Source organism: Streptococcus sp. 2018037 (genome assembly GCF_019754195.1).
Classification (GTDB): Bacteria; Bacillota; Bacilli; order Lactobacillales; family Streptococcaceae; genus Streptococcus; species Streptococcus hashimotonensis.
Window position 1 is genome coordinate 1 of record NZ_JAIJZQ010000010.1, and the last position, 57,671, is coordinate 57,671.

The window sequence follows — 57,671 nt, forward strand, 5'->3', positions numbered from 1 at the left end:
CAGCTAAGTGATTTCCCAGCTTCCAAGTGGAGTAGAACAATTTCTAGTTTCTCAGAGACAGACTTTGGACTTCTTTTGGACATAATAAAACTCCCTTTATAGTTTCTAGTGAAAATTTTTGTTTTTTCACTGTCCACTATAAGGGGAGTATATCAGTCAGAACTCTCGGTTTTTTTGTGCTTATCTTAATATAAATCCTTGCCTGTTTTGTTTAGTTTGTTGCAATTATAGATAAAGGCTTTGATGAAATTCGAATAATAATTTTGGTCAATAAATTTAGCACTTTCCAAGTAATTTAACATATTTTTAGCGAGTTCGATAGCTTCAGTCTTATTCCAGCGGAATTGATTGTAGATATGTTCTACCTCAAGGAACATGAGAGGTATAGCTAAATAACCACGTTCAAATGTTTGAAGCTTTTTCACTTCTTTAATAATGTTATCAGCCCTTAGATGATAGCCTTGCTCGGAAAAGTGTTTGGCTGTGAAGGTCAGTCCATTTAAGATACGAATATAGGTGTCCGTATCTGCACTTTGTTTGTACATAAACAGGAGCTGTTTCGTCATGTGTTCCACCAATTCCAAGGGACAGTGATTGACGATACGACAGTATAATTCCAGCTCGGAACTAGTAAAGGTCTCAAGCTTCATCAGGTGATTGATAACAGGTTGAATTTTTTCAACGGTTTCTTCTGACTTGGAAATGGTTGGATAATGTCCCAGCTTGATTATCTTTAGCAATATGTCTGCCTGTGTAGGATTGTCAGTTAGGTATCGATCAAATAATTTTTCGTATTCAGGAAGATAGCGAAATATGTCTTCTTCATTTGTGACATGTTTGGAAAACTCGTAAGCAGGAAATTCGATGCAATCTCCGCCATTATCTGCAAATGCAGCTGCAAAGTCCTTCCATTCTAAGCCGAGTACAATCAATAAACGGTTAAAGTTTTCAAGGGAAATTCCCTTCTCTCCCTTTTCAAAACGACTCAGAAATTACGGTGATACAATCGTAGAAGCAGCCTCCTTTAAGCTAAGCCCTCTTTTCTCTCGTAATTGTTTAAAGGTTGGTCCAAACGGGTATAGATTCGACATAATATTCCTTTCAATCTTTTTTTAGATTAGTATACTTAAAACTAGGATAAAAATCTACAAAAAGATGACCTATGGATTCAAAAAAAAAAATACATTGCTTTTCGATGCTATTTTGCAATATTGAACCTATAGTTTTCTCTAGAAACAATTGGAAGGAAATTTATGATATACTTTGAAAAATATAGAGCACAAATCGCTTGATATACTACCTATATCAAGGTTTGACTTTACAGTCAAACCAATCCTAACAGCAACTCAGGAGAAAACTATGAACAAAAAAACACTTAAAACTCTAGCAACAGGTGCTGCTATCACCCTTGCAACCGTTGGTGCGTCTAACGTATCAGCAAATACACAATATGGAATTCAATTAAACCGTGTTACTGGTGAATGGCAAACTGTCAACAATGCTACAGGTGAAATTGTAAAATCTGTACCAAATGAAACTTATTCTTCTTATGAAGAAGCTGAAGCATCATTAATGGCATCAATCGTTGAAACACCAGTTGCAACTGAAATACCAACAGCGGAAACTACTGCTGTTGAAGCACCAAAAACTGCTGCTGAAGTTCAATCAGAAGTGGATACACAACAAGCTGTTGTTGACGCTACTGCTACTGAAGCAGGTCAAGCTCAAGCTGAAGTAAACACAGCTAATCAAGAAGTGTCTAACGCACAATCTGCTGTTGATACTGCAACCCAAGCTGTAACTGACGCAGAAGCAAACGCTGCTAAAGCAACACCAGAAAACATTGCTGCTAACCAATCTGACCAAACAGCCAACCTTGCTGACCAAACAGCAAACACTGCTGAGACAGACCAAGTCAATGCTGAAATCGCATCACAAACACAAGCTGTTGCAGATGCTCAAACTGCCGTTGATACTGCCCAAGCAGAAAAAGACCAAGCAGATGCCACAGTAGCATCTAAAGAAGCTGATGTCAAAGCAGCACAAGATGCCCTTTCTGGTACTGGTCTTGCGGAAGCTCAAGCAACCCTTGACCAAGCTACAGCTGATGTCAAAACAGCACAAGATAATGTTACAACTGCTACTACAGCCGTTGATACCGCTAAAAAGGCAGATGCAGACCGTCAAACTAAAATTGATGCAGCAACAACTGACGTTGCAGTTAAAACAGACGCTGTTGATACAGCAAAAGCAAAATTGACTACTGCACAAGATACTGTTAAAACAACAACTGAAGCAGTAAATAAGGCTACTGACGCTGTAAAATCAGCAACAGACGCTCTTGCAAATGTGGATACTGTTACAATCGCAGACTTGACTCAATTCAAAGCTGATAAAGCTGAAGGTGACTCAGACTTTATGACTGATTCTGGTGCTACTGCTATTGAACAATCTTCAACTAAGATTGGTGAAGATAATAAAACGAAAATTGTTGACTTCACAAATATCACAAAAGAGCAAGCAGAAGAACTTGCACTTTACAATTTGCAAGTAATCAATGCTATTCGTCAACAACTTGGTTTGCCTGCATTTGAACTAAATACAGGTTCAATGAAAGCTGCTCAAGACCAAATGGACAAATACGTAGCTCGTAACCAAGATATTCTAACAGCTGGTCATTTACCAGGTGATTACTTTGGTGAAAATGGTGGCCCAATTGCACTAGCTAAATTTGGTACATCAATGACAATGTATGATGTCAAACAAGAAATCTACAAGTTTGTAATGGCTCAAGCTTTTGCTGATGCACCATCAAATTGGGGTCATTCAAATAATATCCAAAAACAAGTATCTGATTTTGGTGCTTCATTTGGTATCATTGCTGGTGAATTGTACTCAATCAATGTATTTGGTATCTACACTGGCACCCCAATCACCAACCCAAATGACCCAGCAACACTCCAAGCAGCACTCACTCAAGCTCAAGCAGCTCTTACAGCAGCACAAACTGCATCTGATGAAGCAAAAGCTAAGTTGACTCAAACAAGCTCAGACTATGCTACCGCACTTGAATTGAAGACTCAAGCTGAGAAAACTCTTGCTGATGCTACTGCCACACCACTTCAAACACAGGTAGCAGAAAATAACTTGCGTCTTGCAACTATTGCTCTTCAAAACGCTGACGCTCGCAAAGCAGACGCTCAAAAGGCTGTTGACAACTTCTCAGCAAATCTTGCTGAAAAGAAAGCAGCTCTTGATACTGCTAAAGCTGACCTTGCTACGGCACAAGCTATTGCAACTGCAAAAGCTGAAGCTCTTAAAACAGCTCAAGCTAACCTTGCAAGCCAACAAGCAACCCTTGATAGCTTGAACAAAGAGCGTGATGCACTTCTTGCAGAAAAAGACCGCTTGGTTGAAGAAGCAAAAGCACTTGCTGAAGAATTGAACGGTTACTTGAATGCTCCTGCAATTCTTGCTGACGCAAAAGCAACTCTTGTTGAAAAACAAACTGCTCTTACTGAAGCACAAGCTAAAGCTGAAACTGCACAAGCTAAACTTGAAACTGTTACTGCTAAACTCAACGAAGAAAAAGATAAATTAGCAGAACTTCAAGCTGAGTACGCAACAGTTAAAGAACTTGAAGACAAAGCAAAAGATAACATCATTGCTACTCTTCCAGACGGAACAGTTGTTGCAGTACCAAAAGATGCACCAATTACTGACGCAAAACCAGCTGTCGATATTGACTTGGTTAAAGATGCCGTTACAAAAGGTCAAGATGTGAAGGTTGTTGACGGTAAAGTTGTGGTGATGAACCCACAAGCAGGTGTGACCGTGACACAAACAGCTACTGGAGAAAAAGTGACCTACTCACGTGTCGAACGAGCTAAGACCTTGCCAAACACAGGGGAGCAAACAAGTCTATTGGCGCTCGCAGGTGTGGCAGTATTATCTGGTCTTGGTCTTGCAGCTGCAAGAAGACGTAGAGGGTAAGTGATGAACATTGTAAAGTCAATCCTTAAAGTCTATTGGAAACTATCTGTATTTACGTTTCGTTTGATGAGACCGTTTTTGAATTATCTCGAAAAAGAATTGTATAAAACAATGAGAGAAATGGGACCAAGCGGAACGGTCCCAGTTGATAATAACTCACTAGATGTAGCTGCTGCGGAGAACGAAGAAGTACGTAGAAAAATGATTGAGGCAGAAAGGCGGGCTCAAATAGCAGCTGAACGTGCAAGACAGACCCAACATCATCAAGACCAATTGAGGGCGGCACAAGCTAGAACAGATGCTGATAGAGCTAGAAGACAATACTAAAATAAAAAAACTTCCTATCGAAAAAATTTGGTAGGAAGATTTTTCTTATACCTTTTTAATAAGAACTTTCCCGTATAACCAGCTGGGTACCCAGTTTGATTTTACGGGGGTGGTGGGGCGTTGGACTTGTTATGATACGGTCCAGCAGCTGCATGGCTTCTTGCCCCATTTCGTCAGTAAAGACACTGATAGAAGACAGGGCTGGGTAGACTTGGCGCGTGATGGCTGTATCGTTAAAGGTGATGAGTTGGACCCGTTCTGGCACGGCGATTTGGTGCTCTTGAAGGGCTCTAAGGGCACCGACAGCTAGGGTATCATTTGCCATGAAGAAGGCTGGGGGCAGCTGATCACCCAGGTCGGCAATAGCCTGGCTCATCAGCTCATAGCCTGACTGGGTGGAGAACTTTCCTTGGTAGATGTAGTCTTCTTGGAGCATGCCCAAGGTGTTCAGGTAGTCACGAAAGGCAGTCAGGCGGGGGTCTGTTGGCAGTTGGTGTCCGTCTGTGGTTTCTTCCTGTCCGACTAGGAGGCCAATATCAGTCAGACCTTGTGAACGGAAGTGGTCGATAACTGTCTGAACAGAGTGTTCAAAGTCAGTTGTGACGCAGGAGAATCCCTCGGTCAGTGTATCAGAATCTACAAAGATTAGCTTGGAAGACAAGTTGGTCAGCTCTGCTATTTGCCCAGAAGAAAATTTACCAACTGCGATGATGCCGTCCAATCCTTGAAGGAGGGGATTGGTCAAGTCGTTGAAGGAGCGGATGATTTGATAGCCGAGAAGGCTGGCTGTCTGCTCGATGCTGGCACGGATGGAATAGTAGTAGAGGTCAGCCAGCTCTTCACTCTCAGTGTACCATTGGACAATACCGATGGTGCCTTTTTGTTGGGGTGCTTGTTTTTTGAGGTGTTTGGTGTAGCCCAGGTCCTGTGCCAAGTTGAAAATGCGGTCGCGGGTTTCTGGGCTGACGGATAGGGTCAGGTCGCCCTTTAGAACTCTGGAAATGGTGGCAGAGGAAAGGTGGGCTTGTTTTGCTATGTCTTTGATTGTAACCATGTTCTTCTCCTGTCTATTTGTATCTAGTATAGCATAAAAAATAAATTTTTAAAAACAAAATTAGTAAATATTTAGTAAAACTATTGACTTTTTAAAATTGGAGTTGTACAATATAGAAAACGATTACAAAATCTAGGAGGTTCTTATGGATAAAGAACAACTCAAGCAAGCCTTTCTCGATGTGTTTGGTCAAGAGGCAGATGCAACTTTCTTCTCACCAGGTCGGATTAACTTGATTGGTGAGCATACTGACTATAACGGTGGTCATGTTTTTCCTGCGGCTATTACCTTGGGGACCTACGGAGCTGCTCGCAAACGTGATGACCAGCTTCTACGTTTTTATTCCGCAAACTTTGAAGAGCTTGGAATTATCGAAGTGGATTTGAACAATCTGGTCTTTGATAAGGCGGACAACTGGACCAACTATGCCAAAGGTGTTCTTAAGTTCTTGCAAGAAGCAGGACATAGCATTGATACAGGTATGGAAGTCTTTGTTTACGGTAACATTCCAAATGGTTCAGGCTTGTCATCATCAGCTTCTCTGGAACTCTTGATTGGCATCATCGCAGAAGAATTGTATGGTCTAGAATTGACTCGTCTTGATTTGGTGAAAATTGGGAAACAAACGGAAAATCACTTTATCGGTGTCAATTCTGGTATCATGGACCAGTTTGCTATCGGTATGGGAGCGGATAATCGGGCGATTTACCTTGATACCAATAGCTTGGAGTATGAATTGGTGCCACTTGACTTGGGTGACCATGTGATTGTCATCATGAACACCAACAAGCGTCGTGAATTGGCAGATTCTAAGTACAATGAGCGTCGTGCGGAATGTGAAAAAGCAGTGGAAGAATTGAATGCAGTCTTGAATATTCAAACTCTGGGAGAATTGGATGAATGGACCTTTGATCAATATAGCTATTTGATTAAGGATGAAAACCGTATCAAGCGTGCCCGCCATGCTGTTTTGGAAAATCAACGGACCTTGCAGGCTCGTAAGGCCTTGGAAGAAGGAGATTTGGCAACCTTTGGTCGTTTGGTCAATGCTTCTCATGTTTCTTTGGAGCATGATTATGAAGTGACAGGTTTGGAATTGGATACCTTGGCTCATACAGCTTGGGAGCAAGAAGGCGTTCTTGGTGCTCGGATGACAGGAGCTGGTTTCGGTGGCTGTGGTATTGCCATTGTCCATAAGGACAAGGTTGATGCCTTTACTGAAAATGTTGGTAAGACCTATACAGAGGTTGTTGGCTATGAACCAAGCTTCTATGTAGCGGAAATTGCTGGAGGCTCTCGCGTCTTATAGTCATTCATTTTGTCTTTTATTAGGTTGACAGAAGTGACTTATATGTAAGTTTATCGACTGGATGCGACGAACGTTGAGAAGTGGTATTGGCTTGTTTCCTAGCCTCTTCTCAAACTGAAAGACTATTTTTAATAATAGATTGGAGAAATGATGACAGGATTGGTGGATCGTTTTGTTGAGCAGGTCATTGCCAACAGTGGTTTTGAAGAAATGGATGCCCTTTACCTGCGCAATAGGGTCTTGGCTTTGGTCGGGGACCAGGTTTTAACAGTTCAAACAGATTTAGAGGACTTGATTGAATTAAAAGATGATCTATTGGCTCATGGAGTTCGAACTGGTTTTGTGGGTGAATTGCTGGAAGAGCAGGACATGGTTGGGGCTTGTTTGATGGATTTGATGACACCGAGTCCGAGTCAGGTCAATCGTGATTTTTGGCAGACCTATCAGGACAGTCCAGAGCAAGCGATTGGCGACTTCTATGAATTGAGCAAGCGCAATGACTATATCAAGATGGCTGCGATTGCGAAAAATATCTATTATCAAGTTTCGACAGAGTATGGGGATTTGGAAATCACAATCAATCTGTCTAAACCTGAGAAGGATCCCAAGTCTATTGCAGCTGCTACGAAAGCTGAAGCAAGCAATTATCCCAAATGTCTACTCTGTATGGAAAATGAGGGCTATCAGGGACGGATTAACCATCCAGCACGCGCCAACCACCGTATTATTCGCTTGGATCTTGGTCAGGAAAAGTGGGGCTTCCAGTATTCGCCCTATGCTTACTACAATGAACATGCTATTTTCCTAAATCAGGAACATGTGCCGATGGTCATTAGTCCCCAAACCTTTGAACAGCTTTTGGACTTGCTGGACATCTTTCCAAATTATTTTGTCGGCTCCAACTCAGACCTACCAATCTCGGGTGGCTCCATCTTGACCCACAATCACTATCAGGGTGGGCGGCACAGTTTTGCTATGGAAAAGGCTCCGATAGAAGGCCAGCTGGTCTTTGACGGCTTTGAGTCCGTTTCGGCAGGCATTGTCAAATGGCCCATGTCGGTGATTCGCTTGAGTTCAGCAGATAAGCCATTGCTTCTTGGTTTAGCGACTAAGATTTTGGAAAAATGGCGGAGCTACTCAGATGATAGCGTTCAGATCAAGGCTGAGACGGATGGAACTCCACATCATACCATCACCCCGATTGCTCGGAAACGAGGAGATTTGTACGAGCTGGATTTGGTTCTCCGCGACAATCAAACCTCGGAAGAATTTCCAGATGGCATCTATCATCCACATCCGGATGTGCAACATATCAAGAAAGAAAATATCGGCTTAATTGAGGTAATGGGCTTGGCGATTTTACCCCCACGTTTAAAGGCAGAATTGACTGAAGTAGAAAAATTCTTACTGGGTCAAGCTAGTCAGGTGGCTGACTATCATCAGTCTTGGGCGGAAAGTCTGAAAACAGCTCACCCAGATGTGACGGAAGAAACTGTCAATCAAGTTGTTCGTGAGTCAGTGGGACAAATTTTCGCGCGTGTATTGGAAGATGCAGGGGTCTACAAACGAACTCCAGAAGGACAGGCAGCCTTTCTACGATTCGTAGAATTTGTAGGTTTAGCAACATAATTGCAAGAAAGAGTGGGACGGTGTCCTGCTCTTTTGGTATAATGGAAGTATTCACAGTGTGAGAAGGAGATATGATGGCGGAAAAGAGATTGGGGACACTGATTACATTAATAGCAGGTATAGCCTGGGGCTTGTCTGGAGTGAGTGGACAGTACTTGATGTCACGTGGTGTTTCAGTAGATATGATTACCTCCCTGCGTTTGTTGGTATCGGGATTCTTTCTCGTTGGCCTGGCTTATGCTACAGCGAAAGAACAGCTGTTGATAGTATTGAAAAATAGAAAAGCCTTGTTGGGAATTTTTGTTTTTGCGATGTTGGGTCTGGTTCTTAACCAGATGGCTTATTTACAAGCCATCTATCATACCAATGCGGGAACGGCTACGGTTTTACAATACCTTTGCCCTATCTTAGTCTTGGCTTATACCTGTTTGAAAAATAGGGAAAAACCATCAGGGATTGAGTTGATTTCAATTCTCTTAGCCGTAGCAGGAACTTTTTTGATTGCGACTCATGGCAAATTAGATGAATTGGCAGTGACTCCAATCGGTTTGTTCTGGGGAATCTTCTCAGCTTTTACTTATGCGCTATATATTATTTTGCCAGGTAAATTGATCCGCCAATACGGCAGTATAACGGTGATTGGTTTAGGGATGTTAATGGGTGGTTTTGTAGTCACGCTTGGTTTGCAAACTTGGCAGCATCGTCTTCCTACTGATGGTGGAAGTTTCCTGGGTCTGCTAGGTATTGTCGGAGTCGGGACGATTTTTGCCTATACTGCCTTTCTTAAAGGCGTCAGTATGGTTGGTCCTGTCAATGGTAGTCTTTTGGCCTCGATTGAGCCGATTGCATCTGTCTTTTTTGCAGTATGGTTGGTCAATGAGCAATTTTATGCAATTGATTTTGTTGGAATGTTGTTGATTTTACTTGCTGTTTTACTTATTTCTTTAAAAGATATATTGGTTGCCCAAAAGAGTATTGGTTAATATACTCTTTTTTTGTTATACTAAAGAAAAAACTTGAAAGGAATAAAGATGATTAAAGAATTTTGTTCCGAAAATCATGTAGGTGTGATGAAGGCCCTATCCCTAGGAGCTAAACGGATTGAACTCTGTGATAATTTGGCAGTCGGAGGAACGACGCCGAGTTATGGAGTAATCAAACATGTTTGTCAACTGGCTCATGAGAATGAAGCCACAGTCATGACCATGATTCGCCCTCGAGGTGGAGATTTTTGCTACGATGAAGCTGAGGTGGAAATGATGGTTGAAGATTGTAAAGTAGCGATTGAACTAGGTTCAGATGGTCTGGTTTACGGTTTGTTAACCGAGGAAAATTGGTTGGACGAAGCAGCCTTGGAAAGACTATTTGCTGTTTCGCAGGACTGTCAGATTGTCTTTCACATGGCTTTTGACCAAATTCCTCACGAACGCCAATTTGAGGCTCTTGATTGGCTGGCAGAACATGGAGTGACACGGATTTTGACGCGTGGAAGTCTGACAGGTTCAGCTTTGCAGAATATCGATTGGTTACGAGACATTCAAGCCTATGCGGATGGAAAAATTGAAGTTCTTGTTGGCGGTGGATTGACTGTGGAAAATGTGCCAACGTTATTAGAAGCATTACCAATCAATCAAGTACATGGAACGAGATTATTTTGGTAAGGTAGCTTTGAATTTGAAATAAATTACAGAATAATAATCGAAGTTTATTCAGAAATGTTTAGAAGTTAAGGTTTGTTTAAGCATTGGAAGATACAATATATTTATTCTTTTTCATATAATCTCCACGGAAGCAGTCGATACGTTCGGCTGTTTTCATTTTTGTTTGTTAAAGTCCGGTATACAGACTAGAAACTGCTGCATCTTTATTGAATCCCCTACGTAAAGAATTGAGAACTGTAGCAGTGGAGATGAGTGATTTAGCATTGGATTATGCCGTTCGCTTAGCTCAATCATTGATTAGTACCCTGTGTTATCATAACTATGACAGTTTGATTGCAATTGCAAAAACAACAGGTGTGGAGCCGAAAGGGAAGGATTGTCAGTCATTTTCGGTATACCAAGAGCAATACAGTCTTTATGATGCTAAAAAATTAACCTATCGTGCTCTGATATGGCGCCTTTTTGACGATAGTCATGCAGATTATGGACATGCAGCGACGATTTTGGGTATGGATTGGATTTTGGAAGAGTATAAACAGGAGTAAGAATAGACACTCGGTGTTACCGGGTGGTTTCCTTTTGGTTCTCTGTTCGCAATTTTTTGGGAAAAATGGTATAATTGTCTGATAAAAAACTTTGGAGTCGATAGTGAGTTTAGAAAATTACATGCCAGATTTTGCCTTGGAAAAGGCTTATGACGTGACCGTCGAAAGCTTGAAAAAACATGGCATAAAAGTAGTGTTTGTTGACTTGGATAATACCTTGATTGCTTGGAACAATCCCGATGGTACGCCAGAGATGCGCCAGTGGTTACATGATTTGCAGGACGCAGGTATTCCTGTTGTGGTGGTTTCAAACAATAAATACGAACGTGTCAAACGGGCGGTTGAAAAATTTGGGATTGAATTTGAAGCCTTTGCTCTCAAGCCTTTCACCTTTGGGATTAACCGTGCCCTGAAACGCTATGATGTCCAGCCACATGAAGTGGTCATGATTGGCGATCAGCTGATGACGGACATTCGGGCTGCTAAGCGAGCTGGTCTCAAGTCTGTCTTGGTCAAACCCTTGCTAAAGACGGACTCTATTAATACGCAGATTAACCGTTGGCGTGAGCGACGGACCATGAAAAAAATCATCGCTAAATATGGAGCGATAGACTACAAGAAGGAGATGTAAGTGGAAGAATTATTTTGTATCGGCTGTGGTGCCCAGATTCAGACGCTAGACAAGTCTGTCGCTGGTTTTACACCTAAATCAGCCCTAGAAAAAGGCCTGGAAACAGGGCAACTCTACTGCCAACGTTGTTTCCGTTTGCGCCATTACAATGAGATTTCAGATGTCAATATCTCGGATGACGATTTCTTAAAACTCCTCCATAGCGTAGGAGAAAGTGATGCTTTGGTGGTTAATGTCATTGATATTTTTGATTTCAATGGTTCAGTCATTCCTGGTTTGCCTCGCTTTATTTCAGGCAATGATGTGCTGTTGGTCGGCAACAAACAGGACATTTTACCCAAGTCTGTCAAGACAGGCAAGGTCACTCAGTGGTTGACCGAACGGGCGCATGAAATCGGCATGCGACCAGTTGATGTGGTCTTGACTTCTGCTCAAAACAAGCAGGCCATCAAGGATTTGATTGAAAAGATTGAACAGCACCGCAAGGGACGGGATGTCTATGTGGTCGGCGTGACCAACGTTGGCAAATCAACCTTGATCAATGCTATTATCCAAGAAATCACAGGGGACAAGGATGTCATTACGACTTCACGTTTCCCTGGAACGACGCTGGATAAGATTGAAATTCCTCTGGATGATGGTTCATACATCTATGACACGCCAGGAATTATCCATCGTCACCAGATGGCCCATTATTTGACGGCTAAAAACCTCAAGTACATCAGCCCCCGGAAAGAAATCAAGCCAAAGACCTACCAGCTCAATCCAGAACAAACCTTGTTCTTGGCTGGTCTGGGACGATTTGACTTTGTGGCTGGTGAACGCCAAGGTTTTACAGCCTTCTTTGACAATGAGCTCCAACTCCACCGCACCAAGTTGCAAGGAGCTAGTGAATTTTACCAGAAACATGCGGGCTCACTTTTAGTGCCGCCAACCAGCAAGGAATTGAAAGAATTTCCTGAATTGGTTCGTCATGAATTTACCATCAACGAAAAGACGGATGTGGTCTTCTCAGGTCTTGGTTGGATTCGTGTCAATGAAAAGGCTAAGATTGCTGCTTGGGCACCTAAGGGTGTGGATGTGGTGATCCGCAAGGCGATTATCTAATACTCTTCGAAAATTAAAAGCAGACGTTGTTGACTTGATTTGATGAGTGTAAAGCTCCAGTGGAGCTTTACAGCCTGCTACCTGAAAACGTGAAAGTAGTAGGGTTTAATCTGCTCTTGGAGAGACGAACTTCGTTCGCTCTATTTCCGACCTCCAAAGGTTCCCTAAAACTTTGGAGCTAGTCTGATTTTAATTTTCATTGAGTATAAGAGGTATTTGATTTCAGTTTTTACAATTAAAGAGAAAGGAAGTTCAAGTCTTCTGATTTGAACACGGGCTAAGTATATCGGCGCAATAAGGAAAAACTTTGCTTTCTTTATTTCCCGATTGTAACAGTCTCCCAGTCTGCTACAACGCCCTTTGTGTAATAAATTATGCTAACTTCAAAACAACGTGCCTTTTTGAACAGTCAGGCACACAGTCTCAAACCTATCATTCAGATTGGGAAAAATGGTCTAAATGACCAGATTAAAACCAGTGTTCGTCAGGCGCTGGACGCGCGTGAATTGATCAAGGTAACCTTGCTACAAAATACGGATGAAAACATCCACGAAGTAGCTGAAATCTTGGAAGAAGAAATCGGTGTGGATACGGTCCAAAAAATCGGTCGCATCTTGATTTTATTCAAACAATCTAGCAAGAAAGAGAACCGTAAAATTTCCAAACAGGTCAAAGAAATCTAAGAAGGAGAGCCTATGGCTATTGAACTCTTAACACCCTTTACCAAGGTTGAATTAGAGGTTGAAAAGAAAGAAACCAATCGCAAACAAGTGGGGATTCTGGGAGGGAATTTCAATCCTGTCCACAATGCTCATTTGATTGTGGCAGACCAGGTCCGTCAACAGTTGAAGTTGGATGAGGTCTTACTCATGCCAGAATTCATTCCGCCTCATGTGGATAAGAAAGAAACCATTGACGAATACCATCGCTATTCCATGCTCAAGATGGCTATTGCAGGTATTGAGGGCTTGGGGATTGAAACCATTGAACTGGAACGCCGTGGTGTCAGCTATACCTACGACACCATGAAATTGCTGAAGGAAAAAAATCCTGATACGGATTATTATTTTATCATCGGTGCAGATATGGTAGACTATCTCCCAAAATGGCACAGGATTGATGAATTGGTCCAGTTGGTGCAGTTTGTTGGTGTCCAGCGTCCTCGTTACAAGGCAGGGACTTCCTATCCTGTTATCTGGGTAGATGTGCCCTTGATGGACATTTCCTCCAGCATGGTACGAAGCTTTATCAAGCAAGGACGGGTGCCGAATTTTATGGTGCCCCATGAAGTTCTGGACTATATCGAAGAAAAGGGACTCTACCAATGATTGCAGCAGATTTGACATTTGACCGTCAGGCTCTTTTGGAAAAAATCCGTGTAGCCATGAAGCCGGCGCGCTTCCAACATGTCTTGGGTGTGGAAGAGGCAGCGCTTGCCTTGGCAGACCAATACGGCTGTGATCCGAAAAAAGCCAGTCTGGCAGCGCTTTTGCATGATTATGCCAAGGAAGTGGAAGACCAAATCTTTCTGGACTTGATTGCCAAGTATGATTTGGACAAGGACCTACTTAACTGGGATAATAACATCTGGCACGGTGTGGTTGGCGCCTATAAGATCGCAGAAGATTTTGGTTTGGAAGACCAAGAAATCTTCCAAGCCATTCAACGACACACCATCGGTGCTGGGCAGATGACCTTGTTGGACAAGGTTCTCTATGTGGCGGACTACATCGAACTCAATCGGGATTTTCCTGGGGTGGACGAGGCGCGTCGTATCGCAAAAGAGTCCTTGGACAAGGCAGTAGCCTATGAAACTGCCCAAACCATTTCCTATTTAGCCAAGAAGGGGATTCCCATTTATCCACAAACCTTGGAAACCTATAATGCTTATGTCGGAGAGTTAGGAGGGTAAGATGAAGTCAGCATTGTTAGTCATTGACATTCAGCATTTGCCTGTGGAAGGTAAGCCCTATGGGATTGAAAATCGGCTTCGGCTCTGGCAAGATAGCCTTTGAACTAGACTACAAGGTAGCTGTGATTCAGGACGGAACGACGACAGGTTATTCAGGAAAATTGGATGCCAAGGACTTGATTGACCACTACCAAAACATCTGGTCATGGAATTTTGCCCAGGTGGATACATTAGAAAATATAATTAGAGGATAAGATGAAAGAACTAGATTTAGTAAAAGTTGTGGTCCAGGCTGCTGATGACAAGCGAGCTGAGGACCTTGTTGTAATTGATGTTCAAGGTGTGACCAGCCTGACAGACTACTTTGTGATTGCCAGCTCCATGAACAGTCGCCAGTTGGAGGCTATTGCGGAAAACATCCGTGAAAAGGTAGCGGAAGTTGGGATCAAGGGTAGCCGTGTAGAAGGCGATAGTAACGGTGGCTGGGTCCTATTGGACCTTGGAGGCGTAGTCGTTCATATCTTCTCAGAAGAAATGCGTGACCTCTACAACCTTGAAAAATTATGGCACGAAGGCAGCTTCTTGGAAGTCGCAGAACTTTTAGAAGAGGAGTAGGAAGTGGAATAGTCTGAGGATAGACTGTTTCAGCTTCAATCAATAACTATGTGGGAGTGAGGGGAACTCTTTTGAATCCAAGAGTTCTTTCCTGCTCCCTTTTTACGAAAGGAAGAAGTATGGCAACTTATGAAACCTTTGCGGCGGTCTATGATGAAATCATGGATGACAGCTTGTATGATAAATGGACAGATTTTAGCTTGCGGAACTTGCCACAAGGCACCAAGACAATTTTAGAATTGGCCTGTGGAACAGGGATTCAGGCTGTGCGTTTTGCTCAAAAGGGTTATGAGGTGACAGGGCTTGACCTGTCCTATGAAATGTTGGAATTGGCCCAGAAAAAAGCAGAAGCAGCCGGTGTCATGTTAGAGTTGGCCAAGGCGGATATGCTGGAGTTGGAAGGCGTCGGCGACTTCGATGCGGTGACCTGTTACTCGGACAGCCTGTGCTATATGGAAAATGAAGCGGCTGTTTTGCGGGTGTTTGAGGGCGTTCACTCTGTTCTCAATCCAGGTGGGACCTTCCTCTTTGATGTTCACTCCATTTATCAAATGGAGGAAGTGTTTGCAGGTTATAGCTACCATGAAAACTATGAGGACTTTGCTTTCGTCTGGGATACCTATGAGGGTGAGCATGAGCATTCCATTGTGCACGAATTGACCTTCTTTGTCAAAGATGAGGACAGTCAAGAGGAGCGATTTATCCGTCGGGACGAGGTCCATGAAGAGCGGACCTATCCGATTGAAACCTACGTAGAATTGTTGAAACAAGCTGGTTTTGCTTCTGTGGAAGTCTTTGCGGACTTTGAAGATGAGGCTCCTGCGGAAACAAGCCAGCGGTGGTTTTTCAAGGCGGTTAAGGCATGATTTCAGGGATTATAGCAGAATACAATCCCTTCCATACGGGGCATAAATACCTGCTGGAACAGGCGGAAGGTCTGAAAATCGTGGTCATGTCTGGCAACTTCGTACAACGGGGTGAGCCTGCTATTATTGACAAATGGACACGGGCTCAAATGGCTCTGGAACATGGGGCAGACTTGGTGGTTGAAATGCCTTTCTTGGTGTCTGTTCAGTCGGCTGACCATTTTGCCAAGGGAGCGATTGACATTCTACACAAGTTAGGTGTGGAGCAGTTGGTCTTCGGTACGGAAGAACTGCTGGATTACCAGAAGATTGCGGAGGTCTATGCGGAAAAGTCGGCAGAAATGGAAGCCTTTGTCAGCCAGTTACCAGACAGCCTGTCCTATCCGCAGAAGACCCAGGCTATGTGGCAGGAATTTGCTGGGCTGACCTTTACGGGTGATACACCCAATCATATTCTGGCCTTGGCTTACGCTAAGGCGGTGGCTGGGACAGGTATTCAGCTCCGTCCTGTTCAGCGGCAGGGGGCTGGTTTTCATTCGGAAGAAGTTGCTACGACCTACGCCTCGGCAACAGCTATCCGAAAGGGTGTTGACCAGCTGGACTTGGTGCGTGGCTTTTTGCCATCTGCCAATCTTTTTGAAGAGGCGGCCAAGGTGAGCTGGGACCAGTATTTTCCCCTGCTCCGCTACCAGATTACGACCCACCGAGATCTCAGTCAGGTCTTTCAGGTCAACGATGAGCTAGCCAGTCGTATCCGCTCTGCTATTGGGAGCGTAGCGACCGTGGAGGAGTTGGTGGAAGCTGTTGCGACCAAACGCTACACCAAGGCGAGAGTGCGGCGGGTCCTGACCTACATCTTGGTCAACGCGGTGGAGGCCCCCTTGCCAGAGGCGGTCCATGTACTAGGCTTCACGGCTCGGGGCCAGGCCTATCTCAAGGCCGTCAAGGAGCGGGTGGACTTGGTGACACGGATCGGCAAAGAGCCCTGGGACAGCCTGACCCAGCAGGCAGATGCAGTCTATCGGTTGGGGGCTGACGCAATAGCAGAGCAGACCTACGGGCGAGTGCCGGTGAGGGTGGAGTGAGATGAATTTAGAGAAAATAGGAAGTTTTTGTAGGTGACTTGAAAACGTTCCTATTTTTTTTGTATAATTTAAGTAGCAAAATCAAAGGACATAAATCATGGAAAATTGGATGGACTATTTTAAGCCTCACATTGTAGATAGGGGTTGCAGTTTGTTTTTAGATGATGCTGTTCAAGGGCTTGAAGAGACAGGTGAGGGCTACTATGCCCTTGTCTCTGGTAGTCAAGTCTATCAGGTAGAGATTGACTTGGAGCATGGTCAGCTGGTCAGTATGTGGTGTGAGTGTCCCCATGCTCAGGAGATGAACCACTGCAAGCACATGGCCGCAGTCTTGTTTGCCATTTCTGAGTTGGAGGGTCAGCCAGCTGTTGATAGGAAGGGACAGTCACTTGCCCAGCTCCTGTATAAACTGACAGTTGAGCAGCTACGGGATTTTCTTCTTGAATTGGCTCAAGAAGATAGGGAACTGGCCAATCGAATTCAGCTGCGTTTCTCTGCCCAGTTAACTTCACAGCAAGTGGAAAATGTGAAAAAGGAAATCAGAGACCTGGGGCTTCCTTTTGAGGACAGGCGTACGGGCTATATCGAGTATAGGCAGGCTAGGGATTACGAGCGGGCCGTGGAAAAGGCCATACATCAGTATCTCCAGCCCTTGCTGGATAGGTGTGAGTATGAGAGTTTCTTGGCTGTATCAGATGCCTTCTATCATCAGATTTGCCAGCAGGAGTTGGATGATTCCAATGGAACGATTGGTAGTCTGCTGTATAGACTTGCTGGCTACTGGCAGCATTTATTGACTGTAGCTCCGGATAAGATTATCCAAGAATTACTCGACTGGTGTTTAGGACAGCTAAGTGGCTATGAGGTTGCAGAGGATTTTCTCATGGAATTTGTGGAAATGGAGTTTCAAGAAGAAGCCTTCCTTGAGCAGAAATTGACCTATTTTCAAGCGGTCTTGCAGGCGATAGAAGAAGGAGACAAGTCCTCTTGGTCATGGAAGTTCCGTCGTGATCGCATTGCCTTGCTATGCTACAGGTTGTTGGTCCAATTGGGTTCTAGTGAGGCAGACTTGCTGACCTTCCAGGCTAATCATTGGGAGGTGGCTGGACTTCGTAAACTGGCTATTACCCAGGCTGTAGCAAATCAGCAGCTAGATTGGGCAGTTCACCTCTTACAGGAGAGTAAGCGATTGGATGCCCAGTATAGGGGACTGGTGTCGGATTACAGCCAGCAACTACGGGACATATATCGTTCTCAGGGGCGGGATGACAATGTTAGAGACGAACTGCTGGAGATGATTTTTTCAGTTGGGGATACTGATTTGGGGCTGATAGAGGAGTTACGGGACTATGTTTCTAGGGAAGAATGGCAGAGCTACTTAGATGATTTGCTGGAGGAACGTCGTTTCCAGTCACAGCAGTTGAAGTTGTTGCAATTGGCAGACCGACCGCAGGAATTATTGGATCGCATTACAGCAAGTTACTGGGTCTTAGAAAATTTGGACCGGTTCGAGGACTACTTATCAGAGAAACTGCCTGAGCAATTACGAGATACCTACGCCCAAGCTGTCAGTCAGCAGATGGAGGCGGCTAGTAGTCGAAGTCGCTATCGTCAGTTGGCAGGGTATTTGGTAACAATTGCAGGTTTACCTGATGGAAAAGTAGTGAGTGAAAGTCTTCGCACCTCGTGGAAAGTCCAGTATCCGCGACGCAAAGCCATGATAGAGGAATTAGATGCAGTGAGGTGGTAGGATATGGCAGTTTGGTTTCGAGATGTGGTCGATGCATTGCAGATGTTGAATCAAGATGACAGGTACTATTATGATAGTCACCTGGATGAATTAGTCTACCTGTCTGTTGAGGACTTTAGATTTGAATCCCGTGATGGTTTAGAAGAAGAGATTGAGGAGGATGTGATGGGACGGTTTGTACGGTTGCCTACCTATTATGACTTCAATCCCTACACATTCATGGAGCGTTATGTTTATCATTTGCCTGATGGTGACTTGTCTGACCACCTATCTCGAGCCATTCGAGGTCGCGGTGCTTTTAGGTGTTTTAAGAGTGAGCTAGAGAGATTTGGTCGCTTGGAAGACTGGTATGCCTTTAAAGCCCAATGCTACGAAGAACTTGTACTGGACTGGTGTCAGGAAAATGAGATTGCTATTGTGGATAATCGGTTGAAGAAAATCTAATATTTCTCTTGACTCTGACCTTACGTTATCCCTTATACTGGTCATAGAGAGGAGGTTTCTATGAACGAAAAATGGACGGTAAAGCAGGTTAGTCAGCTGACGGGAGTGACAGTGAGGACCTTATACCACTATGACCAGATTGGTTTACTCAAACCAGCCTTTGTGGCTGAAAATGGTTATCGCTACTATGATCAGGAGAATTTGGCTCGTCTGCAAGAAATTCTATTATTTCGAGAATTGGATTTTCCTCTCAAAGATATTCAGCAGCTTCTGGATGTGACGGAAGTCAATCGTCAGCAGGTCTTGCGGGACCATATCAGCCTTTTAGAGCTCAAAAGGGAACGGTTGGACCGTATCATCAATCACGCCAGATTGCTCACAGAAAAAGGAGGAGAAGTCATGGATTTTCACGCATTTGCCAGCGGTCAACTAGAGGCCTACAAGGCAGAAGCTAAGGAACGTTGGGGACAGACTGCAGCCTATGCCGAGTTTGAAGAGTGGTACGATGCCAGCAAAGACCGAGTGTTTGCCCAAGAGATGCAGGCGATTTTTGAAGTTTTTGGAAAAATGCAGAGCTTGGAAGCCGATCATCCAGATGTGCAGGCTCAGGTAGCCAACTTGCAGGCCTATATCACGGAAAATTTCTACACCTGTACAAAGGAAATCTTACGAAACCTAGGTCTTATGTATGTGGAAGATGAACGTTTTTCAGTCAATATCGACCGAGCAGGTGGACCAGGAACAGCAGCCTTTGTCAGTCAGGCTATAGCGGTTTATTGTCGAGAATAATCGAAAGAAGTCTAGTGAGAACTAGGCTTTTTTGGTATACTAAACTGAGGAGGAAGTTATGAAGGAAAAAATATATAAGAAGTTAAAAGAACTCGCCACAAAGCCTGTACGGCGAATTGATTGGAGCGGAGAGAGATGGTTTGTCCGAAGATATAAGCAAGTTTTGGCTTTGGGGTGGATTGCCTATTTTCTTTTGCGAGAAGAGTTGGTGAAAGAAATTCTCAGACCTGTTAGTAGCTATTTAATGAATTTTTCCTGTATACAGTGGTTTTATGCGAATAGACTGGCTTTTTTATTAGTCTTCACCTTTCTACTTTTCCTTATGAAGAGTATTTTTTCCATTTTGCGACGGTATAACTTTATCCGCTATTCTTTGTTAGATGAAGATGCATATCCTGAATATGACTTTCATTTTCAAGAGGATCTGGTTTCTTTTTTGAATCGAAAGGAAGAGCGGGGAAGGAATATCTTTTGGCTGAATGGTGCGTGGGGGAGTGGGAAGACCCACTTTATTCGGACGTTCTTTGAAAATCAACTCTACAAACCGCGTGAGATTTACTATATCTCCTGTTTTGGTATTCGGACCAGGGAACAGGCGGAGAAGGTACTGATTGATGAGATTGAGCAACATTCAACCTTTGGGAGTTTAGACCACATTCCAGTTATCAGCAGTCTTGTAAAATGGTCTTATAAAATTCTGGGTCTAGACTTGATGAAAAAATATTCTCTTGTTATTTTCGATGATTTGGAACGTGTTACTTATAGTGAAAAGAAAGGAGATAGCCAGGAAGAATACACGGATAGTCCTGAGGATTATAACGATCTTCTTGGTTTTATAGACCACCTTGCTAACCACCGCAATCAAAAAGTACTTGTCTTGATGAATAAGGAAGATATGGGGAATACTTATCAAAAGATTGTTGAAGAGAAGTTTAAACCTAATATACAAGAATTACCTAATTTGAATGCATTAGTCGAAAAAATTATAGAAGAAAAACAATTATCTTCGGATTTATCAGATATTATACAAGCTCTGTATAAGTTTGTGGTCTTTAAAATAAAGGGATACAACTTACGTGAATTAGCTAGGGATCTGGAAATTTTTTCTAAGGGAGAAAGTCGCAGCACCTCTATTGTTAATTTATTGAATGCTAAAAGAGGAATATTTGAAGATGTATTTGATAGCAGCTTAGCTGAGTATAGTTTTAATTTTCACTATGGAATTTTACTTATTGTTGCTCCTAGAAATCAGCTACTAATCGAATTATCTAAAACATTATGGATGAGTGGGATAGGAGAGTTTCGTAGTCTATGGTGGGATGGTCCTAAGGGATTTACAATAGGAAAACAAACCGGTTTTTTATATGGGGACAGGAGAAAGTATTTATCGAAATATACAGATGAGATAGTGGAAATACACTATGATGTAGAGAATAATCAAATACAATCTAATTATTTTATAAGAGATTTTGACTGGAAAGAATTTTTAGAGGATAACGAGTTGAGAATAGGTGATTTTCCACCTAACTTGATAATAGAAAATGAAACACTAGGAAGCTATGTGAAAAAAGATCCAGATTCCTATCTAAAGGAAATGGCTAGAAGAGGAAAATTTGCAACAGACTGGGAAGCTTATTTTGTTTCCCAAACAAACGAAGGAGCCACCCCATGATTCAACCCATTATGAAAGACATTTTCTTCCTGCAGCAGAAGTCTGAGCCGGCGACTCAGCTAGATGTGCAGGTCGGTCAGGATTTGCAGGACACTTTAGCAGCCAATGCTCACGCTTGTGTGGGCATGGCGGCCAACATGATTGGCGTCAAAAAGCGGATTATCATCGTCAACGTGGGTTTTACCAACCTGGTCATGTACAATCCCGTCCTCATCAGCAAGGCCAAGCCTTATAAGACTGAGGAGGGTTGTCTGTCGCTGGAAGGTACCCGCCCGACGACACGCTATCAGGAGATTGAAGTGGAGTTTTTTGATGCTTCATGGAAAAGGCAGAGCCTAAAGCTGACAGACTTCCAAGCTCAGATTGTTCAGCATGAACTGGATCATTTGGAGGGGATTATCATCTAGTTGCTATCAAATCTACCGTCAGGTAGATTTTTTTTAGTCATTTGAATTAACTTTGATACATCGTCACTTTCGCCATGCCATACTTTAGTATAGCCTGCGCCTCATTTCCTTGTCTGAAAGCTAATTCATTCGACTATAAAAAGTCAAAAAAGGTCAAACAAAACTATTGACTTTTACTGACTAATGGTGTAGAATAAGATTCGTAAGGTAAAGGACCTTACGAATTCTTTGAACAAAAGGTCAGTTTAGGTCAAACGAGAAGGGTTTGACTTACTCTTGGGCCTATTGGTCAGTAAAAGACAAACTTCTAAGGAGGTTATATGAAAGACAGGATTATACCCTATTAGCTATTTTTTTAAAACAAAGGTCAGTAAAAGTCAAAAACAAGTGAATTATAAAAGAGGTAAAAACTATGAACAACAATTTCAATAATTTTAACAATATGGACGATATTTTCAATCAACTCATGGGCAATATGGGAGGCTACAGTACAGAACGTCGCCGTTATTCTATCAATGGGCGTGAAGTGACACCGGAGGAATTTGCCATTTACCGTCAGACAGGTCGCCTGCCACAGACAGAGGAAGTGGCTCAAGCACAGACCAAAGGTCAGATAAAGTCAGACGGAATTCTGGCAAAACTGGGTCGCAACCTGACCCAAGATGCCCGCGACGGCAAGCTGGATCCAGTCATCGGACGTAACAAGGAAATCCAAGAAACATCTGAAATTTTGGCACGTCGGACTAAGAATAATCCTGTTCTGGTCGGTGATGCGGGTGTTGGTAAAACTGCGGTAGTAGAAGGTTTGGCTCAAGCCATTGTCAACGGAGATGTGCCAGCAGCCATTAAGAATAAGGAAATTATCTCCATCGATATTTCAGGCTTGGAAGCTGGGACTCAGTACCGTGGAGCTTTTGAGGAAAATGTGCAGAATCTTGTGGATGAAGTCAAAAAAGCTGGAAATATCATTCTCTTCTTTGATGAAATTCATCAGATTTTGGGAGCTGGCAGCACTGGTGGAGACTCAGGTTCCAAGGGCTTAGCAGATATTCTCAAACCAGCTCTTTCCCGTGGGGAGTTGACCGTTATTGGTGCGACTACACAGGACGAATACCGCAATACTATTCACAAGAATGCTGCTCTGGCTCGTCGTTTCAACGAAGTCAAGGTCAATGCTCCGTCCGCAGAAGATACCTACCAGATTTTGAAAGGTATCAAGTCGCTTTATGAAGCCCACCACAATATTGAATTGCCAGATGAGGTCTTGAGAGCTGCGGTTGATTATTCCGTGCAATATATTCCACAACGTAGCTTGCCTGATAAGGCCATTGACCTGGTCGATGTGACCGCTGCTCACTTGGCTGCACAACATCCTGTGACAGATATTCAGACCTTAGAAGCAGAAATGGCTGAGGCAAAACAGTTGCAGTTGGAAGCGGCTGAGAAAGAGGATTATGAAAAAGCCTTGAATGAAAAGGTCCGTATTGATAAGCTCCAAAAACAGATTGATAATCATACGGAGCAACAGAAAGTGGTAGCGACTGTTAATGATGTAGCTCAGGCAGTTGAGCGAATGACAGGGATTCCAGTTTCTCAAATGGGAGCTTCTGATATTGAACGACTCAAGGAATTGAAAAATCGTCTGGCAGCTAACGTTATCGGTCAAGACGATGCGGTGGAAGCTGTATCTCGTGCCATTCGTCGGAATCGTGCAGGTTTTGATGACGGAAACCGCCCGATTGGCTCCTTCCTCTTTGTCGGTCCGACAGGTGTGGGTAAGACAGAGTTGGCAAAACAGTTAGCGCTTGACTTGTTTGGTAACAAGGATGCCATTATTCGTTTGGATATGTCTGAATACAGCGATCGGACAGCCGTTTCCAAATTAATCGGTACCACAGCTGGTTATGTTGGATATGATGACAATTCCCATACTCTTACCGAGCGTGTCCGCCGCAATCCTTACTCCATTGTCCTCTTGGATGAGATTGAAAAAGCAGATTCACAAGTGATTACCCTCCTTTTGCAAGTGCTAGATGATGGGCATTTGACTGATGGACAGGGCAACCAAGTTAACTTTAAAAATACCCTTGTCATCGCGACTTCAAATGCTGGTTTTGGTTATGGAATGGCAGAAGGTGAAGAAAATCAAGACATCATGGACCGCATCGCACCATTCTTCCGTCCGGAGTTCCTCAACCGTTTCAACGCAGTTATCGAATTCAAACACTTGGGCAAAGAAGACCTCAAGGCTATCGTAGATTTGATGTTGGCCCAGGTCAATAAGACCCTGGCTAAAAAAGGTATTCAGTTAGAAGTGACCGAGGCTGCCAAAGAGTTCTTGATGGAAGAAGGTTATGACCAGGCCATGGGAGCTCGTCCTCTGCGCCGTGTCATTGAAAATCAGATTCGAGACAAGGTAACAGATTACTATTTGGATCATGTTGATGTCAAATATCTGGAAGCGGATGTGGTTGATGGAAGCATCCAAATAAAAGAGCAAAGCTTTGCTTAAAAATAGTGAAGAATTCGAAAAATCAGATAGAAATATCTGATTTTTTCTTTTTTGTTATTCGCTAACAAATGCTATAAAATAGGGTTTCTAGAGCACATTAAAACTTTTTTCATAAAATCCTTGACAAGTGCAAACGTTTGCGTTAAACTATATTCGTAACCGACAGAAAGGAAAACGTTTTTATGACAAATCGTACCAGTGGAATTTTGATGCATATTACCTCACTTCCAGGTAAGTTTGGTATTGGTACTTTTGGACAGTCTGCCTATGATTTTGTAGATTTCTTGGTGGAAACCAAGCAAACCTACTGGCAGATTTTACCACTAACAACTACAAGCTATGGAGATTCTCCTTACCAGTCTTTCTCTGCTATTGCAGGAAATACACACTTGATAGACTTTGACCTCTTGGTTGAAGATGGCTTATTGGCAACAGAAGATTTCCAAGATGTAAATTTTGGAGATAATCCTGAAAAAGTAGACTATGCTCTTATCTATCAAGTTCGCCGACCAATTTTGGAGAAGGCAGTTCAAGCATTTTTACAAGATGATAAGAAGAAAGCTGCTTTTCTAGAGTTTGAAAAGGCTAACTCATCTTGGTTGACAGATTATGCGGAGTTCATGGCTATCAAGGAATACTTTGGTAATAAAGCTCTCCAAGAATGGGATGATAAAAAAGTTGTAGCTCGCAACGAGGAAGCACTTGATAAATACCGCTTAGAATTGGCAAATCAAATCGACTACTACAAAGTCACCCAGTATTTCTTCTTCAGCCAATGGAAACAATTGAAAGAATATGCCAACAAACACCACATCAAAATCATCGGAGACATGCCAATCTATGTTTCTGCTGATAGCGTTGAAGTGTGGACAAAACCCCAACTATTCAAATTAGACAGTGAACGCAAGCCGCTTTATGTAGCAGGTGTACCAGCTGATAACTTCTCGGCAGATGGTCAATTATGGGGAAATCCTATTTACGATTGGCCAGAACATGAAAAAACAGGCTATAACTGGTGGATTTATCGTATCCATGAAAGTTTCAAACTTTATGATGTCCTTCGGATTGACCATTTCAAAGGTTTCTCAGACTTTTGGCAAGTTGATGGTAAGGCAGAGGTGGCAAAAGTTGGAACTTGGGAACCAGGTCCTGGCTACAATCTCTTCAAGGCTGTCAAAGAAACACTTGGAGACCTTCCAATCATTGCAGAAGACCTTGGAAACATTGACGCTAAAGCTCGCAAATTGCTTGCAGATTGTGGCTATCCAGGCATGAAAATCTTAGAATTTGGTTTCTTTGATGTAACAGGTAAGAGCATTGATGCTCCACACCGTTGCATTCCAAATTCAGTTGCCTACACTGGAACTCACGATAATGAGGTTGTCAACGGCTGGTACAACAATCTTGATCCAGAACAACAAGAATACGTGGACGCCTACAGCAACCGTAAGCCGATTGAAAAAGTTAGCCAAGCTATGCTCCGTATGCTGTTTGCAACAGTGAGTGATACAGCTATTGCAACCATGCAAGACGTCCTAGATTTGGGTGAAGAAAGTCGAATGAATATGCCGTCAACTATCGGTGGAAACTGGGAATGGCGCATGAAAGCTGAAGACTTGACCCAAGAACGCAAAGACTTCTTGACAAAAATGACATTACTATACCAACGAGGAAATGAAAACCATGACTAAATTTACAACATTTGCAGAAACAAACACTTCGAAAAAATTAGCTGATTTGACAAATGAAGAAATCTATCTTCAATTGTTAAACTACGTAAAAGAAGCTGCAGCTACAAAACCAAAAAACACAGGAAAACGTAAAGTTTACTATATCTCAGCTGAGTTCCTTATCGGTAAACTCTTGTCAAACAACTTGATCAACTTGGGTGTTTACAAAGACGTTCAAGCAGAATTGGCAGCAGCTGGTAAATCATTGGCTCAAGTTGAAGACGTTGAACCAGAACCATCACTTGGTAACGGTGGTTTGGGACGTCTGGCTTCATGTTTCGTTGATTCTATGTCAACACTTGCTATCAACGGTGAAGGTGTTGGTCTGAACTACCACTGTGGTCTTTTCCGCCAAGTATTTAAGAAAAATGAGCAAGAAGCAGAGCCAAACTTATGGATTGAAAATGATTCTTGGTTGATTCCAACAACTATCAGCTATGATGTTCCATTCAAAAACTTCACTTTGAAATCAAAATTGGATCGTCTTGATATTCTTGGCTATAAAAAAGAGACTAAGAACTACCTCAATTTGTTTGACATTGAGTCAGTAAACTATGACTTGATTACAGACGGTATTTCATTTGACAAGACTGATATTAAAGAAAACTTGACACTCTTCTTGTACCCAGATGATTCTGATAAGAATGGTGAATTGCTCCGTATCTACCAACAATACTTCATGGTATCAAATGCTGCTCAACTTTTGATTGATGAAGCAATTGAGCGCGGTTCAAACTTGCATGACTTGGCTGACTACGCTTATGTGCAAATCAACGATACTCACCCATCAATGGTGATTCCTGAGTTGATCCGTCTTTTAACTGAAAAACATGGTATTGAATTTGCGGAAGCAGTTGCCATTGTTAAGAATATGACTGGTTACACAAACCACACTATCTTGGCGGAAGCGCTTGAAAAATGGCCACTTGAATTCCTTGAAGAAGTGGTGCCGCACTTGGTTGATATTATCAAAGAATTGGATGCCCTTATTCGTGCAGAAATTAAAGACCCAGCAGTCCAAATCATTGATGAATCAGGTCGTGTACACATGGCTCACATGGATATCCACTTCTCTAACTCAGTGAACGGTGTAGCTGCGCTTCACACAGAAATCCTCAAAAACTCTGAATTGAAAGCTTTCTACGAGCTTTACCCAGAAAAATTCAACAATAAAACAAACGGTATCACTTTCCGCCGTTGGTTGGAATTTGCCAACCAAGACCTCGCTGACTACATCAAAGAATTGATTGGCGATGAATACTTGACAGATGCTACTAAACTTGAAAAATTGCTTGCCTTTGCTGATGACAAGGAAGTTCATGCTAAGTTGGCTGAAATCAAGTTCAACAATAAGTTGGCTCTCAAACGTTACCTTAAAGACAACAAAGGTATCGAGCTGGATGAAAATTCTATTATTGATACACAAATCAAACGTTTCCACGAGTACAAACGCCAACAAATGAATGCCTTGTATGTTATCCATAAATACCTTGAAATCAAGAATGGAAACCTTCCGAAACGTAAAATCACTGTTATCTTCGGTGGTAAAGCGGCACCCGCCTACATCATTGCACAAGATATCATTCACTTGATTCTTTGCTTGTCTGAGTTGATCAACAATGACCCAGAAGTAAATAAATACCTCAATGTTCACTTGGTAGAAAACTACAATGTAACCGTTGCTGAAAAACTCATCCCTGCAACAGATATTTCTGAGCAAATCTCATTGGCTTCTAAAGAAGCGTCAGGTACTGGTAACATGAAATTCATGCTCAACGGTGCTTTGACACTTGGTACTATGGACGGTGCCAACGTTGAGATTGCAGAGTTGGCTGGCATGGACAACATCTATACATTTGGTAAAGATTCAGATACCATTATCGACTTGTACGACAAGGCTGGTTACGTATCTGCGGACTACTACAATGGTGATGCCAACATCAAACGTGCGGTTGACTTTATCGTTAGCGATGAGGTAAAAGCACTTGGTAACGAAGAACGCCTTGGCCGTCTGCACCATGAATTGATCTCTAAAGACTGGTTCATGACCTTGATTGACTTAGCTGAATACATCGAAGTAAAAGAACAAGTCTTTGCAGATTACGAAGATCAAGATTCATGGAACAAGAAAGTTGTTCATAACATTGCTAAAGCTGGATTCTTCTCTTCAGACCGTACTATTGAACAGTACAACCAAGACATCTGGCACAGTAACTAATTGAATTCCAACAATTAGTAGGAAAGTTGATTGAACCACTCCAAAACTTATCAGATCAATTCTTCCTATATGTTGAAGAATAAAAAACTATCAGTTTTTACCATTATTGGTGCTCTCCTTAGTATATAAATGCAAAGAATGTCTCTGCAAAAAAGCGGAGACATTCTTTTTATAACTATAAAATTCTAGAAGTTTTGTATACTTGGTCGAAAAAATCGAAAGTTTCCTTTTACCGTTTCGCCATAGAAACAAAGCTAACTTTGTCTGGACGGTAGCTAATGGTTCCATACTGGAAAGCTTGACCATTTGAAAGATAGGTGATACTAGTGACCACGACGACCATGTCATAGTCTCCTAAGTCCATCAATTGTTTTTCTTCTTCGTTTGCAAAACGGAAGGAGATTTCACGTCTGGAATGAGAAATTGTTAAATGGAGTTCTTCTTCTAAGTAGCGGTAAATAGAGCTTTCGGCAATTTCTTTGCTGAGATAAGGGACGACCCTACGGTCGAAATAGGAAATGTCATATTCCAACCGCTCACCATCAATTGTCCGTACCCGACTCACTCGATAGAAATCTACCTTATCATCAACTTCGAAAGTTGACATTAAATCTTCTTGACCTTGAATAATATAAAGCGAAGTAAGCTGGGTCTGAATTTGGTGCTGTGATCTTTTGTTCAATTCGCCCGCTGTTTTAATTTCAGAAAGATACTGGTCCTTCATTAGACCATGTTCGATAATAATAGAAGATTTCCCCTGTTTCTTTTGAATATAACCATCCATTTCAAGAAGAGATAGTGCTTTGCGAATGGTGTCCTTGGAGTAGGAATACACTTCCATTAATTCATTTTCTGTCGGTAGGGCCTGTCCAGTTGACCAAACCTGCTCTTCGATTTTTTTCTTAATATCTTGATAAACTTTTTTATACTTACTCATAGTTTCCTGTCTTTCTACCCATTAGTGTATCATAAAAGAGCCAGAAAGGGGCAATACATCTATTTTATTTAGTAGAACACACAACTTTTACGTAAAAGTTTAAAATATTACGGAAAAGTTATTGACTAATGCAAACGTTTACGTTATACTATATCTATAAAAAGAAAACGGTTACGCATTTTCAGAGAGAGGGGGAGCAATGAAATTACTAACAATTAATGTCCATGCCTGGTTAGAAGAAAGGCAGGATGAAAAACTAGATGTTTTAGCCCAAACAATAGCTGACAAGGCTTATGATGTCATCGCTCTTCAAGAAGTCAATCAGCTCATAACTGCTGATTTGGTAACGAAAGACTTGAAGGCGGATAATTATGGCTTGATTTTATTAGAAAAATTAAGAGCCTTGGGACAATTTGACTATTCATATTATTGGAGCAACTCACATATCGGCTACGATAAGTACGAAGAAGGGATTGCCTTTCTTACCAAGTTGCCAGTTTATGAAGTGGATCCATTTTATTGTAGTCAGAATAAATCTGTTGATTCCATCCTATCACGAAAAATTATGGGCTTGACGGTCTTCTATCAAGACCAGTTGATTGACCTGTATTCTTGTCACATCAATCTTCCGGGGAGTGAAGAGGAAGACCAGCTTGATAACATTCGTACGATTGTGGAACGGACTGGCAATAGACGTTTTAAGATTCTCATGGGAGATTTTAATACCGATGCCTTCTCAGATCGAGAGGCATATGAAGCGATTACAGAGCTTGGACTTTATGATTCATACAATCTAGCGATGGAAAAAGACCAGGGGATTACGGTTGAAAAGGCTATCGATGGCTGGGCTGGTCACAGTCAGGAAAAACGATTGGATTACATTTTCTTAAATCAGAAAAAGGAAGTTTTATCCAGCTTAGTGATTTTCAATGGAGAGAATCGTCCGATTATTTCAGACCATTTTGGTGTGGAAGTTGAAATTAATGTATAAAATGGCACAGAGCCAAAAAATAAAGGAGAAAAAATGAAAAAATTTCTTAGTTTCGAATTTTGGCAAAAATTCGGTAAGTGTTTAATGGTCGTGATTGCAGTTATGCCTGCAGCAGGTCTTATGGTTTCTATCGGAAACTCTATTCCGTTAATCAGCCCAGAATCAGAACTCTTGATTCGTATTGGGAATATTATCGCCCAAATCGGTTGGGGGATTATTGGAAACCTTCACTTGCTCTTTGCCTTGGCTATCGGTGGTAGCTGGGCTAAGGAAAAAGCTGGCGGTGCTTTCTCGGCAGGTCTTGCTTTTATCTTGATTAACTTGATTACAGGTCACTTCTTTGGTGTGACGACTGACATGCTTGCAGATGCAGCGGCAACCGTAACCACTGTTTTTGGAACAGAGATTCCAGTTTCAGGCTACTTCGTCAATATCTTGGGTCAACCTGCTTTGAACATGGGTGTCTTCGTTGGTATCATCGCTGGTTTTGTAGGGGCAACAACCTATAACAAATACTACAATTACCGCAAATTACCTGATGTTTTGACCTTCTTTAACGGTAAACGCTTCGTACCATTTGTGGTTATCTATCGCTCAGTTCTTGTAGCGCTAGGATTAGCTATCTTTTGGCCGGTTGTTCAAACAGGAATCAACAGCTTTGGTAAATGGATTGCAAGCTCACAGGATACAGCACCAATTCTTGCACCTTTTGTTTATGGTACCTTGGAACGTTTGCTTCTTCCATTTGGTTTGCACCACATGTTGACCATTCCAATGAACTATACTTCACTTGGTGGTACCTATGAGATCTTGACAGGTGCACAAGCAGGTACACAAGTATTTGGACAAGATCCACTCTGGTTGGCTTGGATTACAGACTTGATCAACCTCAAAGACACTGGTGATATGGCTCAGTACAATGACCTTCTTGCAAACATTACTCCAGCCCGTTTCAAAGTTGGTCAAATGATTGGTTCATCAGGGATTTTGATGGGATTGACTTACGCTATGTACCGCAATGTGGATGAAGATAAAAAACATAAGTACAAAGGTATGTTTATTTCTTCAGCACTTGCCGTCTTCTTGACAGGTGTAACAGAACCAATTGAGTTTATGTTCATGTTTGCAGCAATGCCACTCTATGTCGTTTATGCTTTTGTACAAGGTGCGGCTTTTGCCATGGCTGACGTTGTCAACTTGCGTATGCACTCATTTGGTAATATCGAATTCCTTACACGTACACCGATGGCGATTAAAGCTGGTATCGGCATGGATGTTATTAACTTTATCTGGGTAACAGCCCTCTTTGCGGTTGGTATGTCCTTCATTGCCAACTTTATGATTAAGAAATTCAACCTAGCAACAGCTGGACGCAATGGCAACTATGATACAGAAACAACGGATGTGGTTTCAAACTCAAACGTAGATACTGCGGATGCCAATTCACAAGTAGTTCAAATCATCAACTTGCTTGGTGGTCGTGATAATATCGCAGATGTGGATGCTTGTATGACTCGCCTTCGCGTTAGTGTTAAAGATGTGGCACAGGTTGGAGATGAAAATGCTTGGAAACAGGCTGGTGCTATGGGCTTGATTATCAAAGACTCAGGTGTTCAAGCAGTCTATGGCCCAAAAGCAGATGTTCTCAAATCAGACATTCAAGACTTGCTAGAATCAGGCGTTGCTATTCCTCGTACGGAAATTGTTGCGACAGAAGAAGTTGCTCCTGAGACTCAGTTCAAAGGTGTGACGGAGACAGTTTACTCTGTTACTGAAGGGCAAGCCATTGTCATCACAGAAGTAAAAGACCCAGTCTTCTCACAAAAAATGATGGGCGACGGTTATGCAGTTGAACCTAGCTCCGGCAATGTCTACGCACCAGTTTCAGGTATTGTAACTAGTGTCTTCCCAACCAAACACGCTGTCGGTATTTTGTCTGACAAGGGTGTAGAAGTCTTGGTGCACGTCGGCCTAGATACGGTTGCGCTAAACGGTGCTCCATTCTCAGCTAAGGTAACAGATGGCCAACGCGTTGAAGCAGGTGACTTGCTCCTTGTTGCAGACCTTGAAGCTATTCGCTCAGCAGGACGTGAAACAACCATCGTCGTTGCCTTCACAAACACAGCAGAAATCAAATCTGTCAGCCTTGAAAATCTTGGACAGGTCAGTCAAGATAGCCAAGTTGCGACAGTTGAGTTGTAAAAAGTAAAAGACAAGTTCATCAGAGCTTGTCTTTTGCCTTTAAAAATCTTCTCAATCCTTTCCATTTATGGTATAATAAAGCGATTTTATAAAATGTAGGAGGTTCCCCATGGGACGTAAATGGGCCAATATTGTAGCCAAGAAAACCGCAAAAGACGGTGCTAACTCAAAAGTTTACGCCAAATTTGGTGTTGAAATCTATGTAGCAGCGAAAAAGGGTGACCCAGATCCAGAAACAAACTCAGCGCTGAAATTCGTTATCGACCGTGCTAAGCAAGCGCAGGTTCCAAAACACATCATTGATAAAGCCATTGACAAGGCAAAAGGAAACACGGACGAAACCTTCGTGGAAGGTCGTTACGAAGGCTTTGGACCAAATGGTTCTATGATTATCGTTGATACCTTGACATCAAACGTAAACCGTACCGCAGCCAATGTTCGCTCTGCCTTTGGTAAAAACGGTGGAAACATGGGTGCATCTGGTTCAGTATCATTCATGTTTGATAAAAAAGGTGTGGTTGTATTTGCAGGTGATGATGCGGATGACATCTTCGAATTGCTCCTTGAAGCAGATGTCGAAGTCGATGATGTAGAAGCAGAAGACGGTACAATCACTGTCTACACAGCCCCAACTGATTTGCACAAGGCAATCGTGGCACTTAAAGAATCAGGAATCCAAGAGTTCAACGTCACTGAACTTGAAATGATCCCGCAATCAGAAGTATCACTTGAAGGCGATGACCTCGCAACATTTGAAAAACTCTACGACGCCCTCGAAGACGACGAAGACGTCCAAAAAATCTACACGAATGTAGATGGCTTCTAATAAAAATGACTGTCCGGGGGACAGTCATTTTTATTAGAAGGTTGGAAATAGAAATCGTCGGCAGACGATTCTCATTGCACGTAGGATGTCCTAAAAGGTTGGAGATTGGAACTGCTGCTAGGCAGTTTTCTTTGTATTCAATTGCTCAAAGACGATAGTTGGTTGGAACTAGAGAGTGGAGGATTTTATCTTAAGTTCGAAGAAGGTACGATGGGAAAATTTGCGGAGTTTTCGGTGGCTGATAGTAGAGTGCTTGACAGATGAGGTATAAGGAAAAACTATAGCCAGGCTTTGGAAATATCTATTTGAATGGTCACGGGTTTTCTGTTATCATAGAACGGTAATAAGATTAGGAGAATGTATGTCAAATAATTTACTTGTTTTACAATCAGATTTTGGTTTAGTTGATGGTGCAGTTTCAGCGATGATTGGTGTTGCTCTCCAAGAATCGAGAGATTTAGTTGTTCACCATCTAACTCATGATATTACTCCGTACAATATCTTTGAGGGTTCATATCGCCTCTTTCAAACGGTCGAATACTGGCCGGAGGGGACAACATTTGTTTCGGTTGTTGACCCAGGAGTTGGTTCAAAACGTAAGAGTGTAGTGGCTTTGACCGAACAAAATCACTATATTGTAACGCCAGATAATGGGACGCTATCCTTCATCAAAAAATATGTGGGGATAAAGGCGGTTCGAGAAATTTCAGAGGTGGCCAATCGCCGTGCCAATACAGAACATTCGTACACCTTCCATGGTCGAGATGTTTATGCCTATACGGGAGCTAAATTGGCTTCTGGACACATTAGCTTTGAAGAAGTTGGTCCAGAATTAAGCGTGGATAAGATTGTGGAAATTCCAACAGTCCCAACGGAAGTTGGTTCAGATTATGTAAAAGGTGCAATTGATATTCTAGATGTTCGATTCGGCTCGCTTTGGACCTCGATTACGAGGGAAGAATTTTACACCTTGCAACCGCAGTTTGAAGATCGCTTTGAAGTGACCATATACAATAACGACATGCTTGTGTATCAAAACCAAGTAACCTATGGCAAGTCCTTTGCGGATGTACGTATCGGACATCCATTGATTTATATCAATTCCCTCTATCGTGTAGGTGTTGCGATTAATCAGGGCTCATTTGCCAAGGCTTACAATGTCGGTGTAGGTCAAAACTGGCATATTGAAATCAAACGTATTAGTAATTAAAGAAATTTTAGGAGATAGTTATGAAAAATAATTCAATCAAAACAGTCGTTGCTACTGGTATCGGCGCAGCCCTCTTTGTGGTTATTGGTCATTTAATCAATATCCCAACCTTTGTCCCAAATACTTCTATCCAGCTTCAATACGCTGTTCAATCGCTATTGGCAGTTGTATTTGGTCCTGTGGTTGGCTTCTTGGTCGGTTTCATTGGTCACACGCTTAAGGATTCGTTGACTTACGGTCCATGGTGGTCATGGATTTTGGCATCAGGGGTCTTTGGTTTGGTTGTTGGTCTTACCAAAAAACGTCTGCGTATTCAAGAAGGGATTTTTGAAGGGAAAGATATTCTTTTCTTTAACCTTGTTCAGATTGCGGCGAATGTGCTTGCTTGGGGAGTCATTGCCCCAGTTTTAGATATTCTTATCTACAGTGAGGCGGCGAATAAGGTCTTTGCACAGGGACTTGTAGCAGGTATTACAAACAGTATTACAGTTGCTATTGCAGGGACACTCCTTTTGGCTGTTTACGCAAAATCTCAAACGAAGACAGGTAGCTTGTCTAAAGATTAAGTTTTTATTTTCCCTAGAAAAAATTCTAGGGTTTTTCAATACAAAAAAATACATATATGATATAATAATATAAAACAAACGAAAACATGTGTTCAAGGGGAGAAGTATGGTCTGGACAGAAGAAAAGTTGGGACCGATTATTCATTCTATACTCAATCCTGACGAGGAAGTTTTAAGTCTTTATCAATCGAAAACGACGAAATCAATTTATGGATGCATTCTTTGGAATAGTTATTATTATAAGGTTTTCCGAGTTAGTAACCACTCATCACAATCTACATATAAACAGCCAACTTTTTATGATTTCCATGGCGAATTTTATATGAAGGGAGCGATTCGGACCTACCTTTACCACACGAACAGTTGGTATGAACTTAGTAAACAAGGCTACTACCTTCTTCTCTTTTTTCAAAAGTTATGGGATGAAAAGCAAGAGGTGGAGGCGAGTTGGCAAAATGGTAGGATGCAGATTCGCTTAGTGGTTGAAGAAGAGGGGTGGCAAGTCCATTACCGTTTTCCAGATCATCAGGCAAGGGAGGTTGAACGCCTATTGGCCTCAGGCATGCTGGTGGCCATTCGCCCCTCCAGAAATTTTATCAAGATACGGACGAGTCGTTTTGTTGCACCGTATATAGCTCTAATCAAACAGCGTCAACTTTATCGAAAAAAGCCGAGTAAAGCTATGCTCCAGTGGGAAAAATATCAAAGTCAACTTATTGAAATCCAAAGGACCTATCGGCTAGTGGAGGAAAGTGCTCCGCAAACTTTTTTTGGACACTGGTTGAAGAAGGTCCAACTCTATCTCTGCTCTGCCATTGCCAGCTATTGGGAAGAAGTTATTAAAGGAGTGGAGTGGCAGGAGGCAAGAGCAATCAAAGAGCAAAGGAAAATCGAGAAGCCACATAATCCTATTGAAGATAAATGGAAGGAAAATATTGCTAGACGCCATAAGCGAAAAGTGGACCAACTTATCGGACATGATACCTTGGAAAAACTCCGACAGCTGAAAACAGAATTAGACGACTAAGAAGTTATAGCGAACCTTCAATAAATGCGGTAGCATGTCATCCATGTTACCGTATTTTTTACATATAAGCACTGAAGCTGCGAATAGAGGTTCTAAATTTTCAGTTCAGATTTTTGTCTTTTGAGGGGCTAAACGATATAATCGTAAGGTATCATTTATTAGAAATGACAGAGTTTTATCATCTATTGCAAAGATTGAGAAGGAGAAATCATGTCAAAAGATATTCGTGTATTACTTTATTATAAATATGTCCCAATTGAAAATGCGGAAGACTATGCCGCTGAGCATCTAGCTTTCTGTAAGTCTATCGGACTCAAAGGACGTATTTTGATTGCTGATGAGGGAATCAACGGTACTGTTTCTGGTGACTATGAAACAACTCAAAAGTACATGGACTACGTTCATGCAAACCCATTGTTCAGCGATTTGTGGTTTAAGATTGATGAAGAAAATGAGCAAGCTTTCAAGAAAATGTTTGTTCGTTATAAAAAAGAAATTGTTCACCTTGGTTTGGAAGACAATGACTTTGACAACGATATTGACCCACTTGTAACAACAGGTGCCTACTTGTCACCAAAAGAGTTCAAAGAAGCTCTCTTGGACGAAGATACAGTTGTTTTGGATACACGTAATGACTACGAGTACGACCTTGGGCATTTCCGTGGTGCTATCCGTCCAGACATCCGCAACTTCCGTGAATTGCCACAATGGGTCCGTGATAACAAAGAGAAATTCATGGACAAGCGCGTAGTTGTTTACTGTACTGGTGGTGTTCGCTGTGAGAAATTCTCAGGCTGGATGGTTCGTGAAGGCTACAAGGATGTCGGCCAGCTCCACGGTGGTATCGCAACCTATGGTAAAGACCCAGAAGTTCGTGGCGAATTGTGGGATGGTAAGATGTACGTCTTTGACGAGCGTATCGCGGTCGATGTTAACCATGTTAACCCAGTTGTCGTTGGTAAGGACTGGTTCGATGGCACACCATGTGAGCGCTATGTCAACTGTGGCAATCCATTCTGTAACCGTCGTATTTTGACATCAGAAGAGAATGAGCACAAGTATGTTCGTGGCTGTTCAGCTGAATGCCGTGTTCATGAGCGCAACCGTTACATTTCTGAAAACGGCTTGACTCGTCAAGAATGGGCAGAACGCTTGGAAGCGATTGGGGAAACTCTGACTCCAGCAAATGCTTAGTAATACCAAAATTGCATTGAAAAATCAGTGCAATTTTTTTGTGCAATCAGAATTCTTTATATTTTTTCAGTCCATTCTATACGAAGCCTATCAATTAGAAAAGAGAAGGAGATGAAGTCTTGATTTCGCTTAATGTGGCGAGTAGGGAAGAAGTGGATAGACTTATCGAGCGTGTTGAAGCAAATGGTGGACCAATTGCAGATCGCTCGACAGATGCCACGGCTTTTATGGAGCAAGTTTTACGGACCTTGATGGGCATCATTTTAATGTGATTGTGAGGTAAGAAGGTAGAATTCATCTGCTCTAGAATCATGGATGAAGGAATTTGAAAAGGGAGAAACTGATGATTCTTCCTTTTTTTCAGAGTCAATTTACGCTATAATAGTCCTATGAAAAAAATCATTGAGTTTAAAGATTTTACATTTAGATACCAAGCGCAACAGGAACCCACTTTAAAAGACATTCAGTTAACGATTTATCAGGGAGAGAAAGTTCTGATTATTGGCCCATCTGGTTCAGGAAAGTCGACGATTGGACAATGTCTTAATGGTATTATTCCCAATATTTACAAGGGAGAACATAGTGGAAGTTTACTATTGGATGGTCAGGAAGCTTTTAATCTTTCGGTTTATGATAAGTCCTTGCTCGTATCAACGGTTCTTCAAGACACAGATGGTCAATTCATAGGCTTATCAGTTGCCGAGGACCTAGCTTTCGCCTTGGAAAACGACATGGAAAGCCAGGGGGTGATGAAGCAAAAAGTAGGGGATTGGGCAGAAAGACTGTCTTTGACCGATTTGCTGGCACATCGACCACAAGATTTATCTGGAGGTCAAAAGCAACGTGTCAGTTTGGGCGGAGTTCTTATTGATGAGAGTCCTATTTTGTTGTTTGATGAGCCACTTGCTAATTTAGATCCCAAATCGGGCCAAGATACGATTGATTTGATTGACCGTCTGCACAAGCAAGAAGGGACCACAACCATTATTATCGAACACCGTTTAGAGGACGTACTGTATCGTCAGGTGGACCGAGTTGTATTGATTAATGATGGTCGGATTTTGTTCAATGGAGGACCTGATGATTTATTGCGTACCTCATTGTTACAGGAAAACGGCATCCGTGAACCCTTATATCTATCGACTCTTCGCGCCTTAGGGTATCCGATTGCGCAGTCAGAACACCTCTCCTCAGTTTGGGAAATTGATATTGAGGCTTTGAATATAGCATCCCTACCGACTCTACACTTTGAAAATGGAGAGAAAGAGGCTTTGTTAGAAGTCAAGCATCTTCATTTTTCCTATCCTAACAAACAAGTTCTTACAGACATTCAACTGACGATTCATAAGGGGGAACGTCTAGCTATTGTTGGAAAAAATGGTGCTGGGAAATCTACTTTAGCCAAGGTGCTTTGTGGTTTTATTCAGGGTGAGGGTGAGATTCTCTGGAAGGGGCAGTCAATCAAAGAAGATTCTGTTAAAGAGCGAGCAGAACGGATTGGTTATGTTCTTCAGAATCCCAACCAAATGATTAGCCAAACGATGATCTTTGATGAGGTTGCTCTTGGTTTGCGCATGCGAGGGGTGACAGAAGAAGAAATCAAACACCGAGTTCACCATATTTTGAAAGTATGTGGCCTGTATCCGTTTCGTAATTGGCCGATTTCGGCACTTTCGTATGGGCAGAAAAAACGGGTAACGATAGCATCTATCTTGGTTCTCAATCCAGAAATTATTTTGCTAGATGAGCCAACAGCAGGACAAGATCAACGACATTATCGGGAAATGATGGAGTTTTTGGACCAATTAAATGCTCAAGGGCACACCATTGTCATGATTACCCATGACATGCAACTCATGCTAGATTATTCAGATAGAGCTGTTGTTGTGGTGGATGGGCAGATTATTGAAGATGCCAGTCCAGCAGAAATTTTATCTGATGATACGGTGATTGAGCGAGCCAATTTAAAAGAAACATCAATTTTTCACTTGGCGGAGAGGTTGGGAGTTAATCCCTTAGAATTAACGACGTTTTATATGCAGGAAGAAAGGAGAGGAAGATGAGTCAACAAAAACTAATTGGTTACCATCCAGGAACTGGCTTTATTCATAGTTTATCGGCTGTCAGTAAATTACTCTTTTTTCTCATAGTTTCCATTCTTGCTATGATTACTTATGATACCCGCTTGATTCTTTTTATCGCAGTATTTTCTCTAGCCTTGTTCAAAATGTCAGGGATTCGTTATAAAGAAATCTCTCTTGTTTTAATACTGACGATCATTTTTGCTGCAATGAATGCCCTGATGGTTCACTTGTTTGCACCACGGTATGGAGTGGAACTTTACGGAGCAGATACTCCCTTGCTATCAGGTCTGGGAGTTTATTCCTTGACGAGTCAGCAAGCATTTTATCTGGTAAATCTTCTCTTGAAGTATTTTTGTACAGTTCCTTTAGCGATTATCTTTCTCATGACAACTCATCCTAGCCAGTTTGCTTCCAGCTTGAATCAAATTGGGGTATCCTACAAAGTTGCTTACGCAGTCAGTTTGACCATGCGCTATATTCCAGATATTCAAGAAGAGTTTTATACGATTCGAATGTCTCAAGAAGCGCGTGGTTTGGAATTGTCTAGGAGAGGAAAATTGATGGATCGTATAAAAGGGAATCTATCCCTTGTCATTCCTCTGATTTTCAGCTCCTTGGAGAGGATTGATACGATTTCAACGGCTATGGAATTGCGGCGTTTTGGAAAGAATAAAAAAAGAACATGGTATACCCAACAGCCTCTACAGAGAATAGATTACGCTGTCTTGCTATTTATTCTTGCTCTAGTAGTCGTGACAATCTATCTATTTTTTGTTAATCAGGGTCGATTCTATAATCCGTGGCGATGATTATTGAGTTTATTGGGCCGATCAACCCTTTATCGTTGACATATAGGAAATATACTGTTACAGTAGGGAGTGTAAATAAGTTTAGAGTTTAAGTATCAGTTTCATCTTTTGTTTTTCCTCTTGATAAATTTTACAAATAAATAAAAAGAGGTAACACAAATGGTACAAGGTACAGTTAAATGGTTTAATGCAGAAAAGGGATTTGGTTTTATTGCTCAAGAAAACGGTCCAGATGTATTTGCACACTTTTCTGAAATTCAGTCTAATGGTTTCAAATCTTTGGAAGATGGTCAAAAAGTGACATTTGAAGTGGAGCAAGGCCAACGTGGTCTTCAAGCAACCAATATTACAAAAATTGGATAATAAAAGAGCGGGTTTCTTAGTGAAACTCGCTTTTCTTATGTTTAAAGGGGTCTTTTATTTGGCATACCAGCTTTGCGTGGAAACTTATTTGGAGTTTCCTTTTTCTTTTCGACGATGGTCAATGTTCGAGGGTCGCCATTTGGAAGAGTATAGTCGTGGTTTTCGATGACTTTTGCAAAGAGGAGATTGAGTGCGTTTTTTGCCTGGGTCAATTCATCTTCTGCGCTGGACGCCTTGAGTGCGATTAATTTTCCGTTGAGCTTCAAATAAGGGATAGTCAATTCAGAAAGAATCTGCATGCGGGCAACTGCGCGTGCTGTGACAAGGTCAAATTGTGCACGAAAGTTCTTATCTTGTGCAAAGTCTTCTGCACGACCATGATAGAAATGAACACCTTCGAGCTCTAGTTCTTCGGCAAGCAAATGTAAAAAGTTAATTCGTTTATTAAGAGAATCAATGATGGTAACATCTAGTTGCGGAAAGATAATCTTCATAGGTAGGCTAGGAAATCCAGCTCCAGCTCCAATATCTAAAAGCCGAAGAGGTTCGTTCTGAATATGGCCTTGCAGGATTGGAGCGATAGAATCGCAGAAATGCTTCAGATAGACTTCGCTTTCCTCGGTAATAGCTGTCAGATTGATTTTTTCATTCCATTCCACCAATAATTGGAAATAGCGATGAAATTGATGTTTTTGTTGGTCAGTTAATTGAATACCTTGGTCTGCCAAGGTTTTATAAAATACTTCAGGTTTCATAATCTTATCTTATCATAATTTAAGCAAAAGAAAAACCCAGAAGAGTCTGGGAATTTTCTTATTGACCATCTGTCTGTCCCGTTGCGGGATTGTTTCCTGTTGTTGCAGTTTCAGCTGAAGAAGTTGCAGTCTCGGTTGCAGTTCCAGATGCTGTTTCGCTTGATGTTGTCGTCGCTTCGGTTGTTTCACTAGTTTCAGTCGAACTAGAAGAACTTGTACTAGAGCTAGTGTAAGTATTATAAGCATTGGAGAGTGAGCGACTACCTCTGAGATAGTAGTTGGAACCGTAACGTACGAGTCCGCTTGGCATCTCCCAATCGGTAGCAGTATAGTCCGAATGCATAAAGAGCATCATATTGTGGTAGACATCTGTTGCAATTCGCATGCTGTTATCAAGGATAGGAGTCATACGATTGGTATATCCGGTCCAAACAGCCATTGCGTACTGACTAGAATATCCAACGAAGTTTTCATCAGGAACGACCATGTAGCTATAATTTGTTTCTGGAATTGAAGCTAGAATAGTATCCGTTTCGCTATCGGTATAGTTTGATGTACCTGTTTTACCGGCCATAGGAACTCCACTAACAGAAGCGTTTAATCCATAACCGTAAGACATAACAGCCTTCATCATATCGGTCATCATGTAGGCTGTTTCGGCAGACATGACTTTGGTCCCTTTAGGAGCATATTCTGTTACTGTTCCATCACTAAAGACAATTTTATTGACATACTGTGGAGCGTAGTAAGTACCACCATTGGCAAAAGCAGCGTAGGCAGCAGCCATTTTTTCACTACTTGCTCCATACTTACTGCTAGTATCGGATGTATTACTTGAAATAGCATTAGAGTAATGAATATCTGGATAATTGATACCAACGCTATTCAAAAATTTCAAGGCATTTTCTAAGCCTGTAGCTTCCAATGCTTTAACGGCTGTAACATTTCGAGAATACTGAATAGCAGTCTTAACAGAGATATTACCGTAGTATTGTTTATCCCAGTTATTGACAGGAGTTGGTGTACCAGGATAGTTATAAGGACCGTCTAAGATTAAATCTGCTGTAGATGTATAAATGCCGTTTTCAAAAGCAGGAGCATAGTCTGTGATTGGCTTCATTGTAGAACCGAAGTCGCGGTTGGTTTCAACGGCTTGGTTGGTACCAAATGAGACATTTGTTTCCTGTTTACGACCACCTAATTGCGCAACGACTTTACCATTAGAAACATCCACAACCGTTGAAGCTACCTGTAATAAATCATCTGGATAGCTGACATACATATCTGTATTGTAGATATTCCAAAGTTGCTGCTGGGCGGCAGGATCGACATTCGTATAGACATCCATCCCTGTTGTCAGCAAGTTGTAATCTGTTTTTGCTTCAACTTCTTCAACGACTTGTTTCAGATAGTTGTCCATATAAGCAGGATAAGCAGCTGCATTAGATAGTGGTTGTAAACCATCTGTTACAGGTGTTAGAACAGCTTGTTCATACTGGGTATTATCAATGTACTTTTCTTCCAGCATCTCAGCCAATACCAAATCGCGACGTGCTTTTGCATCTTCTGGATTGGTATAAGGATCATATTGGTTTGGCGCTTGGGGCATTCCTGCTAAAAGAGCTAATTGAGGAAGAGTCAAATCTTTTAACTCTTTTCCATAAAAAGCAAGAGCAGCAGTCTTCATACCGTAATTACCATTTGACATATACACCTTGTTGATGTAGTAGGTCAAAATTTCTTGTTTGGTATTGCGACGTTCCAATTGAGTAGCTAGCCAAGCCTCTTGAATTTTCCGTTTTAGATTTTGATCTTCTACGGATGTCGAGAAATAAGTCAGCTTGATAAACTGCTGGTCAAGTGTCGAGCCACCCTGCAAACGTCCCCCGCTCAAGTTATTAATCAGGGAACCTGCAATACGAATCACGTCAACCCCTCTATGATTGAAGAAGCGTTGGTCTTCGATTGCGACAATCGCATTTACCAAGTCTGTTGGAATTTCTTCAGTCTTGGCACTCGAACGTTTTTCTGCTCCTAAATCTGCAATAAGATTTCCGTTCTTATCGTAAATTTTACTTGACACAGTTGCTGTCAAAGATTCTTCTGTCAATTCTGGAGCGCTTTGGATGTAGTAAACAACCAATGCGGCTCCGGCCAGGCAGGCAATGATAGCCCCCGCAAGTAAAATATTTGCAGTGATTAGAAGAGCTTTTTTAATTGTTGTAGTTTTCAAAAGATTCACCACCTAATAGATTTTTTTCAACGATTTCCAGATATGGGATGCTGGGGAAACGCCCCATTTGAATCTCAAAGCCGTATTGTCGAATAAAGGTTAGAGGCATCGACTTACTACCCATGTCTACTTGATAAAATTCGATCAAATGAGTGGCTGGCAAGAGATAGGTTTCTTTTAATGTTGAAAAGTGAAGAAGGACAAAACAAATGCCACCTTGTTTTACAACCTGTTTCATGTGTTCGATCTGATGCGCATGAAAATTTTTCATGGGCATAGATGCTTTTTGGCGTGTCTCTTTCGCTTCAAAATCAATATAATGTCTTTTAAAAACACCAGAGTAGTCTGTGGTAGATGCCTGTCGAAAGTATGCCTCGACAATCTTAGCACGGCTCCGTTTGGGGTAATCAACTTTTACAATTTGCACGGGAGTTGGCTTCTTGTGAATGACAGCAATATCGTGCGCAAGGTAATATTGATTGCTATCGTTGATAGCGGCCTCAAAAGACATTCCGCGATTAGCAAAGTTTACTCGCTGGGATGAAATAGGACTGGTTCTATTGATTTTTTTTGACACCTTATGAGGATAATTGACCATAGAACTCCTTCTTGATAAAATAATATCAGCATATTATACCATAATTAGCGAAAAGAGTACAAGAAATGGATACTAAGAGCCTTTTGGTAACAGGTTATAGACATACAGACCTAGGAATTTTTTCAGAAAAAGATCCTCGACTGCACATTATTAAATCTGCAATTCGTAGGAATTTTATTCGTTTTTTAGAAGAGGGTGTTAGTTGGTTTATACTGACAGGTCAATTGGGCTTTGAATACTGGGCCTTAGAAGTCTTAGAAGATTTACGAGCCGAGGGGTATCAACTGAGTATTGCAACAATATTTCCATTTGAAAATCATGGCGAACAGTGGAATGAGGCTAACCAAGCAAAGTTAGCACGGTTTAAGCAGGTTGATTTTGTAAAGTATGCCTATCCACGCTATGAAAACCCAGGGCAATTTAGAGACTATAACCAGTTTCTACTGGATAATACGACAGGTTGTTATTTGTTTTACGATTCTGAAAATGAAACCAATTTGAAATATTTATATCACATGGTCTTAAAGAAAGAAGGATATAATAGAAAAACGCTTACCTTTGAAGAATTGAATGAGGAGGCTGAAAATTTTTCAAATTCTGAGTGATTTGACTTGATTTTTCCCTATTTTTTTTAATATAATAGGAGTAGTGACGTTTTAGATTAGGGAGAGAGAGATGGCAAGTATTAAATTTACGACAAAAGATATTTTCGAGCAAGATTTTAAAATTGGTTTTCGTGGCTATGATCAAGATGAAGTGAACGATTTTCTTGATGATATTATGAAAGACTACGATGCTTATGAAGCGATTATCAAGGAATTAAAAGGTGAAATTGCTCGATTGAAAGCGCAGGCAGCAAATTCTCCCAAAACAACTCTTCCTACTGAAGAATCAAACGACGTATTGCGTACAGAACGTCCATCTTCAGCGACAAACTTTGATATTCTCCGCCGTCTGAATCGTCTGGAGAAAGAAGTATTTGGAAAACAAATCGTTCAGGATCAAGAATAGAAAATTGTACACCTAAACTGACACTTTATTCGCAGTTATTTTCTTGTGCACAAATATATTCTGTATTTGTGTCAAGGATATTCCTTGATTTAAAGTGGCTTGCTTTGTAGATACAACTTCTAAGATAATTAAGGTGCAATTTTTGGATAATCGCGTGGTAGTTTTCTACCATGAGGAAAGTCCATGCTAGCACTGGCTGAGATGCCAGTAGTGTTTGTGCTAGGCGAATCAATAAGCCTAGGGACGCCCTTGGGCGTTACGGCGATTAAAATGGCTAAGTCTTTTGATATGCCAGAGTAGATCTGAAAGTGCCACAGTGACGAAGTTTTTATGGAAACGTAAAAAATGGAACGCGGTAAACCCCTCAAGCTAGCAACCCAAACTTTGGTCGGGGCATGGGATGGATGGAAATGAACAGAAATCCTGACTGTTTAGACAGTAGACAGATGGTTATCGAAGGTGGTAGAACCTAGTACCACCGGAACAAAACATGGCTTACAGAAAATTGCATAAAATAGGTAGCTAGCTCTGCTAGCTTTTATTGTAGAGGAAAAAAAATGAAAAAACAATTTGAGTTGATTGCAACGGTAGCAGCAGGTCTGGAAGCTGTTGTGGGTCGAGAAATTCGTAATCTCGGCTATGAATGTCAAGTGGAAAATGGCCGTGTTCGATTCCAAGGAGATGTAAAATCCATTATCGAGACCAATATCTGGCTGCGTTCAGCAGATAGAATTAAAATCATTGTTGGACAATTTCCAGCAAAGACTTTTGAAGAGTTGTTCCAAGGAGTTTTTAACTTGGACTGGGAAAATTACTTGCCTCTAGGCTGCAAGTTCCCTATTTCCAAGGCCAAATGTGTCAAATCGAAATTGCATAATGAACCAAGTGTGCAGGCTATTTCTAAGAAAGCAGTTGTTAAGAAACTGCAGAAACACTTCTCTCGTCCCGAAGGGGTTCCCTTGCAAGAGGTGGGGGCAGAGTTTAAAATTGAAGTGTCGATTTTGAAAGATGTGGCGACAGTCATGATTGATACGACAGGTTCTAGTTTGTTCAAACGTGGTTATCGGGTGGAAAAAGGTGGCGCTCCAATCAAAGAAAATATGGCAGCTGCTATTTTGCAATTATCGAATTGGTATCCAGATAAACCGCTTATTGACCCTACTTGCGGATCGGGAACTTTCTGTATTGAGGCAGCTATGTTGGCTAAAAATATAGCTCCAGGTTTGAAGAGAAGTTTTGCATTTGAGGAATGGCCGTGGGTTGAGGAACAATTGGTGGCTGCATTACGCAAAGAAGCACAAGCTTCTATCAAGGCAGATTTGGTATTAGATATTGCTGGATCAGATATTGATGCTCGTATGATTGAAATTGCGAAGAAGAATGCATTTGCGGCAGGAGTTGAGCAGGATATTGTTTTCAAGCAAATGCGTGTGCAAGACTTGCGTACAGATAAAATTAATGGTGTCATTATTTCTAATCCACCTTACGGAGAACGTTTGTTGGATGATGAAGCCATTGTTACCCTGTATCGAGAAATGGGGCAGACTTTTGAACCACTCAAAACATGGTCTAAGTTTATTCTAACTAGTGATGAGTTGTTTGAAACCCGTTTTGGACAGCAAGCGGATAAGAAGCGCAAACTGTATAATGGTACCCTAAAAGTGGATCTTTATCAATTTTTTGGCCAACGAGTGAAACGTCAAGTGCAAGAAGTGCAAGGATAGGAGGACATCGTGGGAGAAAAAAATAGTCATCATCTTCCTTTGGATGAGGAGAAAGTTTTAGATTTTGAAGTGGCGAAAGATTTAACAATCGAAGAAGCAGTCAAAAAACATAAGGAAATTGAAGCGGGGGTGACAGAAGATGATGGTCTCTTGGATCGTTATATCAAGCAACATCGCGCAGAAATTGAATCTCAAAAATTTGAAACCAAAATCAATCATCTTCCTTTAGTTGAGGTGGCTGATGAGGAAAAAAATCAAGGACATGAAAGCGCGGAAGAGGTAGAAGCAAATGAGTCTTCTCTTACGGAAGTTAGTGAGGAGATTGCTCCTATTGTAGAAGAACTTTCGGTAACTCCGATGGAAACCTTGGAAGAAACAGTGATTGCAAGTACTGTAGCAATGGAGGGGTTATCTTCAGTAGCAGATGATTCTAGTTTAGAATTGGAAGAAGATGAAGCCGAAGACTTGGACCATAGTGAGGGCGCAGATAGGGACCAGAAAAAGAAATTTTACTTCTGGTCAGCAGTAGGGCTTTCAATGATTGGTGTAATGGCGACGGCGCTGGTTTGGATGAATTCGGTTAACAAATTGAATACTGCGACTTCTTCAAGTTCAACAAGTACAAGCCAGACGTCATCGACAGCATCAAGTTCGACAGATGCGAATGTGACCGCTTTTGAACAGCTCTATAATAGTTTCTTTACGGATAGTAGTTTGACTAAGCTAAAAAATTCAGAGTTTGGTAAATTAGCAGAACTGAAAGTGCTGTTGGAAAAATTGGATAAGAATTCGGACAGTTATACCAAAGCTAAAGAACAGTATGATCATCTTGAAAAAGCCATTGCAGCCATTCAGGCCATTAATGGTCAGTTTGATAAAGAAGTCGTTGTTAATGGTGAAATTGATACAACGGCGACGGTTAAATCAGGAGAATCTCTTTCTGCGACAACGACAGGGATTAGTGCGGTTGACAGTCTATTGGCATCGGTCGTGAATTTTGGTCGTTCGCAACAGGAAGTCGCTTCGGCTACGGTAGCAAGTGAGGCTGCAGTCACAAGCAACCAAACTGTATCTACTGGTGTACCAGCGACAACAGAAGTCGCTTCAACAACGGTTTCAGGCTCAACAACCGACTTTGGTATTGCCGTGCCAGCTGGTGTCGTCTTGCAACGTGACCGCAGTCGTGTTCCTTATAATCAAGCAATGATTGATGATGTAAACAATGAAGCATGGAATTTCAATCCAGGTATTCTTGAAAATATTGTGACTATCTCGCAACAACGTGGGTATATAACAGGCAATCAATATATCTTGGAAAAAGTCAATATTATCAACGGCAATGGCTACTACAATATGTTTAAACCAGATGGGACCTACTTGTTCTCTATAAATTGTAAGACAGGCTACTTTGTCGGCAATGGTGCTGGTCATTCTGATGCCTTGGATTATTAAACAAAAAAGCGGTTTAGCCACTTCAGATTGAAGAAAAAGTCCATTTTGGACAATTTTCTTCAATCTTTTTTATGGCTTCGAGCCAGTTTTTCTCGTAGAGAAAAACAAGAAAACCACCAGCTATGCTGGTGGCTGACAAGGCTTTGAGCTTCCATTTCTTTTTCCTGATATAATCTAATTGTTCAGGTTAGATAAAGGAGGAAAAAGAAATGGCTAAAACCAGTTACAGTTTATCACATACCAAATGGATGTGCAAATATCACATAGTTTTCACGCCTAAGTACCGTAGAAAATCCATTTACTACAAAATTAGACAGGACTTAATTGATATTTTCCGTCATCTATGTCGATATAAAGGCGTGGAAATCATTGAGGGACACATGATGCCAGACCATGTTCATATGCTTGTCTTGATACCTCCGAAACTTTCGATTTCCGATTTTATGGGATATTTGAAAAGCAAAAGTGTTCTAATGATATTTGATAAACATGCCAATTTAAAATATAAGTATGGAAATCGAAAGTTTTGGGCTAGAGGCTACTATGTTAGTACCGTTGGATTGAATGAAAAGACAGTTGCGAAATATATTCGCGAGCAGGAGAAAAATGACATTGCACTTGATAAATTGAGTGTCAAAGAGTATGAAGATCCATTTTCAGATGGCAGTTTTAGAACGAGATAAAAGCCCGTTGTTACGGGCATTAGTCAAGTAATTATAGCACTAACCTGAACGAAGTTCAGCGAACGTCTTTAGACGTCGCTGGAGAGAAACGGCTTATAGCCGGTGTACAAGCCACCCGTTTTCACGGGTGGTTATGACTTGCTGTCTTTCGCAAACTTCTTCAATTTTTTATATTTTTAGGAGTTTGTCTACGTTCTGAGCGGTTTATCCGCTTTTTTTGTTAGATTGGTTTTCTTTCAAAGGCATCGGTAGAGATTCCTTGAGAAAGGATTAGTTTGGCCCATTCTTTAGCTGAATGAAGGCTGTGGTCTTTGTAGTTACCGCATGATTCAATGGTTGTCCCAGGAACATCCTCCCAAGTGATACCTTCTGCAATTTCTTCCAAACTCGACTTGATGACTTGAGCAATCTTTTCAGAGTCTTGTTTTCCCCATATAATCATGTGGAAACCTGTCCGACACCCGAAAGGAGAACAGTCGATTAGTCCATCGATGCGCTGGCGAATTAGTTTAGCTAATAGATGCTCGATGGTATGTAGACCAGCTGTATCCATTGCATTTTCGTTGGGTTGGATAAGGCGAATATCAAAGTTTGTAATAATGTCTCCTTTGGGTCCGACTTCTTCAGAAATTAAGCGGATGTAAGGTGCTTTTACAATAGTGTGGTCTAGCTTGAAGCTTTCGACAGTGACTTCTTTTTTCATGGTTTCCTCCAAATAAGTGATGAATTTATTATACCATATTTGACAATTTGGAATTGTGAAATCGTTTCAAATATGATAAAATAGATACAGATTTTGTGAAAATCGAATTATAAAAAAAGAGGTAGAAATATGGATATCATTACAGTAGTAGTGACACTTGTTTCTGCTCTCATTGGTTTAGTATTAGGTTACTTTGCCATTTCTTTGAAGATGAAATCTGCAAAAGAAACTGCAGAATTGACACTTTTAAACGCAGAACAAGAAGCTAGTAATGTTCGTGGTCGAGCAGAAGAGCAAGCTGAGGTTATTCTAAAAACAGCTGAGCGCGATCGCCAGACCTTGAAAAAAGAATTACTCTTGGAAGCTAAGGAAGAAGCTCGTAAGTACCGAGAAGAAATTGCAGAAGAATTTAAGTCAGAACGTCAAGAGTTGAAGCAAATCGAATCACGCTTGACAGAGCGGGCAACCAGCTTGGACCGCAAAGACGATAATTTGACCAACAAGGAAAAGACTTTGGAACAAAAGGAACAAAGTCTGACCGATAAAGCTAAGCACATTGATGAGCGTGAACAAGAAGTTGTAAAACTCGAAGAACAAAAAGCTTTGGAGTTAGAACGAGTGGCGGCCCTCAGTCAAGAAGAGGCGAAGGAAATCATCCTTACCGATACACGTGATAAATTGACGCATGAAATTGCGACTCGTATCAAGGAAGCAGAGCGTGAAGTAAAAGAACGTTCTGATAAGATGGCAAAGGACTTGTTAGCCCAAGCGATGCAACGCATATCAGGTGAATATGTGGCTGAGCAGACGATTACATCGGTTCATTTACCGGATGATGCGATGAAGGGACGGATTATTGGACGTGAGGGTCGAAATATTCGTACCTTTGAAAGTCTCACAGGTATCGATGTTATCATTGATGATACGCCGGAAGTGGTTGTTCTATCAGGTTTTGATCCGATTCGCCGTGAGATTGCCCGTATGACCATGGAGACCTTGCTTCAAGATGGTCGTATTCATCCAGCTCGTATTGAGGAGTTGGTTGAGAAACACCGTGTAGAGATGGATAACCGTATTCGTGAGTATGGGGAAGCTGCTGCTTATGAAGTTGGGGCACCAAACCTTCATCCAGACTTGATTAAAATCATGGGACGTTTGCATTTCCGTACCTCTTATGGACAAAATGTTCTTCGCCACTCAATCGAAGTTGCTAAATTAGCAGGTGTACTTGCTGCTGAATTGGGCGAGAATGTGAATTTGGCACGTCGAGCTGGTTTCCTACATGACGTTGGTAAAGCTATTGACCGTGAGGTGGATGGAAGCCACGTTGAAATTGGTACAGAATTGGCTAAGAAATATAAAGAGAATCCAATTGTTATCAATGCGATTGCTAGTCACCATGGCGATGTAGAAGCGACAAGTACTATCGCAGCCATTGTGGCTGCGGCAGATGCTCTGAGCGCTGCTCGTCCAGGTTCGCGTCGTGAATCTATGGAAGCTTACATCAAACGTCTGCAAGACTTGGAAGAAATCGCCAACAGTTTTGAAGGGATTAAACAATCCTATGCTATTCAGGCTGGTCGTGAAATTCGGATTATCGTTCATCCTAACAAGGTCACTGATGATCAGATTACCATTTTGGCCCATGATGTTCGTGAGAAAATTGAAAATAACCTGGATTATCCAGGAAATATCAAAATCACAGTTATTCGTGAAACAAGAGCAACAGATGTTGCTAAGTAAATGTAGAAGAGTCCGAAGGGCTCTTTTTCTACTGGCTCAAAGTTCGTTTAGGGTTGGGAATAGAAAATATTCTAATCGTATTTAAAAGCAGTTGAAATTCATGCTAAATTTTGTTACACTAGAATGAAAGATTTAAAAGGAGATATCATGAAAGAGCGAGGCTTACTCATTGTCTTTTCTGGCCCATCTGGTGTTGGAAAAGGAACAGTTCGAAAGGAAATTTTTGAAAGCTCTGATAATAAATTTGAATATTCTGTATCCATGACGACACGTCCACAGAGACCGGGAGAAGTTGATGGAGTTGACTATTTCTTCCGTAGTCGTGAGGAATTTGAAGATTTGATTCGCCAGGGTCAAATGTTGGAATATGCAGAGTACGTTGGAAATTACTATGGAACACCTCTGACCTATGTCAATGAAACTCTTGATAAGGGAATTGATGTCTTTTTAGAAATTGAAGTACAGGGTGCCCTCCAAGTGAAGAAAAAGGTTCCAGATGGGGTGTTCATTTTCTTGACACCACCTGACTTGGAGGAGTTGCAAGATCGCTTGATTGGTCGCGGAACGGATAGTGAGGAAATTATTGCTCAACGTATCGAACGTGCCAAGGAAGAGATCGCCTTGATGCGTGAGTATGATTATGCAGTTGTGAACGATGAAGTCCCGTTGGCTGCTGAGCGTGTCAAGCGTATTATCGAAGCAGAACATTTCCGTGTAGACCGAGTGATTGGTCGCTACGATGAAATGATTCGTGAACAGATAGCAGAACGATAAAAGAAAGAAGAGAGAATCGCATTATGATGTTGAAGCCGTCAATTGATACCTTGTTGGATAAGGTACCATCTAAGTATTCTTTGGTTATTCTTGAGGCTAAGCGTGCCCATGAATTGGAAGCAGGTGCCAAACCAACTCAAGAATTCACCTCAGTGAAATCCACCCTACGCGCCTTGGAAGAAATTGAATCAGGTAATGTAGTTATCCACCCAGACCCAGAAGCGAAACGTGAGGCTGTTCGTCGCCGTGCCGAAGAGGCTAAACGTTTGGCGGAAGAAGAAGAGCGTAAAATCAAAGCTCAAATTGCTAAAGAAAAAGAAGAAGGCGAAAAGATTTAGAAACAAGACTCGGTTGGGATTGCCATCCGGGTTTCTTTTCACTTTCGGAATGATGGAAGTTTTGACAGAAAGGAGGTAGGTCATTTAGCTTATCTTTTAATATTTGCTCCAACTAATAGTTGGAGGTTATACATAAAGTGAACCTTGTTCGCATCAGTCGTGGTATTAGAAGGTAAAATAAATGGAGATGGTATGTTAGCACAGATTATTGTAGACGTCCCTTTGATGCAGACAGATCAAGCTTATTCCTATCGAGTTCCAGCTGAGTTGGAAGAAGGGCTCAAGGTTGGCGTGCGCGTCCATGTACCCTTTGGTAAGGGAAATCGGCTGATTCAAGGGATTGTAGTTGACTTGATTGATGAAGATGACGAAAATAAGGTACAAGACTTGAAAGAGCTTGCCGAGGTTTTGGACTATGGTCCTGTTCTCAATCAAGAGCAATTTTGGTTGGCGGACCAGATGAGGAAGTCGGTCTTCTCCTATAAAATTAGTCTCTTAAAATCCATGCTACCCAGCTTGCTCAATTCGACCTATGACAAATTAATCCGTCCAGGGCTTGGTTTGGAAATGGCAGAGCAACTTAGTCTGTTCGGTGATAAGGAGCAGATTCGTTTTTCTGACTTGGATGTGACAGAGCAAGGGAAAATCATGCGTCTGGCCCAGTCAGGAAAAATCTTGGTAGACTATGTGGCCAAGGATAAGAAGCAAATCAAGACGGAAAAATGGTACCGAGTTTGTCTGGAGAAATTACGAGAAGCAGACATCAGCAATCGGGCTAAGAAACGGCAGCAGTTAAGGGAATTTCTTCTGGAACATTCTGAAGACCAGCTCCTTTCGAACCTAAAATCGGACTATTCAGCTGATACGCTCCGCTATTTCCAAGAAAACGGCTATATAGAAGTCTGGGAAGAGGAAGTGTCGCGGACTCAGGGAGTTTTTGATAAGGTGGAAAAAACACAGGCCTTGGATTTGAATCCAGAGCAGGCGATTGCGGTTCGTGAGATTGTGGCCTCTATCGGTCAGGAAAGTCAGACCTTTCTACTGCAAGGAGTGACTGGCTCTGGGAAGACGGAAGTCTATCTCCAGGTTATTGATAGGGTTTTAAAAATGGGGAAAACAGCTATTATGTTAGTACCTGAAATATCCTTGACCCCACAGATGACCAACCGTTTTATTTCTCGTTTTGGTCAGCAGGTTGCTATTTTGCATTCGGGCTTGTCTGACGGTGAGAAGTATGACGAGTGGCGGAAGATTGAGGCGGGAAATGCACAAGTAGTTGTCGGGGCTCGCTCGGCTATTTTTGCACCATTGACAAACTTAGGTGTTATCATCATTGATGAGGAGCATGAGGCGACCTACAAGCAGGACAGCAATCCACGCTACCATGCGCGTGATGTGGCAAAGTTGCGGGCTGATTATAATCTGGCAACTCTGGTCTTGGGTTCTGCTACGCCAAGTCTTGAAACACGGGCTCGAGCTAGTCGAGGAGTCTATGGAAGGCTGACTCTTAATCAGAGGGCCAATCCCTTGGCTCGAATTCCAGAAGTGGAAGTTGTGGATTTCCGTGATTATATCGGTCAACAGGAGGCTAGTAATTTTACCCCTGTCTTGATTGAAAAGATTAGAGAAAAGCTGGCTCGTAAGGAACAGGTCGTTCTTATGTTGAATCGGCGTGGTTATTCTTCTTTTGTCATGTGTCGTGATTGTGGGAGTGTTGACCAGTGTCCCAACTGTGATATTTCCCTGACGCTCCACATGGACACAAAAACGATGAATTGCCACTACTGCGGTTTTCAAAAGGGAATTCCACAAACCTGTCCAAACTGCCAAAGTCGGTCCATTCGTTATTATGGGACGGGTACGCAAAAAGCCTACGATGAATTGCAGGAGCTCTTACCAGAAGCTAGAATTTTGCGTATGGATGTGGATACTACCAAGAAAAAAGGTGCTCATGAGGACTTGCTCGAACGGTTTGGTCGAGGTGAAGCGGATATTCTTCTGGGAACCCAGATGATTGCCAAGGGCTTGGATTTTCCAAATGTGACGCTGGTTGGGGTGATCAATGCTGATACGGCTCTGAATTTGCCTGATTTTCGGTCTTCTGAGCGGACCTTCCAGTTGCTAACTCAGGTAGCTGGTCGGGCCGGTCGAGCTGATAAGGAAGGGGAGGTCCTGATTCAGACCTACAACCCAAATCATTATGCCATTGTTTTTGCCAAAGAGCAGGATTATGAAGGTTTCTATCGTTATGAGATGGGCATTCGGAAAAATCTTGGTTATCCACCTTACTATTTTACGGTTGGTCTAACCTTTTCGCACAAGTCAGAAGAATTTGTCGTGAAAAAAGCCTATGAAACTGTAGCCTTTCTCCGTCAACACTTAACAGATGCAATTCAAATCCTGGGACCGACGCCCAAGCCCATTGCCAGAACCCATAATCTCTACCACTACCAGATTATCTTGAAATACCGGCATGAAGACCGTTTGGAAGAAGTCTTGAACCAGATTTTGGATTGGACACAGGAGAGAGAAAATCAAGATTTGCGGCTGATTATTGACAATGAACCGCAGAATATGATGTGAGGTCACTATTGACCTTGCATTTTTTGTTTTAAAAACCTTTAATTAAGGAAAAAATAAGCAAAAATGATATAATTAGGGGATAGTATAATTGATATGAATCAGAAAATGAAAAGGAGATGAGAACACGAATATGACAAAGTTGATTTTTATGGGAACACCAGCGTTTTCAGCGACGGTCTTAAGAGGGCTCTTAGCTGATGGAAATTATAACATACTAGCAGTTGTAACCCAGCCAGACCGAGCTGTTGGACGAAAAAAAGTCATCCAAATGACGCCTGTGAAAGAAGTAGCCTTGGAATACAATTTACCAGTCTTTCAACCAGAGAAGCTATCTGGAAGCCAAGAAATGGACGAGCTGATGAATTTAGGAGCAGATGGGATTGTGACGGCAGCTTTTGGGCAATTCTTACCAACCAAATTATTGAACTCAGTTGACTTTGCAGTCAATGTTCACGCTTCTCTTCTTCCTAAATACCGTGGCGGTGCTCCTATCCATTACGCTTTGATTAACGGTGATGAACGTGCCGGCGTAACCATCATGGAAATGGTCAAGGAAATGGATGCCGGTGACATGATTTCCAGCGATAGCATTGCTATTGAAGAAAGTGACAATGTTGGCACCTTGTTTGAAAAGTTGGCTGTTGTTGGTCGGGATTTATTATTAAAAACCTTACCAGCCTATATTGCTGGTGACTTGAAACCAGTCGCTCAAAATCCAGAACAGGTAACCTTCTCACCAAATATCCAGCCAGAAGAAGAGGTACTGGATTGGAATGAGACAGCTCGTCAACTATTTAATCACATTCGAGGTATGTACCCGTGGCCCGTTGCCCACACCTATTGGCAAGGGGAACGGTTTAAAATTCAAGAAGCTGTAGAAGCAGAAGGTGAAGGACCAGTTGGTCGGGTTATTGCTCGAAGCAAGAAAGAATTGGTCATTGCGACAGGTCAGGGAGCCCTTTCTCTGAAAACTGTCCAGCCAGCAGGTAAGCCAAAAATGACCATTGCAGACTTTTTAAATGGTGCAGGTCGAGATATTGCAGTAGGAGATCAATTTGGTGTTCAATAAACATGAAACAGCAAGAAGTCTAGCCTTATCTGTATTGGAACAAGTCTTTGATCAAGGAGCTTATTCCAATATCGCACTCAATAAGGCCCTAGAATCTTCTCGTTTATCAACACAGGACAAGGGCTTGGCGACCGAGTTGGTCTATGGGACAGTTTCTCGGAAGATAACACTGGAATGGTACCTAGCCCATTTCATTGAAGACAGAGAGAAATTGGACACTTGGGTCTACTATCTCCTCATGTTGAGCCTCTACCAGTTGGTATATTTGGACAAATTGCCCCCCCACGCAGTTGTCAATGAGGCAGTTAATATTGCCAAGCGAAAGCCTGGAACTGACAAATTTGTCAATGCTATTTTGCGTAAGCTTAGTCAGGATTCGTTGCCGAAACCAGCAGATATTAAAAGAAAGAACAAACGTCTATCCGTTCAGTATTCTGTGCCAGTTTGGTTGGTCCAAACCCTGATTGCAGAATATGGCGATGAACGTGCTGAGCAGATTTTCCAAAGCTTACATGATCGAAATAAGGCCAGCGTACGCGTGACGGATGGTCAACAAGTGGAGCGATTGGCAGAGGAGCTAGGTGCCCAACACTCACAGTTATCACCAGTTGGGTTGGTTAAATCTCATGGACACTTTGCGGGGACAGATTATTTCAAGGAAGGGCTTATCACTATTCAAGACGAAACCAGTCAATTGGTAGCTCCGACTTTGGATATTCAAGGAGATGAAATCATCTTGGATGCCTGTGCAGCTCCGGGTGGAAAGACCTGTCATATGGCAAGCTATCTTACGGATGGAAAAGTTTATGCGTTGGATTTATATGATCATAAACTAAACCTGATTGAAGAAAACGCACTTCGTTTAGGTCTAGAAGATAAGATTGAGACCAAACGTCTGGACGCCAGTCGTGTTCATGAAACATTTGGCCCTGATACCTTTGATAAGATATTGGTAGACGCTCCTTGTTCAGGTATTGGACTTATCCGCCGTAAGCCAGATATTCGTTATAACAAGGTATCGATGGACTTTGATTCTCTAAAGACTATCCAGTTGCAGATACTGGACAGTGTTTGCCAAAGCTTGAAAATTGGTGGTATAATAACCTATAGCACATGTACGATTATTGCTAAGGAAAACCAAGAGGTTATTCAAGAATTTCTGCAAAACCATCCCAATTTTGAGCAGGTGACACTAGAACACCCTCAAACAGATATTATGGTGGATGGCTGCTTGTTGATAACCCCTGAACAGTATAAGACAGATGGATTTTTCATCGGTCAACTTAGACGAAAATCCTAGAATAAGAGGAGGAAGTTGCTTAGCAACGATAAAAATTATGGAAATTGCATTACTTACTGATGTAGGACAGAAACGTTCGAACAACCAAGACTATATCAATCGCTACAAAAACCGTGCAGGGATTGATTTGGTCGTATTAGCTGATGGAATGGGTGGTCACCGTGCCGGCCATATTGCTAGTGAAATGGCAGCAACAGATTTGGGAGCTGCTTGGGTTGATACTCAATTAGTGACCTTAAA

At 41.9% G+C, this 57,671-nt stretch carries 53 protein-coding genes, 1 other RNA gene and 1 pseudogene (1 of these 55 running past the window's edge); 48 read left to right on the forward strand and 7 right to left on the reverse strand.

Translation table 11 applies throughout. The features are described 5' to 3' along the window. Nucleotides 1–185 precede the first annotated feature (185 nt). Nucleotides 186–932: an XRE family transcriptional regulator gene (locus K5Q29_RS05210; RefSeq protein ID WP_239515185.1), complete on the reverse strand. Its 747-nt coding sequence runs from the start codon at nt 930–932 to the stop codon at nt 186–188. A 427-nt stretch (nt 933–1,359) separates the two neighbouring features. On the opposite strand from K5Q29_RS05210, the gene K5Q29_RS05215 reads away from it, so the two are divergent. Then, nucleotides 1,360–3,993 (forward strand): SEC10/PgrA surface exclusion domain-containing protein, encoded by a 2,634-nt coding sequence (locus K5Q29_RS05215; protein ID WP_105139100.1) that lies wholly within the window; start codon nt 1,360–1,362, stop codon nt 3,991–3,993. A gap of 78 nt (nt 3,994–4,071) precedes the next feature. Beyond that, nucleotides 4,072–4,320: a hypothetical protein gene (locus tag K5Q29_RS05220; protein ID WP_172699629.1), complete on the forward strand. Its 249-nt coding sequence runs from the start codon at nt 4,072–4,074 to the stop codon at nt 4,318–4,320. 55 nt (nt 4,321–4,375) lie between these two features. Here K5Q29_RS05220 and K5Q29_RS05225 read toward each other — a convergent pair whose 3' ends face one another. After that, nucleotides 4,376–5,374: a LacI family DNA-binding transcriptional regulator gene (locus tag K5Q29_RS05225; protein ID WP_105139102.1), complete on the reverse strand. Its 999-nt coding sequence runs from the start codon at nt 5,372–5,374 to the stop codon at nt 4,376–4,378. Between the two features lie 145 nt (nt 5,375–5,519). Here K5Q29_RS05225 and K5Q29_RS05230 point away from each other — a divergent pair, with 145 nt between their 5' ends. The 22 genes and pseudogenes from K5Q29_RS05230 to glgP all read left to right on the forward strand — a co-directional run bounded on the left by K5Q29_RS05230 (nt 5,520) and on the right by glgP (nt 28,256). Further along, nucleotides 5,520–6,683 (forward strand): galactokinase, encoded by a 1,164-nt coding sequence (locus tag K5Q29_RS05230; protein ID WP_105139103.1) that lies wholly within the window; start codon nt 5,520–5,522, stop codon nt 6,681–6,683. 147 nt (nt 6,684–6,830) lie between these two features. Continuing rightward, nucleotides 6,831–8,312: a UDP-glucose--hexose-1-phosphate uridylyltransferase gene (gene galT, locus K5Q29_RS05235; RefSeq protein ID WP_105139104.1), complete on the forward strand. Its 1,482-nt coding sequence runs from the start codon at nt 6,831–6,833 to the stop codon at nt 8,310–8,312. A 74-nt stretch (nt 8,313–8,386) separates the two neighbouring features. Then, entirely contained in the window at nt 8,387–9,295 is a 909-nt protein-coding gene (locus K5Q29_RS05240; RefSeq protein ID WP_105139105.1) for a DMT family transporter, read from the forward strand. 48 nt (nt 9,296–9,343) lie between these two features. Further along, on the forward strand, nt 9,344–9,973 hold the full coding sequence (locus K5Q29_RS05245; RefSeq protein ID WP_105139106.1) for a copper homeostasis protein CutC: 630 nt from the start codon (nt 9,344–9,346) through the stop codon (nt 9,971–9,973). A 248-nt stretch (nt 9,974–10,221) separates the two neighbouring features. Further along, the gene (locus tag K5Q29_RS05250; RefSeq protein WP_239515186.1) at nt 10,222–10,518 is read left to right on the forward strand and encodes a hypothetical protein; all 297 of its coding nucleotides are present in this window, start codon (nt 10,222–10,224) and stop codon (nt 10,516–10,518) included. A 103-nt stretch (nt 10,519–10,621) separates the two neighbouring features. Next, entirely contained in the window at nt 10,622–11,149 is a 528-nt protein-coding gene (locus tag K5Q29_RS05255; protein WP_105139108.1) for a YqeG family HAD IIIA-type phosphatase, read from the forward strand. Further along, nucleotides 11,150–12,256, forward strand: coding sequence for a ribosome biogenesis GTPase YqeH (yqeH, locus tag K5Q29_RS05260; protein ID WP_105139109.1), 1,107 nt, complete (start codon nt 11,150–11,152; stop codon nt 12,254–12,256). A gap of 371 nt (nt 12,257–12,627) precedes the next feature. Next, on the forward strand, nt 12,628–12,939 hold the full coding sequence (gene yhbY, locus K5Q29_RS05265; RefSeq protein ID WP_024379048.1) for a ribosome assembly RNA-binding protein YhbY: 312 nt from the start codon (nt 12,628–12,630) through the stop codon (nt 12,937–12,939). Between the two features lie 12 nt (nt 12,940–12,951). After that, nucleotides 12,952–13,584, forward strand: a complete 633-nt coding sequence (locus tag K5Q29_RS05270; RefSeq protein ID WP_014637492.1) for a nicotinate-nucleotide adenylyltransferase — start codon at nt 12,952–12,954, stop codon at nt 13,582–13,584. After that, a complete protein-coding gene (gene yqeK, locus K5Q29_RS05275; protein ID WP_221877040.1) occupies nt 13,581–14,168 on the forward strand; it encodes a bis(5'-nucleosyl)-tetraphosphatase (symmetrical) YqeK in 588 nt (195 codons plus the stop codon). The genes K5Q29_RS05270 and yqeK overlap by 4 nt, the downstream gene beginning before the upstream one ends. An 89-nt stretch (nt 14,169–14,257) precedes the next feature. Beyond that, nucleotides 14,258–14,422, forward strand: a pseudogene (locus tag K5Q29_RS05280) (cysteine hydrolase); the annotation flags it as partial. 1 nt (nt 14,423) lies between these two features. Further along, nucleotides 14,424–14,783 (forward strand): ribosome silencing factor, encoded by a 360-nt coding sequence (gene rsfS, locus K5Q29_RS05285; protein WP_024407250.1) that lies wholly within the window; start codon nt 14,424–14,426, stop codon nt 14,781–14,783. Nucleotides 14,784–14,902: 119 nt separating this feature from the next. Further along, on the forward strand, nt 14,903–15,649 hold the full coding sequence (locus tag K5Q29_RS05290; RefSeq protein ID WP_105139111.1) for a class I SAM-dependent methyltransferase: 747 nt from the start codon (nt 14,903–14,905) through the stop codon (nt 15,647–15,649). Then, nucleotides 15,646–16,734, forward strand: coding sequence for a nucleotidyltransferase (locus tag K5Q29_RS05295; RefSeq protein ID WP_105139112.1), 1,089 nt, complete (start codon nt 15,646–15,648; stop codon nt 16,732–16,734). Before K5Q29_RS05290 ends, K5Q29_RS05295 begins: the two co-directional genes overlap by 4 nt. 97 nt (nt 16,735–16,831) lie before the next feature. After that, nucleotides 16,832–18,484, forward strand: coding sequence for an SWIM zinc finger domain-containing protein (locus tag K5Q29_RS05300; RefSeq protein ID WP_105139113.1), 1,653 nt, complete (start codon nt 16,832–16,834; stop codon nt 18,482–18,484). Nucleotides 18,485–18,487: 3 nt separating this feature from the next. Continuing rightward, nucleotides 18,488–18,928 carry a UPF0158 family protein gene (locus tag K5Q29_RS05305; RefSeq protein WP_105139114.1) on the forward strand — a complete coding sequence of 147 codons (441 nt, stop codon included), beginning with the start codon at nt 18,488–18,490 and terminating at the stop codon, nt 18,926–18,928. 60 nt (nt 18,929–18,988) lie between these two features. Beyond that, nucleotides 18,989–19,717, forward strand: coding sequence for a MerR family transcriptional regulator (locus K5Q29_RS05310; RefSeq protein WP_221877041.1), 729 nt, complete (start codon nt 18,989–18,991; stop codon nt 19,715–19,717). A 58-nt stretch (nt 19,718–19,775) separates the two neighbouring features. Beyond that, on the forward strand, nt 19,776–21,389 hold the full coding sequence (locus tag K5Q29_RS10695) for a P-loop NTPase fold protein (RefSeq protein WP_239514778.1): 1,614 nt from the start codon (nt 19,776–19,778) through the stop codon (nt 21,387–21,389). Next, a complete protein-coding gene (locus K5Q29_RS05320) occupies nt 21,386–21,796 on the forward strand; it encodes a peptide deformylase (RefSeq protein ID WP_105139116.1) in 411 nt (136 codons plus the stop codon). The genes K5Q29_RS10695 and K5Q29_RS05320 overlap by 4 nt, the downstream gene beginning before the upstream one ends. A gap of 412 nt (nt 21,797–22,208) precedes the next feature. Beyond that, on the forward strand, nt 22,209–24,308 hold the full coding sequence (locus K5Q29_RS05325; protein WP_105139117.1) for an AAA family ATPase: 2,100 nt from the start codon (nt 22,209–22,211) through the stop codon (nt 24,306–24,308). 182 nt (nt 24,309–24,490) lie between these two features. Beyond that, on the forward strand, nt 24,491–25,999 hold the full coding sequence (malQ, locus tag K5Q29_RS05330) for a 4-alpha-glucanotransferase (protein WP_024384099.1): 1,509 nt from the start codon (nt 24,491–24,493) through the stop codon (nt 25,997–25,999). Continuing rightward, a complete protein-coding gene (gene glgP, locus K5Q29_RS05335) occupies nt 25,992–28,256 on the forward strand; it encodes a glycogen/starch/alpha-glucan family phosphorylase (protein ID WP_105139118.1) in 2,265 nt (754 codons plus the stop codon). The genes malQ and glgP overlap by 8 nt, the downstream gene beginning before the upstream one ends. A 229-nt stretch (nt 28,257–28,485) precedes the next feature. On the opposite strand, the gene K5Q29_RS05340 is transcribed toward glgP, so the two are convergent. Then, entirely contained in the window at nt 28,486–29,193 is a 708-nt protein-coding gene (locus tag K5Q29_RS05340) for a UTRA domain-containing protein (protein WP_105139119.1), read from the reverse strand. Between the two features lie 199 nt (nt 29,194–29,392). On the opposite strand from K5Q29_RS05340, the gene K5Q29_RS05345 reads away from it, so the two are divergent. The 11 genes from K5Q29_RS05345 to K5Q29_RS05395 all read left to right on the forward strand — a co-directional run bounded on the left by K5Q29_RS05345 (nt 29,393) and on the right by K5Q29_RS05395 (nt 40,465). Next, complete coding sequence (locus K5Q29_RS05345) at nt 29,393–30,184, forward strand: endonuclease/exonuclease/phosphatase family protein (RefSeq protein WP_105139120.1); 792 nt, start codon at nt 29,393–29,395, stop codon at nt 30,182–30,184. Between the two features lie 33 nt (nt 30,185–30,217). After that, nucleotides 30,218–32,386: a PTS transporter subunit IIBC gene (locus tag K5Q29_RS05350; RefSeq protein ID WP_221877042.1), complete on the forward strand. Its 2,169-nt coding sequence runs from the start codon at nt 30,218–30,220 to the stop codon at nt 32,384–32,386. 109 nt (nt 32,387–32,495) lie between these two features. Further along, nucleotides 32,496–33,212, forward strand: a complete 717-nt coding sequence (locus K5Q29_RS05355; RefSeq protein WP_105139122.1) for a YebC/PmpR family DNA-binding transcriptional regulator — start codon at nt 32,496–32,498, stop codon at nt 33,210–33,212. 361 nt (nt 33,213–33,573) lie between these two features. Then, nucleotides 33,574–34,422 carry an S-adenosyl-l-methionine hydroxide adenosyltransferase family protein gene (locus K5Q29_RS05360; RefSeq protein ID WP_105139123.1) on the forward strand — a complete coding sequence of 283 codons (849 nt, stop codon included), beginning with the start codon at nt 33,574–33,576 and terminating at the stop codon, nt 34,420–34,422. 20 nt (nt 34,423–34,442) lie between these two features. Further along, the gene (locus K5Q29_RS05365) at nt 34,443–34,988 is read left to right on the forward strand and encodes an ECF-type riboflavin transporter substrate-binding protein (protein WP_105139124.1); all 546 of its coding nucleotides are present in this window, start codon (nt 34,443–34,445) and stop codon (nt 34,986–34,988) included. Nucleotides 34,989–35,094: 106 nt separating this feature from the next. Further along, nucleotides 35,095–36,015 (forward strand): hypothetical protein, encoded by a 921-nt coding sequence (locus K5Q29_RS05370; RefSeq protein ID WP_105139125.1) that lies wholly within the window; start codon nt 35,095–35,097, stop codon nt 36,013–36,015. Between the two features lie 210 nt (nt 36,016–36,225). Beyond that, on the forward strand, nt 36,226–37,209 hold the full coding sequence (locus K5Q29_RS05375) for a rhodanese-related sulfurtransferase (RefSeq protein WP_105139126.1): 984 nt from the start codon (nt 36,226–36,228) through the stop codon (nt 37,207–37,209). Between the two features lie 119 nt (nt 37,210–37,328). Further along, nucleotides 37,329–37,481, forward strand: coding sequence for a hypothetical protein (locus K5Q29_RS05380; RefSeq protein WP_228380465.1), 153 nt, complete (start codon nt 37,329–37,331; stop codon nt 37,479–37,481). A gap of 117 nt (nt 37,482–37,598) precedes the next feature. Continuing rightward, entirely contained in the window at nt 37,599–39,272 is a 1,674-nt protein-coding gene (locus K5Q29_RS05385) for an ABC transporter ATP-binding protein (protein ID WP_105139127.1), read from the forward strand. Continuing rightward, the gene (locus K5Q29_RS05390; protein WP_105139128.1) at nt 39,269–40,102 is read left to right on the forward strand and encodes an energy-coupling factor transporter transmembrane protein EcfT; all 834 of its coding nucleotides are present in this window, start codon (nt 39,269–39,271) and stop codon (nt 40,100–40,102) included. The genes K5Q29_RS05385 and K5Q29_RS05390 overlap by 4 nt, the downstream gene beginning before the upstream one ends. Nucleotides 40,103–40,261: 159 nt before the next feature. Beyond that, nucleotides 40,262–40,465, forward strand: a complete 204-nt coding sequence (locus K5Q29_RS05395) for a cold-shock protein (RefSeq protein ID WP_004195223.1) — start codon at nt 40,262–40,264, stop codon at nt 40,463–40,465. 41 nt (nt 40,466–40,506) lie between these two features. Here the strand turns inward: K5Q29_RS05395 and rsmG are convergent, their stop codons facing one another. Genes rsmG through recU form a run of 3 tightly spaced genes read right to left on the reverse strand, consistent with a single transcriptional unit; the run spans nt 40,507 to nt 44,051 of the window. Then, complete coding sequence (gene rsmG / locus K5Q29_RS05400; RefSeq protein ID WP_105139129.1) at nt 40,507–41,220, reverse strand: 16S rRNA (guanine(527)-N(7))-methyltransferase RsmG; 714 nt, start codon at nt 41,218–41,220, stop codon at nt 40,507–40,509. A gap of 58 nt (nt 41,221–41,278) precedes the next feature. Further along, complete coding sequence (gene pbp1a / locus K5Q29_RS05405; RefSeq protein WP_172699631.1) at nt 41,279–43,453, reverse strand: penicillin-binding protein PBP1A; 2,175 nt, start codon at nt 43,451–43,453, stop codon at nt 41,279–41,281. Then, on the reverse strand, nt 43,434–44,051 hold the full coding sequence (recU, locus tag K5Q29_RS05410; RefSeq protein ID WP_004194173.1) for a Holliday junction resolvase RecU: 618 nt from the start codon (nt 44,049–44,051) through the stop codon (nt 43,434–43,436). Before recU ends, pbp1a begins: the two co-directional genes overlap by 20 nt. Before the next feature lie 65 nt (nt 44,052–44,116). On the opposite strand from recU, the gene K5Q29_RS05415 reads away from it, so the two are divergent. The 6 genes from K5Q29_RS05415 to tnpA all read left to right on the forward strand — a co-directional run bounded on the left by K5Q29_RS05415 (nt 44,117) and on the right by tnpA (nt 48,921). Then, nucleotides 44,117–44,656 carry a DUF1273 domain-containing protein gene (locus tag K5Q29_RS05415; protein ID WP_024406404.1) on the forward strand — a complete coding sequence of 180 codons (540 nt, stop codon included), beginning with the start codon at nt 44,117–44,119 and terminating at the stop codon, nt 44,654–44,656. 70 nt (nt 44,657–44,726) lie between these two features. Continuing rightward, nucleotides 44,727–45,062, forward strand: coding sequence for a cell division regulator GpsB (gene gpsB / locus K5Q29_RS05420; RefSeq protein ID WP_004194167.1), 336 nt, complete (start codon nt 44,727–44,729; stop codon nt 45,060–45,062). Between the two features lie 138 nt (nt 45,063–45,200). Continuing rightward, nucleotides 45,201–45,565: RNase P RNA component class B (gene rnpB, locus K5Q29_RS05425), an RNA gene on the forward strand. A 54-nt stretch (nt 45,566–45,619) separates the two neighbouring features. Then, the gene (locus K5Q29_RS05430; protein ID WP_105139131.1) at nt 45,620–46,786 is read left to right on the forward strand and encodes a class I SAM-dependent RNA methyltransferase; all 1,167 of its coding nucleotides are present in this window, start codon (nt 45,620–45,622) and stop codon (nt 46,784–46,786) included. Nucleotides 46,787–46,795: 9 nt separating this feature from the next. Continuing rightward, nucleotides 46,796–48,238, forward strand: a complete 1,443-nt coding sequence (locus K5Q29_RS05435) for a cell division site-positioning protein MapZ family protein (RefSeq protein ID WP_105139132.1) — start codon at nt 46,796–46,798, stop codon at nt 48,236–48,238. A gap of 209 nt (nt 48,239–48,447) precedes the next feature. After that, nucleotides 48,448–48,921: an IS200/IS605 family transposase gene (gene tnpA / locus K5Q29_RS05440; RefSeq protein WP_105139133.1), complete on the forward strand. Its 474-nt coding sequence runs from the start codon at nt 48,448–48,450 to the stop codon at nt 48,919–48,921. Nucleotides 48,922–49,141: 220 nt separating this feature from the next. Here tnpA and K5Q29_RS05445 read toward each other — a convergent pair whose 3' ends face one another. Next, a complete protein-coding gene (locus K5Q29_RS05445) occupies nt 49,142–49,624 on the reverse strand; it encodes an S-ribosylhomocysteine lyase (protein WP_105139134.1) in 483 nt (160 codons plus the stop codon). A gap of 129 nt (nt 49,625–49,753) precedes the next feature. Here K5Q29_RS05445 and K5Q29_RS05450 point away from each other — a divergent pair, with 129 nt between their 5' ends. The 7 genes from K5Q29_RS05450 to K5Q29_RS05480 all read left to right on the forward strand — a co-directional run. Then, a complete protein-coding gene (locus tag K5Q29_RS05450) occupies nt 49,754–51,367 on the forward strand; it encodes a ribonuclease Y (RefSeq protein WP_105139135.1) in 1,614 nt (537 codons plus the stop codon). Between the two features lie 147 nt (nt 51,368–51,514). After that, nucleotides 51,515–52,141: a guanylate kinase gene (gmk, locus tag K5Q29_RS05455; protein WP_024384084.1), complete on the forward strand. Its 627-nt coding sequence runs from the start codon at nt 51,515–51,517 to the stop codon at nt 52,139–52,141. A gap of 23 nt (nt 52,142–52,164) precedes the next feature. Further along, a complete protein-coding gene (rpoZ, locus tag K5Q29_RS05460) occupies nt 52,165–52,479 on the forward strand; it encodes a DNA-directed RNA polymerase subunit omega (RefSeq protein WP_004194153.1) in 315 nt (104 codons plus the stop codon). Nucleotides 52,480–52,671: 192 nt separating this feature from the next. Beyond that, complete coding sequence (locus tag K5Q29_RS05465) at nt 52,672–55,062, forward strand: primosomal protein N' (RefSeq protein ID WP_105139136.1); 2,391 nt, start codon at nt 52,672–52,674, stop codon at nt 55,060–55,062. 130 nt (nt 55,063–55,192) lie between these two features. Further along, the gene (fmt, locus tag K5Q29_RS05470) at nt 55,193–56,131 is read left to right on the forward strand and encodes a methionyl-tRNA formyltransferase (RefSeq protein ID WP_105139137.1); all 939 of its coding nucleotides are present in this window, start codon (nt 55,193–55,195) and stop codon (nt 56,129–56,131) included. Then, nucleotides 56,118–57,431: a 16S rRNA (cytosine(967)-C(5))-methyltransferase RsmB gene (gene rsmB / locus K5Q29_RS05475; protein ID WP_105139138.1), complete on the forward strand. Its 1,314-nt coding sequence runs from the start codon at nt 56,118–56,120 to the stop codon at nt 57,429–57,431. The genes fmt and rsmB overlap by 14 nt, the downstream gene beginning before the upstream one ends. Nucleotides 57,432–57,468: 37 nt before the next feature. Continuing rightward, nucleotides 57,469–57,671: the start of a Stp1/IreP family PP2C-type Ser/Thr phosphatase gene (locus K5Q29_RS05480; RefSeq protein ID WP_004194145.1), read on the forward strand. The gene runs 535 nt beyond the window's last position; 203 of the gene's 738 nt are visible here — the first part of the coding sequence; the start codon lies at nt 57,469–57,471; its stop codon lies beyond the right edge, outside the window.

Coding starts and splice junctions, on each gene's coding strand:
- K5Q29_RS05215 (WP_105139100.1), top strand. CDS start 1,360: ATGAACAAAAAAACACTTAAAACTCTAGCAACAGGTGCTGCTATCACC.
- K5Q29_RS05225 (WP_105139102.1), bottom strand. CDS start 5,374: ATGGTTACAATCAAAGACATAGCAAAACAAGCCCACCTTTCCTCTGCC.
- K5Q29_RS05230 (WP_105139103.1), top strand. CDS start 5,520: ATGGATAAAGAACAACTCAAGCAAGCCTTTCTCGATGTGTTTGGTCAA.
- galT (WP_105139104.1), top strand. CDS start 6,831: ATGATGACAGGATTGGTGGATCGTTTTGTTGAGCAGGTCATTGCCAAC.
- K5Q29_RS05240 (WP_105139105.1), top strand. CDS start 8,387: ATGGCGGAAAAGAGATTGGGGACACTGATTACATTAATAGCAGGTATA.
- K5Q29_RS05245 (WP_105139106.1), top strand. CDS start 9,344: ATGATTAAAGAATTTTGTTCCGAAAATCATGTAGGTGTGATGAAGGCC.
- K5Q29_RS05250 (WP_239515186.1), top strand. CDS start 10,222: ATGAGTGATTTAGCATTGGATTATGCCGTTCGCTTAGCTCAATCATTG.
- K5Q29_RS05270 (WP_014637492.1), top strand. CDS start 12,952: ATGGCTATTGAACTCTTAACACCCTTTACCAAGGTTGAATTAGAGGTT.
- yqeK (WP_221877040.1), top strand. CDS start 13,581: ATGATTGCAGCAGATTTGACATTTGACCGTCAGGCTCTTTTGGAAAAA.
- rsfS (WP_024407250.1), top strand. CDS start 14,424: ATGAAAGAACTAGATTTAGTAAAAGTTGTGGTCCAGGCTGCTGATGAC.
- K5Q29_RS05290 (WP_105139111.1), top strand. CDS start 14,903: ATGGCAACTTATGAAACCTTTGCGGCGGTCTATGATGAAATCATGGAT.
- K5Q29_RS05295 (WP_105139112.1), top strand. CDS start 15,646: ATGATTTCAGGGATTATAGCAGAATACAATCCCTTCCATACGGGGCAT.
- K5Q29_RS05300 (WP_105139113.1), top strand. CDS start 16,832: ATGGAAAATTGGATGGACTATTTTAAGCCTCACATTGTAGATAGGGGT.
- K5Q29_RS05305 (WP_105139114.1), top strand. CDS start 18,488: ATGGCAGTTTGGTTTCGAGATGTGGTCGATGCATTGCAGATGTTGAAT.
- K5Q29_RS05310 (WP_221877041.1), top strand. CDS start 18,989: ATGAACGAAAAATGGACGGTAAAGCAGGTTAGTCAGCTGACGGGAGTG.
- K5Q29_RS10695 (WP_239514778.1), top strand. CDS start 19,776: ATGAAGGAAAAAATATATAAGAAGTTAAAAGAACTCGCCACAAAGCCT.
- K5Q29_RS05320 (WP_105139116.1), top strand. CDS start 21,386: ATGATTCAACCCATTATGAAAGACATTTTCTTCCTGCAGCAGAAGTCT.
- K5Q29_RS05325 (WP_105139117.1), top strand. CDS start 22,209: ATGAACAACAATTTCAATAATTTTAACAATATGGACGATATTTTCAAT.
- malQ (WP_024384099.1), top strand. CDS start 24,491: ATGACAAATCGTACCAGTGGAATTTTGATGCATATTACCTCACTTCCA.
- glgP (WP_105139118.1), top strand. CDS start 25,992: ATGACTAAATTTACAACATTTGCAGAAACAAACACTTCGAAAAAATTA.
- K5Q29_RS05340 (WP_105139119.1), bottom strand. CDS start 29,193: ATGAGTAAGTATAAAAAAGTTTATCAAGATATTAAGAAAAAAATCGAA.
- K5Q29_RS05345 (WP_105139120.1), top strand. CDS start 29,393: ATGAAATTACTAACAATTAATGTCCATGCCTGGTTAGAAGAAAGGCAG.
- K5Q29_RS05350 (WP_221877042.1), top strand. CDS start 30,218: ATGAAAAAATTTCTTAGTTTCGAATTTTGGCAAAAATTCGGTAAGTGT.
- K5Q29_RS05355 (WP_105139122.1), top strand. CDS start 32,496: ATGGGACGTAAATGGGCCAATATTGTAGCCAAGAAAACCGCAAAAGAC.
- K5Q29_RS05360 (WP_105139123.1), top strand. CDS start 33,574: ATGTCAAATAATTTACTTGTTTTACAATCAGATTTTGGTTTAGTTGAT.
- K5Q29_RS05365 (WP_105139124.1), top strand. CDS start 34,443: ATGAAAAATAATTCAATCAAAACAGTCGTTGCTACTGGTATCGGCGCA.
- K5Q29_RS05370 (WP_105139125.1), top strand. CDS start 35,095: ATGGTCTGGACAGAAGAAAAGTTGGGACCGATTATTCATTCTATACTC.
- K5Q29_RS05375 (WP_105139126.1), top strand. CDS start 36,226: ATGTCAAAAGATATTCGTGTATTACTTTATTATAAATATGTCCCAATT.
- K5Q29_RS05385 (WP_105139127.1), top strand. CDS start 37,599: ATGAAAAAAATCATTGAGTTTAAAGATTTTACATTTAGATACCAAGCG.
- K5Q29_RS05390 (WP_105139128.1), top strand. CDS start 39,269: ATGAGTCAACAAAAACTAATTGGTTACCATCCAGGAACTGGCTTTATT.
- K5Q29_RS05395 (WP_004195223.1), top strand. CDS start 40,262: ATGGTACAAGGTACAGTTAAATGGTTTAATGCAGAAAAGGGATTTGGT.
- rsmG (WP_105139129.1), bottom strand. CDS start 41,220: ATGAAACCTGAAGTATTTTATAAAACCTTGGCAGACCAAGGTATTCAA.
- recU (WP_004194173.1), bottom strand. CDS start 44,051: ATGGTCAATTATCCTCATAAGGTGTCAAAAAAAATCAATAGAACCAGT.
- K5Q29_RS05415 (WP_024406404.1), top strand. CDS start 44,117: ATGGATACTAAGAGCCTTTTGGTAACAGGTTATAGACATACAGACCTA.
- gpsB (WP_004194167.1), top strand. CDS start 44,727: ATGGCAAGTATTAAATTTACGACAAAAGATATTTTCGAGCAAGATTTT.
- K5Q29_RS05430 (WP_105139131.1), top strand. CDS start 45,620: ATGAAAAAACAATTTGAGTTGATTGCAACGGTAGCAGCAGGTCTGGAA.
- tnpA (WP_105139133.1), top strand. CDS start 48,448: ATGGCTAAAACCAGTTACAGTTTATCACATACCAAATGGATGTGCAAA.
- K5Q29_RS05445 (WP_105139134.1), bottom strand. CDS start 49,624: ATGAAAAAAGAAGTCACTGTCGAAAGCTTCAAGCTAGACCACACTATT.
- K5Q29_RS05450 (WP_105139135.1), top strand. CDS start 49,754: ATGGATATCATTACAGTAGTAGTGACACTTGTTTCTGCTCTCATTGGT.
- gmk (WP_024384084.1), top strand. CDS start 51,515: ATGAAAGAGCGAGGCTTACTCATTGTCTTTTCTGGCCCATCTGGTGTT.
- rpoZ (WP_004194153.1), top strand. CDS start 52,165: ATGATGTTGAAGCCGTCAATTGATACCTTGTTGGATAAGGTACCATCT.
- K5Q29_RS05465 (WP_105139136.1), top strand. CDS start 52,672: ATGTTAGCACAGATTATTGTAGACGTCCCTTTGATGCAGACAGATCAA.
- fmt (WP_105139137.1), top strand. CDS start 55,193: ATGACAAAGTTGATTTTTATGGGAACACCAGCGTTTTCAGCGACGGTC.